The sequence below is a fragment of the Affinundibacterium flavidum genome (assembly GCF_014284175.1).
GTDB lineage: Bacteria > Pseudomonadota > Gammaproteobacteria > Burkholderiales > Burkholderiaceae_D > Undibacterium > Undibacterium flavidum.
The window spans coordinates 1-57,671 of sequence record NZ_JACOGA010000025.1 but is presented as its reverse complement, the minus strand read 5'-3'; the positions used below and the strand labels follow the sequence as shown (position 1 = coordinate 57,671).

40 protein-coding genes and 1 CRISPR repeat array (1 of these 41 running past the window's edge) are annotated in these 57,671 nt (G+C 47.3%); of the genes, 19 read left to right on the top strand and 21 right to left on the bottom strand.

Going from position 1 to position 57,671, the window contains the following annotated elements:
* Positions 1 to 1,952, bottom strand: the 5' portion of a protein-coding gene (locus H8K55_RS19945; RefSeq protein ID WP_186943829.1) for a UvrD-helicase domain-containing protein. It extends 79 nt beyond the left edge of the window; the window shows 1,952 of its 2,031 coding nt (coding positions 1-1,952); the start codon lies at positions 1,950 to 1,952; the stop codon falls past the left edge of the window.
* 155 nt (positions 1,953 to 2,107) lie between these two features.
* On the opposite strand from H8K55_RS19945, the gene H8K55_RS19940 reads away from it, so the two are divergent.
* Entirely contained in the window at positions 2,108 to 2,746 is a 639-nt protein-coding gene (locus H8K55_RS19940; RefSeq protein ID WP_186943828.1) for a glycoside hydrolase family 25 protein, read from the top strand.
* Positions 2,747 to 2,794: 48 nt separating this feature from the next.
* Here the strand turns inward: H8K55_RS19940 and H8K55_RS19935 are convergent, their stop codons facing one another.
* Positions 2,795 to 3,673: a pirin family protein gene (locus H8K55_RS19935; RefSeq protein WP_186943827.1), complete on the bottom strand. Its 879-nt coding sequence runs from the start codon at positions 3,671 to 3,673 to the stop codon at positions 2,795 to 2,797.
* A 62-nt stretch (positions 3,674 to 3,735) separates the two neighbouring features.
* On the bottom strand, positions 3,736 to 4,335 hold the full coding sequence (locus H8K55_RS19930; RefSeq protein WP_186943826.1) for an FMN-dependent NADH-azoreductase: 600 nt from the start codon (positions 4,333 to 4,335) through the stop codon (positions 3,736 to 3,738).
* A gap of 130 nt (positions 4,336 to 4,465) precedes the next feature.
* Here H8K55_RS19930 and H8K55_RS19925 point away from each other — a divergent pair, with 130 nt between their 5' ends.
* Positions 4,466 to 5,374 carry a LysR family transcriptional regulator gene (locus tag H8K55_RS19925; protein WP_186943825.1) on the top strand — a complete coding sequence of 303 codons (909 nt, stop codon included), beginning with the start codon at positions 4,466 to 4,468 and terminating at the stop codon, positions 5,372 to 5,374.
* 519 nt (positions 5,375 to 5,893) lie between these two features.
* Positions 5,894 to 7,254, top strand: a protein-coding gene (locus tag H8K55_RS19920; RefSeq protein ID WP_186943824.1) for an IS3 family transposase whose coding sequence is annotated in 2 segments (ribosomal slippage) — positions 5,894 to 6,373 and positions 6,376 to 7,254 — 1,359 coding nt in all. Because the reading frame shifts where the segments join, the coding sequence is not laid out codon by codon here.
* A 65-nt stretch (positions 7,255 to 7,319) separates the two neighbouring features.
* On the opposite strand, the gene H8K55_RS19915 is transcribed toward H8K55_RS19920, so the two are convergent.
* Positions 7,320 to 8,747 (bottom strand): Gfo/Idh/MocA family protein, encoded by a 1,428-nt coding sequence (locus H8K55_RS19915; protein ID WP_186943823.1) that lies wholly within the window; start codon positions 8,745 to 8,747, stop codon positions 7,320 to 7,322.
* A 329-nt stretch (positions 8,748 to 9,076) separates the two neighbouring features.
* Here H8K55_RS19915 and H8K55_RS19910 point away from each other — a divergent pair, with 329 nt between their 5' ends.
* The 3 genes from H8K55_RS19910 (at position 9,077) to H8K55_RS19900 (ending at position 10,847) form a co-directional block, all read left to right on the top strand.
* The gene (locus H8K55_RS19910) at positions 9,077 to 9,490 is read left to right on the top strand and encodes a PaaI family thioesterase (protein WP_186943822.1); all 414 of its coding nucleotides are present in this window, start codon (positions 9,077 to 9,079) and stop codon (positions 9,488 to 9,490) included.
* Positions 9,491 to 9,701: 211 nt separating this feature from the next.
* Positions 9,702 to 10,433, top strand: coding sequence for a substrate-binding periplasmic protein (locus tag H8K55_RS19905; RefSeq protein WP_186943821.1), 732 nt, complete (start codon positions 9,702 to 9,704; stop codon positions 10,431 to 10,433).
* Between the two features lie 27 nt (positions 10,434 to 10,460).
* Complete coding sequence (locus tag H8K55_RS19900) at positions 10,461 to 10,847, top strand: RidA family protein (protein WP_186943820.1); 387 nt, start codon at positions 10,461 to 10,463, stop codon at positions 10,845 to 10,847.
* Positions 10,848 to 10,953: 106 nt separating this feature from the next.
* Here H8K55_RS19900 and H8K55_RS19895 read toward each other — a convergent pair whose 3' ends face one another.
* Positions 10,954 to 11,535, bottom strand: coding sequence for an ATP-dependent Clp protease proteolytic subunit (locus tag H8K55_RS19895; protein WP_186943819.1), 582 nt, complete (start codon positions 11,533 to 11,535; stop codon positions 10,954 to 10,956).
* A 396-nt stretch (positions 11,536 to 11,931) separates the two neighbouring features.
* Between H8K55_RS19895 and H8K55_RS19890 the strand changes: the two genes are divergently transcribed.
* From H8K55_RS19890 to ygiD, 4 genes are read left to right on the top strand one after another with little or no spacing between them, the layout of a single operon-like run.
* Positions 11,932 to 12,417: a GNAT family N-acetyltransferase gene (locus H8K55_RS19890; RefSeq protein WP_230408734.1), complete on the top strand. Its 486-nt coding sequence runs from the start codon at positions 11,932 to 11,934 to the stop codon at positions 12,415 to 12,417.
* An 8-nt stretch (positions 12,418 to 12,425) separates the two neighbouring features.
* Positions 12,426 to 12,908 (top strand): hypothetical protein, encoded by a 483-nt coding sequence (locus tag H8K55_RS19885; protein ID WP_186943818.1) that lies wholly within the window; start codon positions 12,426 to 12,428, stop codon positions 12,906 to 12,908.
* A gap of 23 nt (positions 12,909 to 12,931) precedes the next feature.
* A complete protein-coding gene (locus H8K55_RS19880) occupies positions 12,932 to 13,633 on the top strand; it encodes an aspartate/glutamate racemase family protein (RefSeq protein ID WP_186943817.1) in 702 nt (233 codons plus the stop codon).
* Between the two features lie 30 nt (positions 13,634 to 13,663).
* Positions 13,664 to 14,464, top strand: a complete 801-nt coding sequence (gene ygiD / locus H8K55_RS19875; RefSeq protein WP_186943816.1) for a 4,5-DOPA-extradiol-dioxygenase — start codon at positions 13,664 to 13,666, stop codon at positions 14,462 to 14,464.
* A gap of 52 nt (positions 14,465 to 14,516) precedes the next feature.
* Here the strand turns inward: ygiD and H8K55_RS21960 are convergent, their stop codons facing one another.
* Complete coding sequence (locus H8K55_RS21960; protein WP_186943815.1) at positions 14,517 to 15,368, bottom strand: hypothetical protein; 852 nt, start codon at positions 15,366 to 15,368, stop codon at positions 14,517 to 14,519.
* 300 nt (positions 15,369 to 15,668) lie between these two features.
* Between H8K55_RS21960 and H8K55_RS19865 the strand changes: the two genes are divergently transcribed.
* Both H8K55_RS19865 and H8K55_RS19860 read left to right on the top strand, forming a co-directional pair.
* Entirely contained in the window at positions 15,669 to 16,127 is a 459-nt protein-coding gene (locus tag H8K55_RS19865) for a MarR family winged helix-turn-helix transcriptional regulator (RefSeq protein ID WP_186943814.1), read from the top strand.
* 90 nt (positions 16,128 to 16,217) lie between these two features.
* On the top strand, positions 16,218 to 17,429 hold the full coding sequence (locus tag H8K55_RS19860; RefSeq protein ID WP_186943813.1) for an MFS transporter: 1,212 nt from the start codon (positions 16,218 to 16,220) through the stop codon (positions 17,427 to 17,429).
* Positions 17,430 to 17,457: 28 nt separating this feature from the next.
* Here H8K55_RS19860 and H8K55_RS19855 read toward each other — a convergent pair whose 3' ends face one another.
* Together H8K55_RS19855 and H8K55_RS19850 are read right to left on the bottom strand one after the other, a co-directional pair.
* Entirely contained in the window at positions 17,458 to 18,882 is a 1,425-nt protein-coding gene (locus H8K55_RS19855; RefSeq protein ID WP_222612553.1) for a serine/threonine-protein kinase, read from the bottom strand.
* Between the two features lie 342 nt (positions 18,883 to 19,224).
* Complete coding sequence (locus H8K55_RS19850) at positions 19,225 to 21,351, bottom strand: SPFH domain-containing protein (protein WP_186943812.1); 2,127 nt, start codon at positions 21,349 to 21,351, stop codon at positions 19,225 to 19,227.
* A 379-nt stretch (positions 21,352 to 21,730) separates the two neighbouring features.
* Here H8K55_RS19850 and H8K55_RS19845 point away from each other — a divergent pair, with 379 nt between their 5' ends.
* Positions 21,731 to 24,142 (top strand): DEAD/DEAH box helicase, encoded by a 2,412-nt coding sequence (locus H8K55_RS19845; RefSeq protein WP_186943811.1) that lies wholly within the window; start codon positions 21,731 to 21,733, stop codon positions 24,140 to 24,142.
* Between the two features lie 260 nt (positions 24,143 to 24,402).
* Positions 24,403 to 34,217: a CRISPR direct-repeat array (repeat unit 37 nt; unit sequence GTTTCAATCCACGCCCGATCAGATGACCGGGCGAATC).
* Between the two features lie 178 nt (positions 34,218 to 34,395).
* Here the strand turns inward: H8K55_RS19845 and cas2 are convergent.
* From cas2 to cas3, 7 genes are read right to left on the bottom strand one after another with little or no spacing between them, the layout of a single operon-like run.
* The gene (gene cas2 / locus H8K55_RS19840) at positions 34,396 to 34,686 is read right to left on the bottom strand and encodes a CRISPR-associated endonuclease Cas2 (RefSeq protein ID WP_186943810.1); all 291 of its coding nucleotides are present in this window, start codon (positions 34,684 to 34,686) and stop codon (positions 34,396 to 34,398) included.
* A gap of 5 nt (positions 34,687 to 34,691) precedes the next feature.
* A complete protein-coding gene (gene cas1c, locus H8K55_RS19835) occupies positions 34,692 to 35,726 on the bottom strand; it encodes a type I-C CRISPR-associated endonuclease Cas1c (RefSeq protein WP_186943809.1) in 1,035 nt (344 codons plus the stop codon).
* Complete coding sequence (gene cas4 / locus H8K55_RS19830; RefSeq protein ID WP_186943808.1) at positions 35,726 to 36,355, bottom strand: CRISPR-associated protein Cas4; 630 nt, start codon at positions 36,353 to 36,355, stop codon at positions 35,726 to 35,728. Before cas4 ends, cas1c begins: the two co-directional genes overlap by 1 nt.
* A 29-nt stretch (positions 36,356 to 36,384) precedes the next feature.
* Positions 36,385 to 37,269: a type I-C CRISPR-associated protein Cas7/Csd2 gene (cas7c, locus tag H8K55_RS19825; RefSeq protein WP_186943807.1), complete on the bottom strand. Its 885-nt coding sequence runs from the start codon at positions 37,267 to 37,269 to the stop codon at positions 36,385 to 36,387.
* Positions 37,266 to 39,011, bottom strand: a complete 1,746-nt coding sequence (gene cas8c, locus H8K55_RS19820) for a type I-C CRISPR-associated protein Cas8c/Csd1 (RefSeq protein WP_186943806.1) — start codon at positions 39,009 to 39,011, stop codon at positions 37,266 to 37,268. Before cas8c ends, cas7c begins: the two co-directional genes overlap by 4 nt.
* Positions 39,008 to 39,688 carry a type I-C CRISPR-associated protein Cas5c gene (cas5c, locus tag H8K55_RS19815; protein WP_456243344.1) on the bottom strand — a complete coding sequence of 227 codons (681 nt, stop codon included), beginning with the start codon at positions 39,686 to 39,688 and terminating at the stop codon, positions 39,008 to 39,010. The genes cas8c and cas5c overlap by 4 nt, the downstream gene beginning before the upstream one ends.
* On the bottom strand, positions 39,685 to 41,952 hold the full coding sequence (gene cas3 / locus H8K55_RS19810) for a CRISPR-associated helicase Cas3' (RefSeq protein WP_186943804.1): 2,268 nt from the start codon (positions 41,950 to 41,952) through the stop codon (positions 39,685 to 39,687). Before cas3 ends, cas5c begins: the two co-directional genes overlap by 4 nt.
* Before the next feature lie 150 nt (positions 41,953 to 42,102).
* On the opposite strand from cas3, the gene H8K55_RS19805 reads away from it, so the two are divergent.
* The gene (locus tag H8K55_RS19805) at positions 42,103 to 42,987 is read left to right on the top strand and encodes a WYL domain-containing protein (protein ID WP_186943803.1); all 885 of its coding nucleotides are present in this window, start codon (positions 42,103 to 42,105) and stop codon (positions 42,985 to 42,987) included.
* Between the two features lie 27 nt (positions 42,988 to 43,014).
* Here H8K55_RS19805 and H8K55_RS19800 read toward each other — a convergent pair whose 3' ends face one another.
* The 3 genes from H8K55_RS19800 to H8K55_RS19790 form a co-directional block, all read right to left on the bottom strand.
* On the bottom strand, positions 43,015 to 44,373 hold the full coding sequence (locus H8K55_RS19800) for a HipA domain-containing protein (protein ID WP_186943802.1): 1,359 nt from the start codon (positions 44,371 to 44,373) through the stop codon (positions 43,015 to 43,017).
* The gene (locus H8K55_RS19795) at positions 44,370 to 44,711 is read right to left on the bottom strand and encodes a helix-turn-helix domain-containing protein (RefSeq protein ID WP_329605073.1); all 342 of its coding nucleotides are present in this window, start codon (positions 44,709 to 44,711) and stop codon (positions 44,370 to 44,372) included. Before H8K55_RS19795 ends, H8K55_RS19800 begins: the two co-directional genes overlap by 4 nt.
* Before the next feature lie 532 nt (positions 44,712 to 45,243).
* On the bottom strand, positions 45,244 to 46,155 hold the full coding sequence (locus H8K55_RS19790) for a peptidylprolyl isomerase (protein WP_186943801.1): 912 nt from the start codon (positions 46,153 to 46,155) through the stop codon (positions 45,244 to 45,246).
* 244 nt (positions 46,156 to 46,399) lie between these two features.
* Between H8K55_RS19790 and H8K55_RS19785 the strand changes: the two genes are divergently transcribed.
* Together H8K55_RS19785 and H8K55_RS22230 are read left to right on the top strand one after the other, a co-directional pair.
* Positions 46,400 to 46,882, top strand: a complete 483-nt coding sequence (locus H8K55_RS19785) for a hypothetical protein (protein ID WP_186943800.1) — start codon at positions 46,400 to 46,402, stop codon at positions 46,880 to 46,882.
* Positions 46,883 to 46,983: 101 nt separating this feature from the next.
* Positions 46,984 to 49,104, top strand: coding sequence for a methyl-accepting chemotaxis protein (locus tag H8K55_RS22230; RefSeq protein WP_186943799.1), 2,121 nt, complete (start codon positions 46,984 to 46,986; stop codon positions 49,102 to 49,104).
* Positions 49,105 to 49,317: 213 nt separating this feature from the next.
* On the opposite strand, the gene H8K55_RS22225 is transcribed toward H8K55_RS22230, so the two are convergent.
* Positions 49,318 to 49,776 carry a prepilin-type N-terminal cleavage/methylation domain-containing protein gene (locus H8K55_RS22225; RefSeq protein ID WP_186943798.1) on the bottom strand — a complete coding sequence of 153 codons (459 nt, stop codon included), beginning with the start codon at positions 49,774 to 49,776 and terminating at the stop codon, positions 49,318 to 49,320.
* A gap of 404 nt (positions 49,777 to 50,180) precedes the next feature.
* Between H8K55_RS22225 and H8K55_RS19770 the strand changes: the two genes are divergently transcribed.
* Complete coding sequence (locus H8K55_RS19770; RefSeq protein WP_230408733.1) at positions 50,181 to 51,143, top strand: cupin-like domain-containing protein; 963 nt, start codon at positions 50,181 to 50,183, stop codon at positions 51,141 to 51,143.
* 2 nt (positions 51,144 to 51,145) lie between these two features.
* Here H8K55_RS19770 and H8K55_RS19765 read toward each other — a convergent pair whose 3' ends face one another.
* Together H8K55_RS19765 and H8K55_RS19760 are read right to left on the bottom strand one after the other, a co-directional pair.
* On the bottom strand, positions 51,146 to 51,895 hold the full coding sequence (locus H8K55_RS19765; protein ID WP_186943797.1) for a hypothetical protein: 750 nt from the start codon (positions 51,893 to 51,895) through the stop codon (positions 51,146 to 51,148).
* 107 nt (positions 51,896 to 52,002) lie between these two features.
* The gene (locus H8K55_RS19760) at positions 52,003 to 54,369 is read right to left on the bottom strand and encodes a GspE/PulE family protein (protein WP_230408732.1); all 2,367 of its coding nucleotides are present in this window, start codon (positions 54,367 to 54,369) and stop codon (positions 52,003 to 52,005) included.
* A 547-nt stretch (positions 54,370 to 54,916) separates the two neighbouring features.
* Between H8K55_RS19760 and H8K55_RS19755 the strand changes: the two genes are divergently transcribed.
* Together H8K55_RS19755 and H8K55_RS19750 are read left to right on the top strand one after the other, a co-directional pair.
* Positions 54,917 to 55,126 (top strand): cold-shock protein, encoded by a 210-nt coding sequence (locus H8K55_RS19755; RefSeq protein WP_186943796.1) that lies wholly within the window; start codon positions 54,917 to 54,919, stop codon positions 55,124 to 55,126.
* Positions 55,127 to 55,954: 828 nt separating this feature from the next.
* Positions 55,955 to 57,232: a Xaa-Pro dipeptidase gene (locus H8K55_RS19750; protein ID WP_186943795.1), complete on the top strand. Its 1,278-nt coding sequence runs from the start codon at positions 55,955 to 55,957 to the stop codon at positions 57,230 to 57,232.
* Positions 57,233 to 57,671 lie beyond the last annotated feature (439 nt).

The window sequence follows — 57,671 nt, the reverse complement described above, 5'->3', positions numbered from 1 at the left end:
ACGGCATCACCTTCATCCAGCTTCATTTCTTTGATGAAGCGCGAAGGATCACAATGCACGGATTCGCCCGCGCGTTTGCGCTTTTTGCACCAGGTGATATGTAAGCTGCGTTGGGCGCGCGTGATGCCTACATACATTAAGCGTCGCTCTTCTTCTATACGGGCTGCTATCGTTTCCACAGGCGCATCGGGATCACCTTTATGCGGCAAAATTCCTTCTTCCACGCCGACTAAAAATACGTGTGGATATTCCAAACCTTTCGACGCATGCAAGGTCGACATACGCACCGCATCCGGGTCTTCGTCTTTACCTTCCATCATGCTCATCAAGGCGACCATCTGGGTCAAATCTAAGAGGCTACGATGATCATCCGTACCATCTTTACCGCCACTACCTTTTTGCTTTAACCATTGCGTGAAGTCGAGCACATTCTGCCATTTTGATTGCGCGGCTCTGTCGTCGAAGTTGTCATACAAATAGAATTCGTAATTAATTTCTTTCATCAAATCATCGAGCAATTGCTCAGCATGACCTTCCCTATGCGCATGTGCTTCGACGTTATTGATGAAGGTGCAAAAATCACGCAAAGGACGTAATTGACGCTCGGTCAAAATGGCTTCAATACCACCTTTAAATACTGCTTCAAACAAAGAGCATTGCCATTGACCAGCAAAAGATCCCAGGGCTTCCAAAGTTGCCTGCCCAACACCGCGACGCGGCGTAGTGATTGCCCGGATAAAAGCGGGATCATCTTCTTCATTCGCGATCAGCCGCAAATAGGCAATGATGTCTTTAATCTCTGCCTTGTCGAAAAAACTCTGACCGCCAGAAATTGTGTAGGGAATTCTTTCTTTGCGCAAAGCTTGTTCTATCACCCGTGCCTGATGATTGCCGCGATACAAAATCGCATAGTCGGCCCAGGCAGAACGTCGTTCAAAGCGATGCGCCGACATCATAATGGCGATTTGTGCCGCTTCTTGTTCATCGTCTTGCATGCCCATGACTTTGACCGGATCGCCAAGCCCATGCTCTGACCACAAGGCTTTTTCAAATAGCTTAGGATTGTTGCCAATCACTGAGTTAGCCGCCTGCAAAATACGCGTGCTGGAGCGATAATTTTGTTCGAGTTTAATGATGCGTAAATTTGGGAAATCAACTTGCAGCGTGGTCAGATTTTCGATAGTCGCACCACGCCAGGCATAGATCGCTTGATCGTCATCACCCACCGCCGTAAACATCGGTTTTTTACCTATGCCCGAGACGAGTAACTTCACCAATTCATACTGACAGGTATTGGTATCCTGATACTCATCCACCAGCAGATAACGCAAGCGGCGTTGCCACTTATCGCGTACTTCTTCGTTATGCCGAAACAACTCTACTGGTAAGCGGATCAAATCGTCAAAATCGACTGCTTGATAGGCGGACAAGGTCGCCACATAGCTGGCATAAATTCTGGCCGCCTGCGCTTCGTCTTCGTCCTGTGCTTGTGCCAAAGCTTGCTCTGGGCTCACCAAACCATTCTTCCATAAAGACATCGCGGTTTGTATGCGGCGGATTAATTGTTTATCCGTCGTAATCGCCAAATCCTGCACCAAAGAAAAACAATCATCGCTATCCATAATCGAGAAGCGATCTTTCAAGCCGAGCGCACGCGCTTCCTGCCGTAAGATTTTTACGCCCAAGGAGTGAAAAGTGGAAACCGTAATTTGCTTGGCGAGTCGCGGCTCTTTCAAGAGTTTCGCGATACGCTCTTGCATCTCGTGCGCCGCCTTATTGGTAAAGGTCAGCGCGGCGATATGTTTGGCATCGTAACCATGCAGTTCAATCAGATTCGCAATTTTTTGCGTAATCACGCGGGTTTTACCCGAACCGGCACCTGCCAACACCAGGCATGGGCCATCCATATAATTAACTGCATCGCGTTGGGGTTGATTGAGGCCGTGGGACATGAGAACTACCAATTGCTATTAAGGCGCTATTGTAACCGCTTGCCAGACGCATAGAGAGATCGATGTTTTGCTTGCCAATACTAAGACAAACGGCATACTATTTTTTAAATTCTTAATGTCACTAAAATTGCATTCTCTGCTACCAGGAGCTAAACATGAGTAACAATACTATCGCAGGCATCGATGTATCGCATTTTCAAGGCAGCGTGAATTGGCCGGCGGTCAAAGCTGCGGGCACCAACTTTGCCTTTGCCAAGGCGAGTGACGGCAATACTTACACAGATCCCCAGTTCGCCAATAACTGGCGCGGCATGCAAGCGGCGGGTATTTTACGTGGTGCCTATCATTTTTATGAAAGTAAGGACGATCCCCAAACCCAAGCACAACAATTTTTGAAAGTGTTAGGGCAATTAGGTAGCAATGATTTGCCACCTGTGGTGGATATTGAAAGTAGCACAGGCAGTTTCGGCACGCAGAGTCTCGCCAACAATTTGCAAATCTGGCTAGATACAGTTGAACAAAGCCTGCAACGCACGCCGATTATCTACACCAACTGCGGATTTTGGAATGCGAACGTCCTTACCAATCCGACGACACAGTTTTCGCGTTATCCTTTGTGGATTGCACAATACGGTGTCACGCAACCCAAGATACCGAATGGCTGGAGCCGTTGGACGTTTTGGCAGTCGTCTGAATCTGGCAGTGTCGCAGGCATTACAGGCGCCGTCGACACCGATATCTTTGCTGGCACGATGGCGGATTTGCAGGCGCTGATTGCGGCTTCACGTCACTAAATTTTATCAGGTAAGTAGCTCAATCAAAGCGCTTAAGACAAACCTTGATTATTCGGCAGCGACTAATTTACCCTGCCGGAAATCATCAATCGCCTTGAAGATTTCTTCCTGCGAATTCATCACGAACGGGCCATATTGCGCGATGGTTTCACCCAAAGGTTTACCGGCGATCAAAATGAATCTAGCATCTGCATTGGCAGTTATCTTGACGCCGTCTGCAGTCGGCCATTTTTTTAAAATTGCCATTCTCTGCAAAGGCACTTGCTGCTCACCGATCTTGACTTCGCCGCGATACACATAAATGAAGGCATTGAAATCAGCTGGAATATTTTGACTAAAGCTAGCTCCGGCTGGGATCTGCACATCAAGGTAAATCGGCTCTGTCGTTGCGCGCTGCATTGCGCCTTGTACGCCATGACTTCGGCCGGCAATCACGCGCACGCTGACGCCTTCTGCTGTCGTCAACTCTGGAATATCGGCGCTCTTAAAATCACGATACCAGGCTGGGGTCATTTTGTCTTTCGCCGCCAGATTCAGCCACAATTGAAAACCTTCCATGCGGCCATTTTCTTGCTCTGGCAATTCTGAATGAATCACGCCGCGCCCCGCAGTCATCCATTGCACGCCGCCATTTTCCAATAAGCCTTCATTGCCAGCACTGTCACGATGACGCATGCGACCTTCTAGCATATAGGTAATGGTTTCAAAGCCACGATGTGGATGATCAGGGAACCCAGCGATGTATTCGTCCGGATTGTCGCTGCCAAAAGCATCGAGCATCAAAAAAGGATCGAGCCGGTACTGATAAGGTTGTGTTAACACCCGCGTCAGTTTCACACCAGCGCCATCGGAAGTCGCTTGTCCAACGACTAATTGCTCGACTGCACGCGATAAGGTGATGGTTTCGGATGTGAGATTGGTGTTCATTTGCGCTTCCTTTTTTGTTGATTTGGTTCTTCAATCGTGACGGCGATCGTATCCGACCTTAATTACGCGAGTGCTGCCTCTATTTGTGCCTGAGCATCACTAATTGCACGTTGCTCGCCTTCAGTACCCATCGCCAAGCCTTCAGCATAAATGAATTCAACATCGCTCATACCGAGGAAGGCAAAAAAGTTTTTCAGGTAAGGCATTTGCGTGTCATTCGGTGTATTCCGATACAAACCACCACGAGTTAAGACCACGTAAACTTTTTTGCCTTTCAATAAACCTTCAGGACCATTTGCTGTGTAACGGAAAGTCACCTGAGCACGTGAAATCGCATCAATCCAGTTTTTCAATTGAGATGAAATGCCAAAGTTATACATCGGTGCACCGATCACCAGAATATCAGCTGCTTGCACTTCTGCGATCAAGGCATCATCCAAAGCAACGCGCACAGCCTGCTCCGGTGTGCGTTGATCCGCAGGCGTGAACAAGGCTTGCAATGCTGTTTCATCCAAACTAGGTTGTGGCGTGATAGCCAAGTCACGCAAGATGAAGTTTGCATTGGCGTGCTGATCACGTAAGCGTGCGCTTACTTGATTGGATAAATTGGAAGAATGAGAACCAGCTACACGGGCACTAGAATTGATTTGTAAGATGTTCATGGTGTTGCTCCTTGAAAGTGAACTACAGTGAATGTGCTGTCACTTTATATGTTCCAAAATCAATACAGAAGCCCATAAAATGGATATGATTGTTCCATTTTTGGAATAATCTATTTTTCTCAGGAAAACCATGCAACTCGATCCCAACGATCTCTTATTGTTTTCCCGCGTCGTGACAGAGGGTAGTTTTAGTCGCGCGGCGGAACGTTTAAGCATGCCGAAATCCAGCTTATCGCGCCGCATTACCGCACTCGAAGCCCAGCTCGGTGAGCGCTTATTGCTACGTACGACCAGAAAATTAGTCGTCACCGATTTTGGCAATGCTGTACTGACGCATGCTCAACAAGTGAATGCAGAAGTCGAGGCGACGCTGGCACTCACCCAACAAAGACAGGTGCAACCTAGTGGCCGCTTACGGGTATCGATGCCTGCTGACTTTGCGAATGAAACCATGACCGCCTTAATCAGTCGTTTTCTACGCCAATATCCAGCCATCACTTTGGAACTCGATTTATCACCGCGCCGGGTGGATTTGATAGGTGAGAATTTTGACCTCGCGATCCGCATGGGCAGTTTGCCCGACGACGCTTCACTCGCGGCGCGACGACTGGCGAAATTCTCCGCAGCGATTTACGCCGCTCCCAGCTACCTAGAAAAATTTGGAGAGCCGCAAGAACCCGAGGCCTTGATGGAACATCAAACCTTACGTCTATTGGCGCGCAACGGCGAGCCCGCCAGATGGCGACTGAAAAATGGTGATCAGGCATGGGAAGGTGTGCCGCCCGGCATCGCCACAGCCAACTCACCGGAGATATTGAAACGCCTGGCGCTAGCAGGCTTGGGCATCACCTTGATTTCGGAGCATTTCGCGCGTTGTCATTTACACGATGGCGGCCTGATCCGCGTGCTGCCCGGCTGGCATTCGCCAGAATTTGATGCTTGGGCAGTGTTTCCGGGACGACGTTTAATGCCAGCCAGAACCCGGGTGTTTATCGATGCAATGTTAGAAGAGTTTGAGCAAGATAGATATTTTAAGTAGTAAAATAATTATTTTTTCAATCAACTTAGATCGTCGTCGATCCGAAAGATTCTATGAACTTCCGACAAATATGTCTAAATCTTGCAGTCATCTGCGTTTTCATAAGTGCAAATGTAAGTGCAAGCGCAGAGTATGATTCCATACTCAATCAAATGGACTTTAACAAGCCATTAAGAATCGAATTCAATCTTGTAACGGAAAAATATTCGCAAGGACTCAAGTTATGTCAATTAAAGACCCCGCAGAAGTTTGAATGCAAGCTGAAAGTTTCTATCTCATCCACGAAAAGGGAACTTAGTGAAGTGAACTTCAAAACACAAAGCATTTTCACGCGAGCAGAGCTCGAAGAGTTAATCAAAACAACCAAAAAAGAATTTGAGTCTTACGGTAAATTTACGGTGACATTGCAACAAGAAACCACTATCAAGTAGTTTTCAGAAGTTCACCAATACATAAGAAAAGCGCACGAACTAGTGAACTGAACCCCAATAGTTGGACACCAACTATTGGGGTTTTTTAATGACTAAAAATACAGATGAATTCAAATACCAAGTAGTGCAAGAGTACTTGGATGGGCCGCTGGGATACAGTGGATTGGGCGAGAAATACGACTTGAATCACGAAACGATTAGGCGCTGGGTTGGTTGGTACCGAGCGCACGGTATTGAAGGAATCAGAAAGAAATTCACGCATTACAGTGCAGAGTTCAAATTGTCTGTGCTAACTCATTTATGGGACAATGCTTTATCTTACGGTCAAGCTGCAGCACATTTCAATATTCGCAACTCAGGCATTTTTGCGCAATGGATACGCCTTTATCGCGAAGGCGGGCTTGATGCTCTACAACCACGCCGCAAAGGAAGACATCGATCTATGTCAGCCCCAATAACTAAGCCAAGTGAAGATCAGGAACAAATACCGCTATCTCAAGAAGCGCTACTCAAAGAACTCAATCATTTGCGTTTGGAGAATGCCTATCTAAAAAAGTTGCAAGCCTTGGTTCAGGCAAAGCAGAAACTAGCGCAAGAGAGAAAGCGCAAATAGTCGATGAACTAAGGCAGCAATATCCGATCGCACAGGTGCTCGAGGTGGTTGGTATGGCACGCAGTACGTTTTACTACCAACACAAACAATCGCTCCTCGAGGATAAGCATGCTGTGATCAAACAACGCATTCGCGCCATCTATGACAAGCATCATGGTCGCTACGGCTATCGTCGCGTGACGGCGGCAATACGACAATTAGGGGAATTAATTAACCACAAAACGGTGCAACGATTAATGAAGTTGTTGGGATTAAAATCCTTGGTACGCCCCAAGAAATATCGTTCGTTCCAAGGCAATATTGGCTTGGCTGCGCCAAATCTATTGCAACGAGATTTTAAGGCTAGCGAGGCAAATCAAAAGTGGGTAACCGACGTGACGGAGTTTAATGTCGCTGGTGAGAAGCTTTATCTATCACCGATTTTAGATTTGTTTAATGGCGAAATCATTGCCTTTGAAACGGCAAAAAGACCCGTTTATAAAATGATTGATACTATGCTCAACCAAGCTTTTAAACGACTATCGCCAAAGGATAAACCGATCTTACATTCTGACCAAGGCTGGCAATATCGCATGCACGCTTATCAAGCCTCACTACAATCAAAAGGTCTTATGCAAAGTATGTCACGCAAAGGAAATTGCCTCGACAATGCTGCGATGGAGAGTTTCTTTGCTGTGTTGAAAACAGAATTCTTCTATTTAAATCAATTCACCAGCGTCGAACAACTTGAGCAAGGTATCAAAGAATACATTCGCTACTATAATCAAGACCGAATCAAACTTAAACTAAAAGGGCTGAGTCCTGTGCAATACAGAAATCAGCCCTTGAATGCCTAACTAACAAACTGTCCAACTTTTTGGGGTCAGTTCACTAGCCATGCGCTCTTTTTGTCTGCAAGATATCAAGCAATAATTTTCAAAGGATTCGTACTCTTCCAATCGCCACGTGTGAAATCTGGGAAGACTTGTGAATTGCCATCTTCCGCGACCGATTTTTCACTTAACGGGCCAACTGCTGACCAGAAGCAGCCTTCATAGACGTTTTGATCGAGTGCGTCGCCTTTGCGCAGACATTCAATAATACGGTAGAGCATCAAGAAATCCATACCGCCATGCCCACCCATTTTTTTCGATAGCTCACCCAAGCGCACGTACAGCGGATGCTCATATTTGGCGGCGATATCTTCCCATTCTTTGCCTTCCGCCCATTTATGATAATTGCTGGTAATGCCCTCGACCGAAATCCGGTTAGGGAACCCAGCTAATACACCATTCACTCCCATGATCATATTGTGACGAGAATATGGACGCGGTGTGGTTTCATCCCACTGCACCATAATAGTTCTGCCCAAGCCTGTTTTGATGATAGACGTATTTAAATCACCGCCTTTGAAATCAAGTTCTTTAAACGCTGGTGAAGTCAGTTTGGTCGATTTTTTCGCATACGCGGCACGACCTTTGGCTGGTGATGAAAAGGATGAAATACGGCCAAACGTGTCTTCACCACGCGCCAGGTTCATGTATTGTGCGACAGGGCCTAAGCCGTGCGTAGGGTACAAATTACCGTTCCGTTTAGCGTACTCAAAAGTGCGCCAAGAACCAGTCGAATCACCGTTTTCCATTTGAAAGCGTAAAGCATGAATATACGATGCTTCTCCATGCAATAAGTCGCCTAGTACACCTTGTCGTACCATGTTCAAATACAGTAATTCTTCGCGGCCGTAATTCACGTTTTCCATCATCATGCAATGACGTCCCGTGGCTTCAGACGTATCAACGATATCCCACATGTCTTTCAGCGTAGTCGCAATAGGCACCTCAACAAAAGCGTGCGCACCGGCTTGCATAGCGGCGATCGCCATCGGTGCGTGCAAACTCCATGGCGTATTGATGAAGACGGCATCGGGCTTGGTTTCGGCCAGCATCTTGCGCCAGCCATTTTCGTCGCCGCTATACACTTTGGGTGTATGACCAAATTTGCTGACCGCTGCTTCGGATTTTTTGGCACGCGCTTCGACCACATCGGCAATACCAACAAACTGCACACCTTCGATCCCCGCCAACTGTGCCGCATGACCGGAACCACGTGCGCCGACACCAATGATGGCGACTTTAACTTGCGCCAAAGGGCTTGCACGAAAATCACCCATGTACTTGGATTTGGCGGCACGCTTAGTGGTACCAGTGTTGGCACCTGAGGTAGATGCGTCACTCTGTGCCTGCGCGGTGTTGCTTATGCTACTCAAGCCAGTCAAACTGGCGAGGCCGGCGGTCAGGCTACTGACGCTTTGCAAAAAGCCACGACGGGAAGCGGTAGTCGAAGATGTCATCGTTGTTGTCCTATTTTTGTAATTACGTGAATTGCCCAATACGAGACCTGTGCACAACTACTGCGCGGCCGAATTTTGAATCTCCGGTACTCGCTGTGCTCTAGCACAGGTCCGTTCCTCAATTCAAACTTCGACCGCTCGCGACTTTGTGCAGAGGTCTCATACTGCACTATGATGCTGATGTCGGTAAATTCTACCGAAACACGACACAGACAACAGCGATTAATATTCAAGGCTACCTTTAGTTAAATTTAAGGAGTCTTCTTTTCACGATTTTTACTAGCTGTGCCAGAATCATTAACACTCTAACCGCTTGATTCAATTTCCTTATGTCAAAGCCAACTTTAGCGCAATTACAAGATTTTCTGCGGTCAGAATTCCCACAAAGCAGTGTGACACTCGAGTCCATCAGTGATTCTGCGACTTGGGTACGTCAGAAGGTCGATAGCACGCATTTACGGCCAGGCGGGACAGTCTCTGGGCCAGTCTTGATGGCCGTCGCCGATGTTGCGATGTACTTAGGCTTACTGGCAGAAATCGGCATCGTACCGCTCGCGGTCACGACCAATCTCAGCATCAATTTTTTACGCAAACCCGCAGCTGATCGCGATATTTTGGGTGAGTGCCGCTTACTCAAGGTAGGCAAAACCTTGGCAGTTGGCGAAGTCTCGCTCTACTCTGAAGGTGACACAGAACCTGTTGCCCATGTCGTCTGCACTTATGCAATCCCACCACCAAAATAAGAGCGTAAAGATAACAGCACAAAGATCATCATCTACTTCATTAAAGCCGCATTAAAATCGCGTAGCGAGTTTTGTTTTTAATCTAGCTAATCATTTATATCATTCACGCTTATCAAGCTGAAGATAGCTTTTGACAAGCCAGAAACAAGTTCGTATGCTTCGCTTGCCACTTGGAAATTTTGTTGGCTTGTCAGATTTTTTAGATTGCATGATGAAACACAGTCGCCTTCGATTCTTCGCCTGTTTTACCTTACTCTGCGCGGCTACGCAGGCAGGGGCGGCGGATCCACTCAAACTTCTGTATGAAATTCGCGAACCCATGTCGTATCGCGATAGTCGCGGCAAATTGACCGGATTAGCGATCACGCCAGTGACCCAAGCCATGGACAGTGCTGGCATCAGCTATGCATGGGTAGAAACGCCATTCAAACGCCAACTCAGCTTGGTCGAAGCGAACGACGAAGCGGTCTGTGCAGTCGGCATGTTCAAAAACAAAGAACGTCAGAAATTTGCCAAATTCAGTCTAGCTGTTTTGCGCGACACGAATCGGCCGTCAATCATGTTGGCACACAAAGATTTTCAACCCGACAAGAATCTGGATTTAATCCATGCGCTCAGCCTCCCCGGCATCAAAATGCTCAAGAAAGACAATGCCTCGTATGGCAGCGTACTCGATGACGCAATTGAGCGTTCGCGTATTGCTATCGTGACGACCACAGCAGAGTCGAAAAATATGGCGATGATGATTGCTGCCAAACGTGCTGATTTTATTTTTGTGCCGGAAGAAGAAGCCTTGAATATGATCCGATCGATTCCGAATGGCGATCAACTCCATATTTTCAAACCACTGGGCATGCCGCAAGGGCCGGAGCGTTTTCTAATGTGTAGTCAGTTAGTGTCAGATGAGTTAATTCAAAAATTTAACAAAGCGCTGCCGAAATAAATATTCACTTTCTCATAGGCCAAGTTCATGTCCAGACAACGTATCAGCTCAGGCTCCAGCTTCGAAGAAAACATAGGCTACTCACGTGCTATCGTGCAAGACAATTGGGTATTTGTCTCCGGCACTACCGGATTTGATTACGCGACGATGACGATAGCCGACGATATCGTGACGCAAACTGATCAGTGCCTAAAAAACATCGTCGCGGCATTAGCGCAAGCTGACGCAAGTTTGGCGGATGTGGTCAGAGTCAATTATGTCGTCCCAGACGCTTCTGAATTTCCTGCCTGCTGGCCAGTCTTACGCGCTTACTTTGGCGAGATACGCCCAGCCGCGATGATGATATCTGCGGGATTAGCGGATCCACGCATGAAAATAGAAATCGAAGTCACGGCGATTAAGCAAATGTCTTAACACTGCCGAAGTTTCCACAAAAAAACGGGAAGATCAAATCTTCCCGTTTCTTTATGTGTATTTATGTGTATTAACTTTATTTGTATTGCTGCAGACTCGCAAGCAATCAAGCATCCAGCTCGTTCTGTTTCACAATAATCCGTGACACCAAACCATACTCTTGCGCTTCCACCGCACTCATCCAATAATCACGCTCAATATCGTTGGTAACGCGCTCTAAAGTTTGACCAGATTCTTTCGCGATCAAAGCCGCAATCCGTTCGCGGATTTTAACAATTTCACGTGCTTGGATTGCGATATCCGTTGCCTGACCACCAGCACCACCACTAGGTTGATGAATCAGAAAACGCGTGTTTGGCAAACAAACACGGCGCTCTTTTGGCACAGCCAAAAAGACATTGACCGCAGCGCTTCCGACCCAACCTGTGCCCACAACACGTACTGGTGCTTCAATAAAGCGGATCATGTCATGAATCACGTCACCCGACTCTACGTGTCCACCTGGTGAAGATACCAACAAAGTAATTGGCTCTTTCGACTCTGCCGACAATGCGATCAGGCGCTTACTCACTTCTGCCGCTAATTTATCGTTGATCGTGCCAAACACTAATACGGTGCGCGATTTAAACGCTTTTTCTTCCAAAAATGGACTAGCGGCTGGTGCTTGTTTTTCGTTTTCTTCGGACATAAGACTTTCTCACTGAAACAATAATGGACTAAACCGACATGCTACTCGATTTTGCGGGCGTTGCGCTCTACTGCACCTAGGTTTTTCATCTTGTCATTGATCGATCTACGCCTTGCATTTCTACGTCATCAATTAATCGATCAGCCTGAGGTGCGCAATAACCTAAGCTTGCGCCATGCTCGTGTCTCTCAACATCGTCCACGAAAAGTAATAAGAAAACCATTCTAATAAGCCAGCTAAGCATACCAAACTGAACTCAAATTGCCGGAAATCTCTCGATGAACCTATGCTTAAGGGCAAGTAGGTATATGAAACTCGCTATCAGCGATCCATAAAATGACATTGCTCACGATAATTTATCGCATAATGTATCGGTAAATGTTGTCAGTAATCAGAATGCCATCTCATCCAAACTATTTTATGCAAATACGCCCAGCTCACATTGATGATGCTGATATCATCAGCCATTTGGTACATAGCGTTGTCAGCTATTTCACGATTCATCCTGATGGACGTGGTGCCGAACAATTTTTCGACACCATTACACCACTGGCGATGGCACAAAGGCTGCAATCGACCCAATTTCAATATTGGGTAGCGCTCAATACCGAACAACAGATTATCGGCGCTATCGGCATCCGCGACAACACGCATCTTTACCATTTGTTTATCGCTCCCGAGCAACATCGTAAAGGCTACGCCAAACAATTATGGCTGCATGCAAAACAGGCTGCCTTAGCAAGGGGTAACCCCGGTGAATTCACCGTCAACTCTTCACTCTATGCAGAAAAAATGTACCGCGGATTTGGCTTCGTACCCACCGCGGAAAAACAAGAAATGCATGGACTGGCTTTCATTCCTATGCGACTGCTTGAAGTTTAATCCAACCTATGATCACACAGCTCACGTCACAACGACAACATACACGGTACAGTACATTCATCGCTAGTTTGCTTGTGATGGTTTGCACTGCAATTCCACTTCAAGCGCAGGTCTTAACCCAAACCGATAAAGATCTCGGACACGGCTATCACCTTCAAGAATCACGACAGATCAATGTAGCGGGACGCTGGCATAGCGATCACAGTTTCAAATTTCTGTATTTCGAAAAACGTCATCTATGTCAATGCACAGAATTTAGTATCGCCGACGATGGAAAGTTCGCGATCTATCAAGTCAACGGCTCTAAAGAAATCATGAGCTTTGAGCGGGATAAAAATAAAGTGCGCGGACATCCTAAACTACCGGCTGGAAAATTAGTACAAGTAGTGTGGGGCAAGAATCCCAAGAAAGTAGAACTACATATTTTACCGCCGGAAGCTGCTGCGACTGAGCTCGATAAGATCATCAAGAAAACGCTGTCCCTGCGTTAAAAAAGAATTCGGAAAGTATGCGGATGAAAACCCTAGGCTTAATCGGTGGCATGAGTTGGGAATCGACGATTCCTTATTATCGTCAAATTAATCAAACTGTGAAGCAACATCTCGGTGGTCTGCATTCGGCCAAAGTGATTATCTATAGCGTGGACTTTCATGAAATTGAAGCCCTGCAACGCAGTGGCGACTGGGATCAAGCTGGCAAGATCTTAGCCGAGACAGCGCAAAGCCTAGAACGTGCTGGTGCCGACATGCTGATCTTGTGTACGAACACCATGCACAAAGTTGCGGGCGCGATTGAAGCTGCGGTGAAGATTCCCTTGTTGCATATTGCCGACCCAACTGCCAACGAGATCAAAGCACAAGGCTTACACAAAGTCGGCTTGCTCGGCACTCGCTTTACGATGGAACAAGCATTTTATAAAGATCGCTTACAAAGCCAGCATGGCCTTCAAGTCCTGACTCCCGATGCAAGCGATAGAGATATCGTACATCGCATCATCTACGAAGAACTTTGCCTGGGAACGATCCTTACATCCTCGCAACAAGATTACATCCGCATCATGAACGATCTGGTGCAACAGGGTGCGCAAGCGATTATTCTGGGCTGTACCGAGATTTCATTGCTGGTGCAGGCGGAGCACGCGAGTGTGCCTTTATTCGACACCACGGCTTTACACGCACATGCTGCAGCCGAATGGGCTTTGCGCGACAATACGTAAATACTTAATCATTTTCGATCTGGAGTCGTCATGTCTGCACGCCCACAACCCGCCATCTTCCTCGGTCATGGTAGCCCTATGAATGCGCTGGAGGACAATCAGTTCACGCGAGCATGGCAAACTCTGGGACAAGGCTTTGGCAAGCCTAAGGCGATACTGATGATTTCGGCGCACTGGATGACTTCGGCAGTCGCTGTTACCGCCATGACGCAGCCGAAAACAATACATGATTTTGGTGGATTTCCACCTGCGCTATTCGCCATGCAATATCCGGCACCCGGAGATCCCGTACTCGCACAGCGGGTCGCGGACATGCTGGCACCATTGGCTGTGCATCAAGATCATAGCTGGGGATTGGATCACGGCACCTGGTCAGTTTTGGTAAAAATGTATCCCGATGCCGATGTGCCTATCGTGCAGTTGAGCTTAAATTTAAATGAAGACGAAGCCTTCCATTATGCATTGGGGCAAAAGCTGGCAGCCTTGCGAGATGAAGGTGTGATGATCATCGCCAGTGGAAATGTGGTTCACAACTTACGCCGTCTCGATCCACGTGCGAGTGGAAATAATAGCGGGTTTGAATGGGCGCATAATTTTAATAATGCGATCCGTACTGCAATTGAACAACGTGACTTTGCAGCAGTAGTCAACTATCAGCAATTTGGACAAAGCGCCGAATTATCGGTGCCCACAGTCGAGCATTATTTACCTTTGCTCTACGTGTTAGGCGCGGCTAACGCCAACGATCAAATCGAGATACTGTGCGATGAGTTGGTGATGGGTTCCATCAGTATGATGTCTGTGGTCGTGCACGCGGAAACCTCGGTGTAGGCCAGTACGCCAACTCGGCAAGCATGAAGGCCTCGGGCTCGAACGGTCAGACCTAGCGTTTAGGCTTCGCGAATTCTGGGAATTCTTCCAGCATAAATGCTTCGAGTTCGGCGCTGTCTTCAACCCGTGCCGACAAATTGACCACGCGACCGAGACGGTTCGATTCCCAACGGAAATCGCCTTTGTAATGGGTGCGGATAATCTCTATCATCTTGCGTACCATTGCCAGATCCAAATTGCCACCAAGGCCGGCATCGACTTCTATAGTTTGCTTCCAGCCATTGGTATTTACCTTCCAACCACGGAAAGTGAAGGTTCCAACTCGCACACTCTTACTGACAATTTGGAACACCCCGCTGGTACCGTCCTGACCGCTAGCTTGCTGCATACTACGACGCACATTGGCTTCTGCAATTTGCTGCGCGCTTAAGCCGCGCTGTCCTTGCTCAGCGGCGCGATTCTCGGCAGCCGCTGTCGCCTCGGCTTGTTGGCGGCGCTCACGTGCGGCATTCAGCATGGCGGCCATATCGGGCACATCTTCGTATTTTTTTGGCGGCTCGACTACGAGATTGGGGTCAACAATCGCATTCGGATTGGGCGGTGTCGTGATTGATCTCTTGGACGGACTGGATTTTACTGGCTGCGACTTCACTACCTGTTTTTTGGGAAGAGGCTCGCCTTTTTTGACTTGCTTGAGTTTCTCCATGATAAACACCATGGGTCCGCCTACCGGTTTGCCATTTTGAATATCCGCCCGGATTTTCAACATCAAGTAGAAAAATAAGGCATGCATCAGCAAGACAAGCGAGATCGCGATCAGACGGCGTGGCCTGATCCTTAGCTGGATAAAAATAACACCCTGTTCGTCTAGCTCGCGCTCTCTTGCGTTTGTGTACAACTTCATGCGTTCTGATTCAAATTGCTTAGCTAATGGTGAAAACTGCACATGGAAATTTCGTCGAAACTTCTTGGAAGTCCGCAAGGATACCTCAATCTGAGCGGACTGCTTGTATCAAAGCATTGCAGAAGAGAGATTTACTTACAAATTGCCTATGGAAAATTCGTGCCGGCACAGCCTTAAGCCACAAGCACAACGCATACGCAAGCTTAGGGCCTGTTGACATATATTTAAATCGTTGTGATTGACAACGAAAAATCATCGGTCTATGATTTGGTTGTCAGTCACAACTAAATTCATTTCACTATGCAAGCCTTAGATTCCTCCGGCTCACTGGTACGAGAAGTCAGCCGTTTGTTTGTGCGTTCGCAGCGGGCTCAGACTGCTTGTGTCGATGGCGCGTCAAACGTGCAATGTCATGTGTTGACCGAATTATTACGCGTCGACGGGATTACCCAGCAAGCCTTAGTCGAACGTTTATCGCTGGATAAAGCTTGGATCAGTCGCGCAGTTGAATCGCTAGTCAGCGATGGTGTGGTATCGAAACTCCCTAACGAGCAAGATAAACGCAGTGTACAACTGAGCCTGACACCGCTAGGCCGGGTACGCGCCGAGAAATTGGAAAATGCCTTGAACGCCCACGCGGCGCAAGTCTTTAATTTAATTCCCGAAGACAAACACGCCCAGCTCGCCGAATCTTTACACATTTTGATTGATGCCTTGCGCCAAAATCCTTTTGTTGGAAATAGCGATAGTACCAATTAGCATTTCTTTGCAAACGATCTCCCCTTTGGGCGACTTCGAACGACTTCAAGCGCACGTCCGCCACACTTTGCGCAACAGACTCAGGATACGATGTTTAAGCACCCTTCTCGCTACAAAACCATAGGCATACTCGCGGTCACGCAAATTCTGTCTTGGGGCATGTTGTATTACACCTTCACCATTCTTGCACCGGCTATCCAAAAAGACACGGGTTGGCATCCTGAAATGATTTTTGGTGCGTTTTCCTGGAGTCTGTTAGTCGCCGGAATGATCGCCCGTCCAGTTGGCGCTTTTCTGGATAAACGCGGTGGCCGACTGGTAATGAGTAGTGGTTCTGTCGTATGCGCCTTAGGCTTGTGGATGCTCAGTAGCAGCCATACAATGTGGATGTATTTTCTGGCATGGTCAGTACTCGGGGTGTCGATGGCATTAACGCTGTATGAAGCCGCCTTCACCACCATCATTCAAGAATTTATGGCCGATAGCCGTCGTGCGATTTCCACATTGACGCTATTTGCCGGCTTTGCCAGTACGATATTTTGGCCGCTCACTTTGCAGTTAAGCCATCACTGGAATTGGCGTGAAATTTTGCTGTTCTATGCAGCACTTCAATTATTTATTTGCTTTCCTTTGCATACGCAATTAAATCCACGCCGCACTGCAGAGTCAACACCCAACCCCGCCTCTAAAACCGCACAACAACAAACAAGCAGTAAGACCGATCTCAGTTTAAAAGAAGCGCTACAACATCGCGCCTTTTGGAAATTAGCATTGGCGTTTGCCGCGAATAGTTTTATTTTCTCCGCACTCTCCGTGCATTTAATTTCGCTCCTAGTACGCGATGGACATAGTGCAGTATTAGCAGTCACGCTAGCGGCGTGGATAGGTCCCGTACAAGTCGCTGGCCGTATCGCTGAAATGACTTTCGCGCGTCATCTCTTACCACAGAGTGTCGGCAAATTTGCGTTCTCGGCATTACCAGCGGCACTACTCGTTTTACTGTTCTTTGGTCAGCAAGCCTGGATCGTTGGACTGTTTTGTCTGCTGTATGGATTAAGCAATGGGATCATGACGATAGTACGTGGCACGATTCCCCACGCCTTATTCGGATCAGAAAATTATGGTGCGATTTCAGGTGCTATCTCTGGCCCTGCACTGGTAGCGAAAGCGGCTGGCCCTTTGCTGTTGGCATTGTTGATGGAAACAAATAACGCTGCGCTGCCCGCCTTGACGGTAGTGTTTCTATTTTCCGTCATTTCTTGCTTGCTGTTTTTCGCTGCGATTGCTGCCAGCCGACGTTGATCGATATGAACTGCAATGCCTACAACAATCAGAGGGGCTGACCGCGCTCTTGACTAAGTCCTGCCAAATAGCGCTGTGCATCTTCCCAGCTGACATTGCTGACCTGTACCCGGTCTAGAGATTCTGTTTGTGAGTTCTCGCCCGGAGTGGTTGGTGATGGACGTAATTTCTCCGCCTTCTTACGTCGCTCCAATTGTCCCAATTGCTCCAAACGCTCAACGTCGCGCAGGCGTTTTTGTTTTTCGACCAGTGCGTGCAAGGCGGCGGATGCTTGCTGCCGCCTCTGCGATTCCCACTCTTTGCGCAAACGCCTTTGCTCTGCCCGCTGTTGTGCTGCGAGATCGAGTGGCGATTGGGAAGCTATCACCTCGGTGCGCAGTACGGCATCCGTCTGCTTGGTTTGCTGAACCTGCAGAAGATTCATGGATGCCGACATCGCTTCTAACAAGGCCAATGCACTATCCGGCCGCTCGCTGACGGCGTATGCAAAGCCACTTTGCAAAACTCGCCATTGCGCCGCATTTAAGCCTGCCGCTTGTTTGGCCTGTTGCTGCGGATGACGATATTCACCAAACGGCAAGACACCTTCTAATAACTGATAAATCATGACCGCCATGGCATACACATCTAAAGCAGGCGTGAACTGCGCAGACTGATTGCCGGCTTCCGGTGCGCGATAACCGGCTGTCCCTGCATGGGGAGAACGATCATTGGCTAGCCCTGAAGTATGTGCACCAGAATTGGTTTGATTATGCATACGCACCAAACGTGCTGAGATTCCAAAATCGAGCAACTTGACCTGACCTTGCTTGGTTAACAGTAAGTTGCTGGGTTTTAAATCTCTATGTACTAGTTTGTGTTTATCCCACGCATAGTGCAAGGCATGTGCAACTGGTAGCAGCATTTGCAGTACTTGCGGCCATGTACAGCGCTGATGTTTGCGCAGATAACTATCGAGATCTTCACCATCTAAATATTCCATCATTATGAAATAACTATTGGTCGCCGGATCCCGTCCCCAGTCATACACGCGGACAATATGTTCATGCGCGAGCTTGCGCACTAAAGAAGCTTCTTCAATCAGCAAGCGTGTGTGCAAGGTACTTTGACTAAGTTGTGCCGGTAGGATTTTTAGTGCTAATTTTTCGCTGTGCCCTAAGGCGGCTTGTGTAGCGAGATCAGTAACTTGCCAGACTTGTCCCATCCCGCCCTGGCCGAGCAGGCGCTCCAACTTGTAACGCTTAGACTGCGCTCCAATTTCTTGCCCGGCAATAAACCCCAGATCAGTGTCATCGCCCGATGCCTCTTGGTTTAGATTCGCACTCAATCGGCCATTCGGTGCAAATTCATTATCGAGGATGGCGTTTTTTCTTTGCTCAAACTCGTGCTGACTGAGTAAGCCCTCATTCAACAGATCACGCAATTCTCGAATTTTTTGTAAAGGCTTTTGCATGATTTTAACTAAAAATGAGCGACATCATTTTCACACTGGCGCATAGGTATCTACACAAGTTCAATAGCTCAAAAAACTTACACACATACGCCCTTCTCCCGCAAGCGACCAGTTGCAAATACTAGATTAGTGACGAGGGAAGGCTGACAGGTGAAATGATATTGCATCTGTACATTCTGAATAAAACGAACGACATTCAATCAGCATTTCGTCAACCTGAACTTCCCTCACCCCAACCCTCTCCCGCCTGCGGGAGAGGGAGTTTTATCCCAATCTCGACTTGTGTAGATACGTATGTAGATACCTATGACAGCAGAGCTTAGTTTCAACTCAACTACGACTTCATTTTTGCCCACCAAATTGCCAGGCACTGCGTTGCTGTCCAAGTCCCTGCGCCAACGTCAAATCAATCTGATGTCGTCTTTGCAGATCTGCTTCTCTTTGTTCGCGCTCGTCATTCAAACGTTCTTGCAGCATTTTCATCGCGTGTTCTAAGCTCATGCCTTGCTGTATCTGCGCCATCGCACTCATCGCCTGCGCTGCATGGGCAGATTGCCCGGCTTGTGTAGCCAAAATTTGCTCTGCACTCATACTCGCCTGCGTCTGCAATTTCATGATGTCTGCCAAGGCATTTGCATTGGCAGCTTCGACAGTAGCGATTTTGCCGGTTTCGCTAAAGTTGGCAATCGCACTCATACGTTCGATTTCCGCTTTTGCTAAAGACAATTGATGATCTCGCTCTGCTTGTACCACTTGCAGTTGCCGGTCTTGCGCCTGCTGTTCAAAGCGTCCATGTGCTTCTATGGTGCGTAATAGTTTCTCTTGCTGCGCCAATGCGCGTGCGTGTTCTTCTTGCCTTTGCAGACTCAGTAATTGATCGCGCGTTTGTGCGACTTGCAAATCGGTATCGACATCTTTGATCCGCGCTTCACGTTGCAGATCACGTTGGCGTTGTTGATGTAATTCTTGCTCCCAATCTTGCATACGCTGAAATTCGCGCGCTCTGACTTCAGTTTCCAGACTGATCGCGATCAAGCGATTTTTTTGACGCTCATCTTCCAGCTCTTGCTCTGCTTGTTGCTGCCGCAGTTTTTGTTCACGTTGCGCTTGTGTGGCACACTGCGCCACTTGTTGTTGCTCATGTTGATCAGCAATCAAATACGACTGCGCAATCTCGTGTTGCAATTGATTTTTTTGAATTCGCTGGGCGATTTCTTGTTGCAATAATTGTGCTGCTTGCTGACTATGTAATTGCGCCAATTCAGATTCAGAACGCATTTTGATGCGCGCCAAAGTCCTTAGATGCAACCATTGATCCGCTTCATTCTGACGTTGTTCGGATTGATTCTTTAACGTGTGTTCAAGCGCGTGTATGGTTTCTGCTGCACCACGGTCTAGCGCTTGCTGGCGCGTTGCGGCTTCGGCGACTTGCGCATACAAATCTAATTCACGCAAACGTATGGTTTGTAAACGCTCGGCCTCATCTTGCTGCAACTTAGCGCGGCTCAGGCGTTTCTTGGCTTTGTCATGTTCACCCTGCAAATACAGCCAGCCCAAATCTTTGCCAAATTGCTGACGCATTTCTTCATGTCGATAACGCAGTCTGACCTGCTCTTCTTGCTTACTAATTCTTTGCCATTCACGTTCGCTATACGCGGCATCGGCAAGCTTGCCTTGCTCTACCTGCTGTTGCTGCGCATCGAGCTGCAAACCCTTCAAAGTAGTTTGCTCGCTGAGTTTTTCGCGTTCGGCAGATAACTTTTCATGACGAATTTCTTGCGTCGTGATTTCAGTCGCGGCAAATCCATAATTGCCCAATTGCTGATTCATACCCGTCAACAAATGTTCATTAAATTGCTGGTGCAAAATCGCCTGATCCTGGATTGCGCGCAGGCTTTGCGTACTAAGCCAAACTTGCATAGTTTGCTGCAACATAGGCTGCAATAATTCTTCTAACTGACGGGTCGTCAAGCTGCCCGCGACGCCCATAAAATGTCGTGCAAATTGTTCCGCATGCTCAATTTTGATACGCATTAAACAGCTGACTTTTACCGGCAAAAATTCACTCGTATGTAAGCCTTCTATTGCGAAGTGCAAGGCAAAAGGTAAAGAGCGCGTGATCAAAATTTGTAAGGGATTCTCTTGATCTAAAGCGTGCGTCTTACGCTGTAAACCTGCGACATCGTAATCTCCCGCAAACAACTCCAGGCTACGTCCATTTTGCAAAACAAAAGCCCGTGCCCGCGCAGGGATTTGGAAAGCGCTTTGCGTCAACTTACTGATAGAGCGTAAAGAGAAAAACAGCGCCACTTCGTCATCCGCCGGCAACCAATGTTGTTGGCGCATGATGGCCTGGTGCGCAGGGCTCCCCAATTGCAATCCACATTGCGCGCAAAAATCTGTGCTCGCCGGATTCTCATGATCACAGCGCACGCACTTTATTTTAGACAAACCAAATAGCTTGAGCATACCCAACTCCATCCTGCCAGAACAACACTAAAAACCTACTAAAACCCACCTTGCATTGAGGAAAAAGAATAGCATTCGGCCTCAAATTGATAGGCTCGAATAGAAGGAGAAAAGTCTTTCAAATCGGGATTAGTGACGTTTAGACATCCCGCAAAGAAATCTGCTGCGAACATGAGGATTTCGCGCAAAAATATTCTTTTAACATGTCGAAGCAGCCCATTTAAGCCTTATTTAGGCCCTAAATAAGCTTTTTTAGAGCCAAATAGTGAAAGCAATTAGGTAGAAACGGCAGGTAAGAGTAAACTACGGCCTTATGCTTTTTTGCATCCTGTGAAAAACGCGCCTCTTGTACCCGATGTTCCTCTAGTGAGCCCGCCCCATGTCTGAAGCCCAATTATCCCCGACTATCACCTTTGCCGATCTGCAATTGAGTGAAGCCATCCAACGCGCCCTGAGCGACGTTGGCTACGAATCGCCATCGCCGATTCAAGCTGCAACCATCCCTACTTTATTAGATGGCCGTGACGTTTTAGGTCAGGCACAAACCGGTACTGGTAAGACGGCAGCGTTCGCACTGCCGATTTTATCGAATATCGACATCCGTCAAACCGCACCACAAGCACTGGTCTTAGCGCCGACGCGTGAATTGGCGATTCAGGTGGCAGAGGCGTTTCAGACTTACGCACGTTATATTCCGGGTTTTCATGTTCTTCCGATTTATGGCGGCCAAAGCTATGGCCCGCAATTATCTGCGCTGCGCCGTGGTGTGCACGTCGTAGTCGGTACGCCAGGTCGCGTGATTGATCATTTAGACAAAGGCTCACTCGACTTATCCCAACTCAAAACTTTGGTGTTGGATGAAGCCGATGAAATGCTGCGTATGGGTTTTATCGACGACGTAGAACGTATCTTGCAAGAGACACCAGAAGGTCATCAAACCGCGCTGTTCTCCGCGACCATGCCATCCGTGATCAAACGCATTGCGCAAACTTATTTGAACAAGCCAGCCGAAATCACGGTCGCAGCAAAAACCGGCACCGCCGACAATATTCGCCAACGCTATTGGTTAGTCAGCGGCATGCACAAGCTCGATGCCTTGACACGTATTCTGGAAGCCGAAACTTTTGATGGCATGATCATCTTCGCTCGTACCAAACTCGGTACTGAAGAACTCGCTTCCAAATTAGCCGCACGTGGTTTCTCCGTCGCCGCGATCAATGGCGATATTCAACAACAACAACGTGAACGCACGATTCAACAACTCAAAGACGGCAAGATTGATATCTTGGTCGCGACTGACGTTGCCGCCCGCGGTCTGGACGTAGAACGTATCAGCCATGTGGTCAACTACGACGTACCGCACGATCCAGAAAGCTACACACATCGTATCGGCCGTACTGGTCGTGCAGGTCGTAGCGGCGAGGCGATTTTGTTCATCACACCGCGTGAAAAAAATCTCTTAAAAGCCATCGAACGTGCGACACGTCAACCAGTGTCACCATTGGAATTGCCAACGATACAGGCGGTTAACAATGTACGTATTTCACGCTTCAAAGATCAGATCACTGAAACTTTAGCGCAAGGTGAACTCGAACAATTCTTAAACGTGATCGCCGAATACGAAAGCGAACACAATGTACCCGCATTTGAAATCGCGGCAGCATTAGCGAAAATGGCACGTGGCGATGAGCCACTACTGCTCGACAAAAATAAACGCGAAGTTAAAACAGATGACAGCTGGCGCGATGAAGCTCCTTCGCGTGGCAGCCGCACCGAACGCGGTGATCGTCCCGTACGTGGCGATCGTGGCGACAGCAATGAGCGTGGCAACAGATTTGGCGACCGCAGTGATCGCGAAAGCCGCGGCCCACGTCGTGAGCACAGCCCACGCACAGCAGAACCAGGCATGCGCACTTTCCGCATCGCAGTGGGTCATGAACATGGCGTTAAACCAGGCAATATCGTTGGCGCGATTGCGAACGAGGCGAACATCGATTCTAAACATATCGGCCGCATCGACATCTACGACGATTACACAGTATTAGATCTGCCAGAAGATTTGCCAAAAGATATGCTGGCACATCTAAAGAGCGTACGCGTCGCAGGCCAAGCACTCAACATCCGCGCCGATGGCGAAGCGGCCAGCAGCAACGAAGAAGCACCACGCAAGTTTAGTGAACGTGCGGAACGTAGCGAACGTACGGAACGCGCACCACGTGCCGAACGCACTGAGCGCACCGAACGTAGTGATAGTTTCGAAAAGAAATCAGACCGCAGCAAACTCGACAAAGTAGTCGAACGCGCAGCCACGTTCCCAGCCGATGAAGCCCCAGCCAAAGCCGACAAAAAACGCGCAGACAGCAAAGGCAAAGTCGCCATCCCTATGCAAACCTTCCGCATCGAAGTCGGCAAACAACACGCCGTCACACCGGGCAATATCGTCGGTGCAATCGCGAATGAAGCAGGCTTAGATGCGAAGTTAATCGGCCACATCGGTTTATTTGATGACTACTCAACAGTCGACCTACCAGTCGGCATGCCAAAAGACATCCTCACGCATTTAAAAGGCGTGTGGGTCGCAGGTAAAAAACTAGACATCAAAGAAATCGGCAGCAGCACGATGTTGGTTAACGCAAAACCGGTGCCACTGAAAGAACGCATCACTGGCGGCAATCGCCGTGTAGCTGAAAAAGATGCAGCGCCACGAGCGAAGAAACCCGTGACAGCACGAGGTGGTAGCGGTGGGCGTTTTGAGAATGTGAAACCGGCTAGTAAGGCTAAGAAGTATTAATTTGGTGATGCCATCTATAGAGCTACATCAAATTGTTTGAACCCATCGAGTTCGGTGGGTTCAAACTCAGTTTTATTGATACATTTTCATTCTCAGATTTAAGTATCGATGTTCATTACCGTTTTGACTCGGCATCAGTTCTCGTGTAACCAAGTGACCGGACGAATTCTACATTGACTGCAATTGTTTTATTCGCCACCGAAATAGTTATATAACCAGGCGAATTGTGCATGGATACAGAACTTCAACAACGGCAATCAGTTTCAATCCACGCCAGATCAGATGACCCGGCGAATCTACCAATGCCGATCATAGACTCGCCACGTACTCGGTTTCAATCCACGCCCGATTAGTTGATCGGGCGAATCCCCGGTACGAGTAAAGTCATCATTCTGTACAACGAGTTTCAATCCACGCCCGATCAGATGACCGAGCGAATCGAAAACCGATCAAAGTTTAGCTGGCTACATTCGCGTTTCAATCCACGCCCGATCAGATGACCGGGCGAATCCGTTATCGGTTGACAGTTATTGCTACTCGATGTCGTTTCAATCCACGCCCGATCAGATGACCGGGCGAATCTCAATCCAAAATCTAAATGGGGATGGTGGCAAGAAGTTTCAATCCACGCCCGATCAGATGACCGGACGAATCATTCCTAGGTTGGTAGGGGCTATCGTCGATCAGGTGTTTCAATCCACGCCCGATCAGATGACCGGGCGAATCGGTAATTCCTTTCAAGTGGTTAAGGTGCTACTGAGTTTCAATCCACGCCCGATCAGATGACCGGGCGAATCGGTAATTCCTTTCAAGTGGTTAAGGTGCTACTGAGTTTCAATTCACGCCCGATCAGATGACCGGGCGAATCGTGCCTCCAACTGATCCACGCCGCCGATTACACGTTTCAATCCACGCCCGATCAGATGACCGGGCGAATCTGTAAGTATGGTGTGCTGCAAGGTCGATTTGCCTGTTTCAATCCACGCCCGATCAGATGACCGGGCGAATCTCGACATCAGCAGAGCGACGTATGGACGTTATTTGTTTCAATCCACGCCCGATCAGATGACCGGGCGAATCCTCATTCAGGGTGAAGCACCAAATTTAACGGTAGTTTCAATCCACGCCCGATCAGTTGATCGGGCGAATCTTTGCGAGCCGAGTGCAGCAGCAGCTTTACTCATGTTTCAATCCACGCCCGATCAGTTGATCGGGCGAATCCATACAAAGCCTGCAAGCCACCGCCGAACTGATTGTTTCAATCCACGCCCGATCAGTTGATCGGGCGAATCTGCCTGACGAAACTGTGACCGCGCCCGATACGCCCGTTTCAATCCACGCCCGATCAGTTGATCGGGCGAATCGTGATGCGACCATTTCATGTACATCTCATAAAGATGTTTCAATCCACGCCCGATCAGTTGATCGGGCGAATCGAAGTACCAAGACCGATGATAGTGACGAAGACCGAGTTTCAATCCACGCCCGATCAGTTGATCGGGCGAATCTTTCGCAATCATCCATCGTTACAGCTTGCCACGTGTTTCAATCCACGCCCGATCAGTTGATCGGGCGAATCGCCAGCGATAGCGAGGCTTGGCGTTCTGAGTGTGTTTCAATCCACGCCCGATCAGTTGATCGGGCGAATCCGAGGAAGTGATTCAAGCGGGCGCGTCACGTGTGGTTTCAATCCACGCCCGATCAGTTGATCGGGCGAATCCCTACGAAAATAACTTGAAAGATAAAATCATGATGTTTCAATCCACGCCCGATCAGTTGATCGGGCGAATCCTGCCGTTCCCGTCGTGGCTTTCATTCGATCAAGGTTTCAATCCACGCCCGATCAGTTGATCGGGCGAATCTTTTTCGCACACATAAAGAGGTCTTGTTTTTTTGTTTCAATCCACGCCCGATCAGTTGATCGGGCGAATCGCGCCATTTTCTTTTCAAGCTTGCCCTTGATCGTGTTTCAATCCACGCCCGATCAGTTGATCGGGCGAATCTCTTGCACCAGTTCAACGCGAAGGCATGGAGTACGTTTCAATCCACGCCCGATCAGTTGATCGGGCGAATCGCGACACTCGCCAATGCGGCGAACCAAATAAACTGGTTTCAATCCACGCCCGATCAGTTGATCGGGCGAATCCACTCAACCCAAACCATTTTTGGATCGTACTCGTGTTTCAATCCACGCCCGATCAGATGACCGGGCGAATCCCGCAAGTAAATTCGCGCTCGAAGGGGTCAGCAAGTTTCAATCCACGCCCGATCAGATGACCGGGCGAATCCCTGAAGCGCCGGACAACGAAGCCGCGCTCGAAGGTTTCAATCCACGCCCGATCAGATGACCGGGCGAATCCCTGAAGCGCCGGACAACGAAGCCGCGCTCGAAGGTTTCAATCCACGCCCGATCAGATGACCGGGCGAATCTCACTTCTTTAGTGCGGGCAATCTGGTTTTTCGCGTTTCAATCCACGCCCGATCAGATGACCGGGCGAATCTTACACTTGCTTTTGTCGCGCAGTAAAGACAGATGTTTCAATCCACGCCCGATCAGATGACCGGGCGAATCATAGAATCATCATGCAATATGTCAACAAATATTAGTTTCAATCCACGCCCGATCAGATGACCGGGCGAATCACTATCGCCAATGGGCAATCGTCAATCCATACATGTTTCAATCCACGCCCGATCAGATGACCGGGCGAATCACTCTCAAGGCAAAGACAAGCCTACTATCTGGTGGTTTCAATCCACGCCCGATCAGATGACCGGGCGAATCTCGAAGAATTTGTTATCGATTGCATTTACAGTGATGTTTCAATCCACGCCCGATCAGATGACCGGGCGAATCCGTCAGTCCCCGCCGCCGATAATATCAGTGCGGTGTTTCAATCCACGCCCGATCAGATGACCGGGCGAATCTTCATGAATCGAGGGGACGCTTCTGCAAGAGAACGGTTTCAATCCACGCCCGATCAGATGACCGGGCGAATCCCGTGTAGAAGTTCTCGTGGCTGGCGATTATGTGTTTCAATCCACGCCCGATCAGATGACCGGGCGAATCGCTAAAGATTTGCATTTATACGCACTCCATTGTGAGTTTCAATCCACGCCCGATCAGATGACCGGGCGAATCAGGGGCAAAGTACCGCTTTTGGCGGGTGAAACTTTGTTTCAATCCACGCCCGATCAGATGACCGGGCGAATCGCAAAGATTCAATGCTTGCTAAATGGATAAAAGTGTTTCAATCCACGCCCGATCAGATGACCGGGCGAATCCTTAAAACTCGCGTGCGTTACAACATCATCAAAAAGTTTCAATCCACGCCCGATCAGATGACCGGGCGAATCGCCTTGGCAAGTGCTGCCCGGCCTGACTTCGTTAGTTTCAATCCACGCCCGATCAGATGACCGGGCGAATCTTCAGCGATCTTGCCGCCAAACGCGTGCCATGATCGTTTCAATCCACGCCCGATCAGATGACCGGGCGAATCGGCAGTTTGCGGAGTTTTGCCGCAAGCGTGACGAGTTTCAATCCACGCCCGATCAGATGACCGGGCGAATCCTATGCGTGCCGCTTGGTCTTCCGCCTCAAACTTGTTTCAATCCACGCCCGATCAGATGACCGGGCGAATCATGGCGCAAGGTGCATCGTGGTTCCGTTTAAACGGTTTCAATCCACGCCCGATCAGATGACCGGGCGAATCCGAATCAGTGCGGGGCAATCCGTGACATTAATTTGGTTTCAATCCACGCCCGATCAGATGACCGGGCGAATCGCGTAACGGCGCAGCCTGCGCCGATTATGATGCTGTTTCAATCCACGCCCGATCAGATGACCGGGCGAATCGCGTAACGGCGCAGCCTGCGCCGATTATGATGCTGTTTCAATCCACGCCCGATCAGATGACCGGGCGAATCCATCCGTTTTCATCGACTTTGATGCCGAAACCTAGTTTCAATCCACGCCCGATCAGATGACCGGGCGAATCGTGCGGGCGCAACGAAAGGCGCAGGGGCGGCACGGGTTTCAATCCACGCCCGATCAGATGACCGGGCGAATCGCAATATGCGCACGCCTGCCATTGTCGCATTTAAGGTTTCAATCCACGCCCGATCAGATGACCGGGCGAATCGCGCTGCCCATGAAGCCCGCCGCATTGGTCGGTAAGTTTCAATCCACGCCCGATCAGATGACCGGGCGAATCTTCCCTGTCCGCACGGTGCTAATGTTCGTCAACCAGTTTCAATCCACGCCCGATCAGATGACCGGGCGAATCGCCGCAGCAGGCGCAATGAAGGGTCCGACAACAGGTTTCAATCCACGCCCGATCAGATGACCGGGCGAATCTGCTGACGATTACAACGACAACGGCATGGTGCATGTTTCAATCCACGCCCGATCAGATGACCGGGCGAATCGCTTATTCTTTTCCGATTGCAGCACGGGGCAATATTGTTTCAATCCACGCCCGATCAGATGACCGGGCGAATCCAAAGCCTGCGCCCCTGTGCGTCCTTCGGTATGTTGTTTCAATCCACGCCCGATCAGATGACCGGGCGAATCATGCCGATGCCGATTTGCTTAAATACGGAGGTTATGTTTCAATCCACGCCCGATCAGATGACCGGGCGAATCTACCCAAACCATAAACACTACCAGCAACATAAGCTGTTTCAATCCACGCCCGATCAGATGACCGGGCGAATCATCAGCAGACCCTCGTCATCCTCAACGATATCGAGTTTCAATCCACGCCCGATCAGATGACCGGGCGAATCTCCAGTTGTCCGGTTTGTATGTTGGCCGTAATTTTGTTTCAATCCACGCCCGATCAGATGACCGGGCGAATCTTGGGGAAATTTTGCGGTTGCGCGCCGAAAACTGGTTTCAATCCACGCCCGATCAGATGACCGGGCGAATCTCGATGCGATTGCCGCCAGCATGTAGCATCATGCAGTTTCAATCCACGCCCGATCAGATGACCGGGCGAATCGCTAGGTAAGCCTGACGCACCAGCGGATTATCGAAGTTTCAATCCACGCCCGATCAGATGACCGGGCGAATCGTTACGCCATTTTCCAGGTTCAGGGCTGTTCTCAGGTTTCAATCCACGCCCGATCAGATGACCGGGCGAATCCCCCGCATCAGGCGTACCAGGTCGTACCCAATTCGTTTCAATCCACGCCCGATCAGATGACCGGGCGAATCGCATGGTTGTCGTGCTTCAAGACCAGGGTAATTTGTTTCAATCCACGCCCGATCAGATGACCGGGCGAATCACGCATGCCATCGATGTTCGATCAGACTCTGCGCGTTTCAATCCACGCCCGATCAGATGACCGGGCGAATCCACTTAAGCGCACTCAAGAACTCACGAATTGGATGTTTCAATCCACGCCCGATCAGATGACCGGGCGAATCGACTCAGCCTCTTGCTTAGTCAACTTCTCACGCTGAGTTTCAATCCACGCCCGATCAGATGACCGGGCGAATCCCGCGCCAGCGGCGTTGTGCAGCTTAGCAGAGCTGGTTTCAATCCACGCCCGATCAGATGACCGGGCGAATCCAATATCTTCGTTATAGCCAATAGCACGGTTGTAGTTTCAATCCACGCCCGATCAGATGACCGGGCGAATCCTGCGGTAATCGCTGACTACAACGACATCTTGAATGTTTCAATCCACGCCCGATCAGATGACCGGGCGAATCGCGTTGGATTTCCTGCATGACTTGCTTTTTTTGCTGTTTCAATCCACGCCCGATCAGATGACCGGGCGAATCCTGGTGCGGCAGTCATTGTGGCGACGGTGACAGAGTTTCAATCCACGCCCGATCAGATGACCGGGCGAATCGCCAGATTGATTTGCAATACCTAAAGGCTGATATGTTTCAATCCACGCCCGATCAGATGACCGGGCGAATCCAACGGATCCGGCGTTTCAATGATGCCGACAATTGTTTCAATCCACGCCCGATCAGATGACCGGGCGAATCTTGCTTGTTCTGTCAGTCCTGCTTGATAGCCATATGTTTCAATCCACGCCCGATCAGATGACCGGGCGAATCGTGAGTCAATCATTCAAACGCTCTACGAAAAAGGTTTCAATCCACGCCCGATCAGATGACCGGGCGAATCAGTCGATGCCGAGATACTTTGTCGCAAACAATGTTGTTTCAATCCACGCCCGATCAGATGACCGGGCGAATCCATCATCGTCTTTGCCTGGTAGTCCGTCCTTGTCTGGTTTCAATCCACGCCCGATCAGATGACCGGGCGAATCCGTGCCACAAAATCGTGTTGGTGAGCTGCATCCAGTTTCAATCCACGCCCGATCAGATGACCGGGCGAATCTTGTTTCTTCCATCCACTCGCTTGCTTACCAATTGTTTCAATCCACGCCCGATCAGATGACCGGGCGAATCGCGAGTCTGCGTTTTGATGCCATCCAATATTGCGCGTTTCAATCCACGCCCGATCAGATGACCGGGCGAATCAAGATGCGGTCAGTGGATGCAAGTCCTACAACGGAGTTTCAATCCACGCCCGATCAGATGACCGGGCGAATCGGTGGTGGATCAACTTCAGGCGCAGCAACGGCAGGTTTCAATCCACGCCCGATCAGATGACCGGGCGAATCATGCAGCCGCCTGACGATTGCGTATCTGTTGTAATGTTTCAATCCACGCCCGATCAGATGACCGGGCGAATCTCAAGCTGTTGGCGACCTTTCCCCGCCTGAGATAGTTTCAATCCACGCCCGATCAGATGACCGGGCGAATCGGAATCTCTGAGCTTCGTAAGGTCACAGTCTCAGGGTTTCAATCCACGCCCGATCAGATGACCGGGCGAATCCCCCTTGCTATTTTATATCGTGCTGGGGAAAATAAGTTTCAATCCACGCCCGATCAGATGACCGGGCGAATCGGCGATTCATCAGACCTTACACCATACCAAACCTGTTTCAATCCACGCCCGATCAGATGACCGGGCGAATCATGCAGCCGCCTGACGATTGCGTATCTGTTGTAATGTTTCAATCCACGCCCGATCAGATGACCGGGCGAATCCGTATGTTTGGATGAAAGACGCTTTGTTGCAAAAGTTTCAATCCACGCCCGATCAGATGACCGGGCGAATCATAAGCTTAGCGGTATTGCCAAGGACAATATAGCAGTTTCAATCCACGCCCGATCAGATGACCGGGCGAATCATGAATCTCATGGGTTACTTGCAACAAGACATTGAGTTTCAATCCACGCCCGATCAGATGACCGGGCGAATCTGAATCTCATGGGTTACTTGCAACAAGACATTGAGTTTCAATCCACGCCCGATCAGATGACCGGGCGAATCCAAATGCTCACCGTTTTCACCAGCACCATTCACCTGTTTCAATCCACGCCCGATCAGATGACCGGGCGAATCGGCTGGATAATCCTTGGTTCCCTGATGTATTAGAGTTTCAATCCACGCCCGATCAGATGACCGGGCGAATCCATTCGCGTAGCTGCTCGTAATGAATGTTACGTGTTTCAATCCACGCCCGATCAGATGACCGGGCGAATCGCACAAGAGCGATCTTTTTACGCTCAGAACTTAATGTTTCAATCCACGCCCGATCAGATGACCGGGCGAATCGAATATATTCAATACTCATAATTATGGTCAGCAAGTTTCAATCCACGCCCGATCAGATGACCGGGCGAATCTCAGATAGCGGGACAGCTTGAGATTAACAAAATTGTTTCAATCCACGCCCGATCAGATGACCGGGCGAATCTCGCCGCTTGGTTTTGGTCCGCGATGTATTGTAAGTTTCAATCCACGCCCGATCAGATGACCGGGCGAATCTTTATCCCAAATCCCTCAACTTGGGCAAAATCTGTTTCAATCCACGCCCGATCAGATGACCGGGCGAATCTAAAGTGTCGCAGCCGACCGTCCATAGGATTTTGTTTCAATCCACGCCCGATCAGATGACCGGGCGAATCTTTCACTGTTCTGGTCATGCCTGTGTTCAATCCAGTTTCAATCCACGCCCGATCAGATGACCGGGCGAATCTGCCTGTACTAGCGGCAAATAGTCTTTTGCGCTTGTTTCAATCCACGCCCGATCAGATGACCGGGCGAATCTATGCGTTTAGATTTGATTGCTCGTACATTTGCAGTTTCAATCCACGCCCGATCAGATGACCGGGCGAATCCATGAAGTGCCGCCAGCTTGTCGAAGATACGTTTGTTTCAATCCACGCCCGATCAGATGACCGGGCGAATCAGGTGAGCGTGATTCAGCCACTCTGGCGATTCGTGTTTCAATCCACGCCCGATCAGATGACCGGGCGAATCCTGATGCGTTGCGGCGTGACACCCAGTTTCTTAGTTTCAATCCACGCCCGATCAGATGACCGGGCGAATCAGCCTGCTGAGTTGCGATCAGATCTGGTTAACGTGGTTTCAATCCACGCCCGATCAGATGACCGGGCGAATCGCGAATAGCAGCCACCACCAACGCGCACAGCTGGCGTTTCAATCCACGCCCGATCAGATGACCGGGCGAATCCCCGAGGGCAAATTGTTTGCGAGGGTTGGATCATGTTTCAATCCACGCCCGATCAGATGACCGGGCGAATCATTTCCTCTTGCGGGAGGCGCTCACAAATCAAGCTGTTTCAATCCACGCCCGATCAGATGACCGGGCGAATCCTGATTACGCGAATGCGTGAAGCTACCGCTGCAGGGTTTCAATCCACGCCCGATCAGATGACCGGGCGAATCCATCAACAGATAATGCACCAGTCACAATATCATAACTGTTTCAATCCACGCCCGATCAGATGACCGGGCGAATCGTCTTCGCGTTTGTAGTTCTGCGGTATTAATGCAGTTTCAATCCACGCCCGATCAGATGACCGGGCGAATCCGCCTGGCTTTAGTTCGCCTGCTAAGCTCATGGCGTTTCAATCCACGCCCGATCAGATGACCGGGCGAATCGCGCCGATACCATAGGATCAACCACATCGGAGACTTGTTTCAATCCACGCCCGATCAGATGACCGGGCGAATCTAGCGTCACCAGTTGCTGCCAATTCGATTGTGCTGTTTCAATCCACGCCCGATCAGATGACCGGGCGAATCTTTATACACCGCACAGCCTGACATATTGAACGATGTTTCAATCCACGCCCGATCAGATGACCGGGCGAATCTTGAATACCTTCATGCTTTGCTGCATCATAACGGGTTTCAATCCACGCCCGATCAGATGACCGGGCGAATCCTCTCATCGTTGATGCAATGAGCGACCACCGCTTGTTTCAATCCACGCCCGATCAGATGACCGGGCGAATCTTTGATCTTTGACGAATGCTTGAGGACTAACCGAGTTTCAATCCACGCCCGATCAGATGACCGGGCGAATCTCTCTGCACGCTGATCACTGAATGCGTAATTTTCAGTTTCAATCCACGCCCGATCAGATGACCGGGCGAATCCTGACACTTATGCGATCAGATTACGTTAAAACTGGTTTCAATCCACGCCCGATCAGATGACCGGGCGAATCAACAAGTAAAGCTTTTCCGTTTCGCTTCCAAATTGTTTCAATCCACGCCCGATCAGATGACCGGGCGAATCACTATGGCCAATGGGCAATCGTCAATCCAGACATGTTTCAATCCACGCCCGATCAGATGACCGGGCGAATCTGATGATGACGCACCAACCACTTTCAACTTGCGAAGTTTCAATCCACGCCCGATCAGATGACCGGGCGAATCTCTCTCATCGTTGATGCAATGAGCGACCACCGCTTGTTTCAATCCACGCCCGATCAGATGACCGGGCGAATCAATAAAATTCGATGTCAGTATAGCCAAAGTATTTCAGTTTCAATCCACGCCCGATCAGATGACCGGGCGAATCTCTCTGCACGCTGATCACTGAATGCGTAATTTTCAGTTTCAATCCACGCCCGATCAGATGACCGGGCGAATCTTCATGGGCGACATCTGACAAACATATTTATCGTGTTTCAATCCACGCCCGATCAGATGACCGGGCGAATCCTCGCGCTAATAACATTTTGTTTTTGCACAAAGAAATTGAGGTTCTGCGCGAACCCCGAAAAAAGTATATCGCAAATGGAAGGTAGTTGGTGGGAAGGAGGAAATATCTTCATGCAAATCAATGAATTAAGCGTTGCGCGAACTGAATGCATGAGTAGTCTTTGATCGTGGTTCGCGCTTATACAAGTAAGGGTGCATCAAAGTCAATGGACCGAAAACATCCATGTTGTTTGATACGTAAATCTACAGGTTCTGTGAGCCGATAGAAGCGTAAATTATCCTTGGTTTTGTCGATTTCTGCTAACAGTTCGCGCTCTAATTCTTCAAATTGTATCTCATTGATATTACATTCGAAAACCGAATTTTGTACTCGTTGCCCTATTCGTTCACAAATTTTGGCGACACGACGTAATCGCTTGCGACCCGCTGCAGTGTCAGTTGATACATCGTAAGTAGCGATGATTAGCATAAAATCTATTTCGATAAAAAAGGTAAATAGCAGTCCATTTCGCCTCGAATGGTTCTTGCCATAAAGCGTGCCTGCGTGAACGGTAATAAACCTATTGGTATTTTTTGTTCTGTTAATGGATGCGTGACTTCCTCCTGTTTTTTCTCTTGCCATGCGGTGATGACGGTTCGTCGTCCTTTATCATTAAGCACTACTGCTCCACCTTCACGTTCATCAAAATCGGATTTGCTGATTTGATTGCGATTAATCAGTGTTAATGCTAGGCGGTCACATATGATAGAACGAAATTCTTCTTGTAGATCCAAAGCTAGTGAAGCACGGCCAGGTCTTACAACATGTAAAAAACCAAGTTGCGGATCGAGCCCAACAGCTTCACACGCGGATCGACAATCGTTCATCAACATCGCATATAGAAATGAAATAAGCGCATTAAATTTATCCAATGGTGGACGGCGTGTTCTGCCATTAAGCGCAAACTGTTCACGGTATTGTGGTTTCACAATTTGATTAAGACCACCAAAATAACCACGAGCCGCTTCACCTTCTACGCCTCGCAATTCATCCAAGGTTTTAACGACGGCTGCAGCACGCAAAGAAGCGGCGAGATTATTAACAATACGGGTTAATGATTCTGCCTCTTCTGGAGAGCTTGCTTCTCGCGCACCGCGTTGAATATTGGTGCGACTATTTCTTAATTTTCCAGCGACAATACTACGAGCACATTCCAGTGTGAATGACTCATCATTAGCGCAGCGATGTTGCGCCTGCCGTAGCAAAATATTTCCAGAAACAGGGCCTTCCATACGCGCCTGAAAACGTCCAAATTGATCCAACAGCACCAGCGATTTTCCATCTTTTGCCAGCGTATGGATGAGTGCAGGTGAAACCATCACATTACCAAAACAAACCAAACCATTTAAGTGATGAAGCGGTACTTGCAGTTTCTTTTCACGCTCTACATCAATGCGTACAGTCGTATTTTCAATATGGGCGTAGGCATTAGGTGTCATTACATATAGCGTATTTTGGATGGTATGCACTAGTCCTCCACAAAGAAAAGTGTTTGCTTGTGTTGCTGTTGTTTGGCTCGCAAAGCGATTGCTTCTGGCTGACAAATCTCTTTCAATGAACATTCTTTGCAGCGACTATCATTGATGGGCGGTGGTAGCTTGGCATCATGCAACATACTTCGTATAGATACTGTCGTGCTAGCGACCAGTTGACGTAGAGAAGGCGTGATTTCAACTTCGCGTCGCCTGTGACTACTAGCATGAAATATTGCACCAAAAGGAACAGGGTGTTTAAACATCGCTTCCAAACAAATAGCTTGTGCTGCCAGTTGAATATCATCATGTAGCTTTTGCCGTTTTGCCCCATGTTTAAACTCCACAGGAAAAATATCGCCGTTAGGATGAAATTCCACTAAATCTGCTTTACCGATCAAACCTAATTCATCATGCCAAATAGCGAGAGCCCGCTCTACACGAACCCCCGCTTTGATTTCATAACCCGGCGTATCGACCAAGCGATGCACCGCTTGGCCGCGTGCGGTATGAATATTCTCTGCAAACGCCTGCTCAAGATGAATCAGCCCGCACTGTCTTGGACAATACATCCAATGTTGGAGGGCTGAGATGGCGATAGCGTCGTCTGTCAAATTTTGTGACATAAAATTGATCTAAAAGCTTGATTCAACAATCAAGCAACTTTATTCAATAGCGTAACGCCAGACGGCAAATTTTGATCATTTACAGTGACGTTGTAGTCTTGAAAACTTCGAGCAACTTCAACGCCATCTTTACGTTGAACTTTAATGCGATCAAACAGACTGTGTGCAGGCGCATTACCCAACTCTGAATCATGCTTAAACACATACAAACCACGAGTGTTCATCTCACCACGTGCGGCGGAACGATCATGTTCAAACATTTGTGCTAGTGCTTGCCACAAGAGCTCAAGATCGTCCTCTGAAAAACCAGTCTGTTTTGCCAAAAAGCTAGAGATAAAACCATGCACCACATACAAGCCATAAGGAACGGTATGTTTACGCCCCATCGTGCGGTTATCGCCACCCTGCTTTTCAGCTTCTGCTTCAGTTGCAACTGCCATACGGGTGATGGAATGTTCTTGAGAAATAATAGGGTCTACAGATCTTGCAAATGTGAATTGAACAGGGCCTCGCACTTGCCCGCAGTTAACACCTAACGCCATTACAGCACCGAACGTTCGAACATCATAAAAATTGCGACACATCCAAGCTCTTGCTTCATCGACCGCGTTACCACCTTTACGTTTTTTATCATCGCCATTAAGAAGCTCTTCTTTGCCGATACCGATATAGGCACGTTTATGTTGATTATTCAGAATCGCTTTTTCTTTCACATAAATTTCATAAGGCGGTTGTTCTGCTTTGGCGATTCCAACAAAGTTTCTGACCTTCCGTTTTAAGCAAACATCAGTCACTAAACCATGACCGGTTTCAGCATCCAAGCGTGGCAAGTTGCCAGCATCAGGATCGCCATTAGGGTTGCCATCTTTCACTTCAAAAAGTAATGCAAAATCATAGCGGTTAGTTAGACTCATTGTGTTACCTCTTCTGTAGATGATTGTGGTTTAGTGAAAAATGTTTGACGTTGATGGTAATAGCCAAGCGCAAATCGGCCTTGTTCTTGCAAAGTGAGAATGCGTGGAAAATCACTTAGATCACTCATGATTTCGGCAATCAACTTTTCCAATTGAACGGCGCGACCTTTATGGAGTTTTCCTAAGTGATGATTTTTTAGTCGTAACAAGGTCGTAAAGACGGCAACTGGCGTACTAGAAGCAGCACTGTAGTAACGATCTCGAATGGTGGCATTGATGCCGGGATTTGCTTCTTCTTGAATTTTTTCAAGCGTTGCAAATAGACGACCTAAAAGATAAGCCGGATTGTGATTGGTAGTATCTAACATAACGTGAAATTCCTTCTCCTTTTGACTTGAGTTGAGATTGTTACGACGGATGATGCGGTTGATGGATGCTTTGATTACCGCAATGCGGGCATAGCTTGGATGCTGTTCTGCCTTACTACGCTGTATGGCTAAATTGAGGAACCCCGCAGGATATGGCGTTCCGTTCAAGATAGAACGCATCACTTCGCCACCTAAATTGGGTGGAATATTGTCTGCTTTACCCTGAATAGCTAGAGCCGTTAGTAAGCGAAAGAGTGAGAGATATTCTGGGTCGTGAGGCGCTCTGACAATTTCTAAATCAGTGAAATGCTGTGCTACACGTTTTGATACATCAAACGCCGTCACTTTTTCCCAAAAGCGAATCGCGATTCGTGCAGCGTTCGGAGACAATCCCAATACATAAAATTCAGTTTCAGCACCACCACGCGAAAAGCGACCTGTTTGCGCGGCTTGCATCACCATTTTTATTGCATTTGTGCTTCTGTCAGGGTCATCCTTTGAGGGCTCACCGAACAAATCCATAAAAGAATTTTCCAGTTCATGCTCTTGAGCTGCCCAGAATACGGTCGAAGTATCACCTACTTGAGCACGTTGTCGAGAACCTCGTCCTAAGAGGCTATTTAGTGCAGTTGTATAAGCAAAAACGGCGGCCTTTCCAACTGGCGAATTTGCCCCCTGATCTTTACCAAATGAACTGAATGCAGGTAAATTGAAAGAAACAATATTCGCCCCTGCGGTTTGTGCTCCCCACACACCTTTTATTGAGGAATGTAGGCGCTCAATTTCTGCAGGGGTGCCACTTACAAGACATATCCCATTTGCATCTTCAACCTCGCTACTTTGTGCCGTTGCTGCAATAATCGCTGGACGCTGACAAATTAATTCAACGTCACCATGTAAACGAAAAGTGAAGTTCGGATTGGTATCTATGATCTCATTCCATGAAGGATGTAACTCTAGATTACTTAGATCAAGTTTCTCGAAAAACTCTTTTACCGCGACAATCCCAAGATCATTAGAGGTATCAATTGGAAGCGATGAAATTTTCTCTCTAAACGCTTTATGTTGCTCAGCCACCCGATCTAGTTTTCCTTTACATACAATGCCCAATACGTATTCGGCATTATCCCAAAGTAAATTAGTTGCAATACCCGAAGTTTTCTTTACGCCTTGCGGTATCAAAAATTTTTGAGCGATTTTCTTTTTTCCCTCAATAACGCGAGTATCCACCAATGTGACAAAATTTCCGCTCTTATCTATCTCAATCACAAATGGGATTTCTTTTTCTTCTAGACCATAAGCAGGCAATCTATCTTTCGGATCAGGGCTTAATTGCTTGCGGTCATAATACTGAGTTAGCGCTTGCAATATCATGCTCGCACCTCTTCACTGTTCCAAAGCGGAATTTCAACAATTCCATTTTTCAACTGCGCGCGAAAAAATCGTGGTGTAGGGTCGTTTGGATTTGAGAAATCTAAGTCATGCAACATAAAACCTAACTCACGTGATTCCGCAATCGGTGGAGGTTCATCTTGGGTATTGTCAATGAGACGAAAGTATCCAGCAAACTCGCGGCAACCTAGATAAGGTTGATTAACACATTGCCCTTTGCTGGCACGCCGTTCAAACATTTCATAGTATTTATTGGCATTGGAGCCTGACTCTTTTGCGGCAAGAAACTCCAAGTCTGCATGAACACGGTAAGCAACATCACGCAAAAACAATCCCGCCCGTTGTTGTCTCTCTTCTTCTATATTCAATCCTAATATGCTGTCATTCCCTTTCATCGCAGATTTCACATTACTGGTTGAAATGACAGCCCCAACCTCATTGCGACGCAAGTTAATCCAGTTGATAGGCTTTAGCACTTCGACCTTTCGAACATGCCAACGAATCGCTGGCTTCCACAATATCGCTTCAAAACAAGCGCGTGCCGCCGATGGGGTAATGACGTCATAACTAACCCGTTCCACCTTCATCTCCGGTCTGGTAAAGCATGCGTAGTTTCCAGTCAATTCAAGACAAAATCTTTTCAAGATATTTCCTTTCAAGCGATGAGTGCGGGTGTAGTTGGTAAAAGGCCTTCGGTGACCAAGCCTAATTGATCGTGGTACAGCAGGTCACTTACTTGCCCGTAAAGACCTGGAAATAGTTCTTCAATATCGCCTTGTGCGAATAGTCGTTCTGCGTCTTTTTTTGAAATGCTGACCGTGTAGCGTTGAAGCTTGCGCATGATCCAACGGTCGGGACCATCTTTTTTCAATGTATTAATCCATTTTTCAATGTCTGAGCTCTCACCGTCATTTTGGTCAGTTTTATCGTAGTAGCGAACAATGACGGCAGCAGTATTTTCGTCGGCAATTAATTTAAATTTTTCTGCTGCCGTTCTAAAATTGACCGCCAATGTTTTACCGTCAACTTCCAATAGCTTATTGATTCTATTCGCATCCAGATCGCAGGCGTAATAAAGTTTTTCAAAATAACTGGCAAAGCGTGAACGAGCAAGTGGGGGCTCCGATTGATCATATAAAATACTTCGACATGCATCTTCTGCTTTGCGCAATAGACCAACAGGTGACGGCTGAGGTGCTACAAAAACGATGACTTTTCCTTTATCGAGTTTGCCTTCTCGGTTGCAACGACCAGCAGCCTGTGCGATGGAATCTAATCCTGCGATAGCGCGATAAACAACTGGAAAATCGACATCAACACCAGCTTCCACCAATTGCGTACTAATGACACGTGTTGCTATGCCATTTCTCAATTGTTCTTTTATTTGTTGTATTACATTTGATCGGTGCTGACCACACATGAGTGCCGATAAATGTAGGGTCTCTGGCGGCATCCTTTCCCAAAGTTCTCGCGCGTCTTTTCTTTTACTAACAATGGCTAAAACCGATTGATGTTGTGCGATCTCTTGCGATAGTTCATCAAACGATCTCCCTTGATTCCAATCTTTAGGGAGTTCTACATCAACACGATTTAAAGCTTCGTATAAATAATCTGGATCAGAAATAATTTCGCGTACATTATTGAGTCCACGAATATTATTTTGTGCATCGAAATAATTCTTGGTTGAAAAAGCCGGTTGTGTGGCAGTGGAAAGGACAACTGTGACGCCGTAATGCTCCGTCAGTAAATTAAGAACATCTAAAATTGGCTGTAGAAACTCTGGCGGCAGAAGTTGTGCTTCATCCAAAACAACGACCGAGTTCACAATGTTGTGTAATTTACGGCAACGAGAAGTCTTAGCCGCGAATAAGGATTCAAAAAACTGTACGTTAGTCGTGACAATAATCGGTGCATCCCAATTCTCTGTGGCGAGATGGCTTTTAGCGTTGTCTTTATTGGGGTCAGCTTCTGCATTGCTATGGTGTTCAACAACTGCATCACCAAAGATTGAACGAAAAATATCGACGGTTTGTTCAATGATGCTGGTGTAGGGAATAACATAAATAATCCGACGTTTTTCATGATGTCTTGCATGGGTTAACGCAAAAGCTAAACTCGATAAGGTCTTTCCACCGCCTGTCGGCACAGTTAATGAGAAAAGCCCAGGTATATCAACCGCCTTAGTTTTGCAGTCATTAAGAACACTTGCTCTGATTTTATTAACATTAGTTGGCAGAGCTTGACTCGTTTTCTCATCAATGAAGGAAGTAAATTGTTCATGAAGGGTTTGGATAGTTGGCCAATTATGGCGTTCCAGTGCTTTTTCTTCGTCCATATAGGCTTCAGTATCCAAACGATCTGCATCAATGAGACATGAGAAAAGCATTCTCACCCACAAGGCGAACCCATTTTTGCCACCGGGGATTTGTCTTAAATCCGGTTTAATCGCATCAACTGCCAATATCTCTGCCGGCGGTTGTGCTGTTTTTGCTTCTTCGTATTCAGAAAGGCCATCTGATTGACCTAGACGATAACTAAGATTTGAATTCTCCGAGTCCCAATCATAGAGACCTGCATGATGCCCTGCGATAAGATATGCAAGAACGCGCCCTTCCATTCCAAATAAATTACAGGCATGGATTGCTCCAGCGGTTGAATGCGGCGCTTTACCAGTATCGTCGGTAATATGCGCATTCTCTTCAAACCCACTAACCTTGCGAATGTAGTGTTGGAAACGGGGGCGATATTTTCCCAAGTCATGCCATAGTCCACTGAGATATGCCCATTCACCACTATTAAAAGTCGAAGCGAACTGCTGCGTCAATTTTGCGACTTCTAACAAATGCTCTTCTAATAAATGTGGCTCTCTCCAGTTACCTGCTGGGTCTTTTGCAGCATGAGCGATTGGTGTTAGTTGTGGCATCTTCGGAATCCGTTGTTAGTCATTTTCAATAGCTGATGTAAATCATTTCTTGGATTGGATAATAAGGGTATATTGCACACTCACCTATACTGATTACAAACACATGACCACTTTTCAAGCACATCTTTCGAGAAGATTTAAGGAGTTCGTATGATTTCGCAGGATCGTTTACCGGATTGCTTACCTTTCAGTTGGGATTTGTTGATGCGCTATCGTTTGATTGAAATTGTGGCGCAGTGGGAGGGACGTTTGACGACCAATCATTTGACGAATAGTTTTAAGATTGGCAGACAGCAGGCGAGTAAGGATATTCATTTTTATATGTCGTCGATTGCACCTGATAATCTGATCTACGATAAGTCGCTTAAGGGCTATACACCGTCAGCAAATTTTGTGCCTGTATTAACGACAGGTATCGCTGATGAATATTTGCATATCCTTAGCCGCAACAAAGATATCGCGCATACTTTTACTGGATTGGATTTAGGATTTGCGCATACCGAAATTTTGCAGGTGCCGTTACGGCAGATTGATCCTTTGATTTTGCGTACCTTGGTACAGGCTGCGCGGGGGCATAGACGTGTTGAGTTAAGCTACATATCCATGACCTCAGGTACAGAAGAAGGCAGAATTCTTGTGCCGCATACTTTGGTCTGCACGCCGTTGCGTTGGCATGTGCGGGCGTATTGTGAAAAGCACCGTGAATATCGCGATTTTGTATTGAGTCGTTTTCGGGGAGTGCCAGAGCTACTGGAGGAAAGTAACTTTACTGCTGCTGACGATGTACCTTGGAATACGGAGGTGACGATACAAATCACTCCGGATAGTCGTTTGAATGAAACTCAACAAGATATTCTTGCGCATGATTTTGGGATGACGGACCGCTGTTTACATGTCAACACACGAGCACCTTTGGTTAGTTACGTGTTACAGGCATTTAATCTTGATGCGGATAAATTGGATGCCGATCCGCTGGCACAGCAGATCGTGATCGCCAATCGGCAGGAAGTTTTGCCGCATTTGTTTAAGAAATAAACGGCGAACTAAAAAATAAGTTAAGTTTTAAAGAAAATCGGAATCTATCTTCAAAGCTTCTTTAGTGTAAATTTTGAGGAGTTCAGATTGTTGAATCACAAACGCACTTAGCTTGCGGATAAACGCTTTCTCTTCTTCTGCAAATTCGTCATCCGATGCCACTGCTTCGGCGTGTTTTATCGCACTATTCGCCACTTTAACTGCCTCTCTATGCAACAGCGTACGCGGAATAGAACAGCGTTGCGCAAAATCGGCAAATGCAAATCCCTTGGCCTCGTCTAATTCAAACACATCACCAAATGCCATCGCCAACTCATGCGAAATTTCGGGGTATTGCACCACGCTGATTAGGTCGTACCAAGGTGCTGGCACTAAGCCATCCCTTTCGACAAAGAACGAAAAGTTCTTCCCATGCGCATCACAATTCCCAATCAGAAATTGAAACAGCGCCCATCGCAATAAGCTGAGTTTGGCCGATGCTTTATTGATCGTTTGATCGACGCAAGCAAACAGTTTTTCAAAACTCATTCCGTCTCGAATATGTAGCACTTGTTCGTTACTTCCTAAATTTCTCTCATACTTAAAACTGACAGGCAGATCCGATGCCTGACATGCGTCAACCATATGCAAGCGATTCACCGCTAGCCCCGTTGACGTCTCAATTAACTCGCGATCAAACCGTTTGACCAATAATATCGGGCGAGGTACACGAAGGATACCGACCTCTGCCACAGGGAATCCCATTCTTTTTGCCAGCGTCATGCAGTAGTACTCGTTCGCCACCAAATGTGGCATATTTCTCCCCATTGGTTCGGGCTTCAAAATGTGCGTCGATGCCAATGGCGGTGCGGCCAAAAATAGTCGAGATATGCCATTGTCTTGATGAAGCAAGACGGTCAGTTTATCTTGGTAACCTGCGATAGACATTCTGACTTTTTTGTCCCACACAACAAATGGAATTTGATCTCGTTGGCACAAACGATTCTCAAGTTCTTCGATAGTAATTTCACGCTTCGGCTTATCTGACTTATCTTGCTTCTCTGCTGTTAAAGCAGGGCTATCGATACAGAATCGAAATGCTCCCGCCGTTTCCACGCCGAGTTGTTGAATAAGAGCGAATACATTATTTTTGGTGACGCCATACGTTGATGCGGAAATATCGAGGGCACGCCCCTCTGGCAACAAATTTTCGACAAAGCGTTTAATCGTGCCTGAGGTATCAATATTATTTACCGAAAACAGTGGCAAAGTCGGAGAAAGTGGAAAAGCATTTGGCGACGTGACCCAGTTGGCATCGTACTCCAAGGACCAAAGGTCTTGCTTCGCTTGATAAGCAATGGTCGCTACTTTTTGATCTAGTGCGAACAGGTAAAGAAAATGTTTCATGAACTAGCCTCTTGTTCACTCAAAGCATGAACTTCTTGAGCGATGGCATTCGCTCTCAAAATCGTACTGACTAAGTCAGACTTTTTCGAGGCAACAATCATACAAAGCCCCATCGCATCAAGTACTTGCAATAGCTTGTCTAATCGCACCGCACCTTTGCCATTTTCGAGTCGAGAAAAAAGATCAACTGAGACATCGGTCAATGCTGCGGCGTCATCAATACGTAATTTTTGTTGACGTCGTTTTGATCGCACCAACTGCCCGACATCTAGCATCTCGTTGATCATTTTGACCGAGGAGTTTTCAGTATCCAAGGCTAAGGGGTGAAGAGTTTTCACAACGACCTCCATTTCGGAATTTAAGAAATTTTAACTAAGAGAAGCTCAAAATATAAAAATTTCTGATATTCCGAATATCTTACATCAAATTGAGTAAAAACTAATTAATTTCTTAAATTCCGAAATAATATGTTTGTGCCATAAAAAATCCCAATCTTCTTAGTCTGGGTTTGGAATCACAATTGAAGTAAGGACTTACGCAAAATTGCGCTAGCTAGACGTGCCGCCGAAGACAGTACAATTGCTTGGCCTGCCCCAGCGAAGACAGGGGACAAGGCAACAGCAACGACGCTAGCGTCTGTTTTGCCTAAGTCCTCAAGTAGAAAACAATGCTGAATTTACAAACAAAACTAGGCTAACCTAGAGATCAAAAAAAGTCAGTAGCGAAAAATACTCCGTTTTTGTACTGCCTGAAGGGATTCATACTTACCTACATCGAAATAACAATGATGAGATTTCAATTTGATCACCGACATTGGGCATAAAAAAACCGCCACGAAGGCGGTTTTTTTGTGCGGTAAAAATTACCGAATTACTTGCTAGCTGCTGGTGCTGCTGCGGCTGGTGCAGATGCTGGTGCGACTGCCATAGCTGATGCAGAAGCAGATGCTGCTTTTTCGCCGACGATTTCAATCTTCGCTTTTTCTTTCAAACCATCCAAGAATTTTTTCAGGTTTTGTTGTTGAATTTGTTGTGTCAAACGTGGTTTTACTTGGTCTAAACTTGGTGCTTCTTTTGCACGGCTGTCGTCCAAAATAATTACGTGGTAACCGTATTGTGATTTGACTGGCTCTTCAGTGAATTTGCCTTTTTCCAGTTTCGCTACTGCGTTACCGAATTCTGGCACCATACCGCGTGGATCAAACCAACCCAATTCACCGCCCTTGTCTTTCGAGCCTGGATCTTTGGATTGTGCTTTCGCTAAAGCTGCGAATACTTTAACGTCTTTTTTCAATTTTGCGATGATCGCTTTTGCTTCGTCTTCTTTTTCTACCAAGATGTGGCGCGCTGAGAATTCATTGCCTGTTGTTGCGGCTTTGATTTTTTCGTATTCAGCTTTGTAATCTGCGTCAGTGACTGGCGTGTTTTTCATATAATCATCTACGAAACCTTGTGCCAATACATTGGTTTTCATCATTTCGAGTTGCTCTGCAATCTCACCCGATTTGTCCAAACCTTTTTTTGTCGCTTCTTGTGCTACCAAAGATGCCATCGCTAAATTGTCGATGATCATTTTGCGCATTTCTGGATTGTCTGGCATACCTTGAGCAGCTTGCTGCTTCATGATCATGTCTACTTGTTTTGTGCTGATAGGCTTGCCATTCACTGTGGCAGCGATCACACTGGCTGCGCCTTCTGCTGGTTTGTCTGCACTTTTTGTACAAGCTGATAAAGCTAATACTGCTACAGCACTACCGATCATGAAACGAGATTTAATCAACATCTTGGTCTTCCTTTATGATTTTCTATATTGTAATAAAGCGACGCTAGCCGCTGGTGTTTGGGATACAGCAATTATTAAAACAAAAATTTATGCTGGCGAATTTTACCTGTGATTTTGTAATTGCACTTAAAATTTGCGCATAAACTGGTGAATCACGAGGCATTTTGCGCATTTTTTAAGCACATAGTGCGCATTTATTGACGTGAAGAAAATCGCCAGCACTCAACTCATGGAGATAGACGCAATGATCGATTTTTCAGAAATGCTGCCGGTTGGCATGGTGGCGCATGGTGGACAGGTTGCACAGATCATGGCGGAGATCGCCAAACGACAGCGTGGTCTGGCGGATTGGGAGGCTTTTCACTATGAAAAAATTTCAGATTCTGCAGTCGAACTGACTGGTGGAATTGTGAGCATCACGAATGGTGCGAAGCGGTGGTTAGAACCGCATGATTGCATTACCATCTCGTTCGCTGCAGTCATCGCTGAAATGCAGCATCAAGGCTTATTAGAAACCGTACCGGAAGCCAACACCGTACCAGCTAAAATACAAGCACTCAATAATGATCGCACAATGCTAAATACTGCTAGCAACGCGCATTATCCGTATTTACATTTGAAGTTGGCACTACCTGACGATCCGCTCAGCCGTCAAAAGCTATTGCAAACCCTGCATTTGCAAGCTGATTTGATGGGAGCGACGATTATCGGTTGCAGTCTGGAATAAGCCCTTTTTCACTCCCTCGCTGTCATCGCTAGGTCACAAAATTTGCCTACATTGGGAAGCTGTTTTTATTTCCCACCGCCAACTTTATTTGCGGAGTTTGTATGCAATTTTTCTTTTCCCCGGCAATTGTGCTGATGCGGCGACTGCGTCTGCTGCCCAAATTTTTGATCGTGGCTTGTCTGTTTGCACTGCCAGCATTGATCGTTTCTGGTTTATTCGTGCATGAATTAAATAAGGCAATTAGCCTGACTAAACTAGAACAGAGCGGCCTGCAAAATCTGCGTATCGTACAAGAGTTAAGCCGCCAGACCCAGCAGCATCAAGCCTTACGACACCTTGCGTTAGCGGGCAATGCAAATGCCAAACAAGCTGCACAAGAAGTCATGCGAGAGATAGATCAAAGCTACCAGCGCTTGGTGTCACTACAACAGCCGTATTCAGAACTCACGCAGGCCGATGCATCCACTAAGCCACTCTTAGAACTCATCAACAACACGCAAAGTGGCTGGACTGCGTTGCAACAAGCGCTTGATACAAGCAACTCCTCAAGCAAGGCCAAAGAAAGCTACGCCGCACATAATGCCGTATTAGCACAATTAAAATCACTAGCCAGCAAGATCGCCGACCAAAGTAATCTCAGCCTCGATCCTCAGGTCGATACCTATTATTTAATCGCTCTGTATGCGAAATACTTACCTGAACTCAGCAGTGTCTTAGCCGATACTGCAGCACGTGGCGCGCCCTATATTGATACTGGCTTATTAGAAGCGAACGAAGATGTTTTAATCAATGCGAACGTGCTATTGAGCCAACGTGATTTACCAAAAGTACAGGCGCAACTCGACGCTATCGTAAAAGCCCATCCAGCACTGCAAAGTCTGCAGCAACAACAGCAACAAGTCATCGCCAATCATCTGGACTTTTTAGAGCGTACCAGGAACGAAATTCTCAATACCCTCAACCAAACTAGCGGCACCGACTATTTAGCTGCGGGGCAAAAAAGTATCAATGCCTGGCATGATCTCAGTGTCAGTTTGGCAGATTTAATCCATACGCAATTGGAACAACGCCTCAGCAACCATGTATGGAACCGGAATGCGATTGTGCTGGCAATCATCTTAGTCATAAGCGTTGCCGCTTATCTATTAACTGGATTTTATCTGGCCTTTGCCCGTGAACTAGGGCAACTCACGGTCGCTGTGCATAGAATCAGCGATGGCAATTTAAGCATTGCCTGCGAGGCACATGGCAAAGATGAGGTGGCGCAGCTAGTACTCGAATTCGAAAGCATGCGCCAGGTTTTGATCGGCCTGGTACAAAGAATACGCGGCAGCACCGAACAGATCGCCAGCTCATCCAAAGAAATTGCCAGTGGCAATGCAGATTTGTCTATACGCACAGAGCAACAGGCAAGTTCATTAGAAGAAACTTCGAGCTCGATGGAAGAATTAACTGGCACTGTCAAACAAAATATTCAGAGTGCACAACAAGCAAATGTCATGGCAATCGAGGCCAGCAATATCGCGGAACAAGGTGGTGAAGCGGTCGCGCAGATGAATGCCATGATGGCGGGAATTCAGCAATCTTCCAAACAAATTAATGACATCATCGCGGTGATCGATAGCATCGCCTTTCAAACCAATATTTTGGCACTCAACGCGGCGGTGGAAGCCGCCCGTGCAGGCGAACAAGGTCGTGGATTTGCCGTGGTCGCAACCGAGGTACGCAATCTGGCACAACGCTCCGCCAGTGCCGCAAAAGAAATTAAAGCTTTAATCAGCCATTCGGTAAAACAAGTCGATGCAGGCCATCAGCAAGTGCAACAAGCCGGCAACACCATGACGCACATCCTCGATGCGATTGCAGAATTAAATCGCAATATGCAGGCGATTACCGATGCCAGCGTAGAACAAGGTGATGGCATACAAATGGTGAATTCCACGATAGGTCAACTCGATCACATCACACAGCAAAATGCAGCCTTAGTCGAGCACGCTGCTGCTGCAGCAGACAATATGCATCAGCAGGCGCTGAAGTTAAGTGAAGCGGTGGCTGTCTTTGTGACCGAAGATCAAAGTAGTGCGCAACAGGCGACTGTGGAGGTACGTGAAGGGCATGCATTGCGGACTGCGCCCTTGTTTGTCCCTATGAAAACATCACGATCAAAATCACGATCAAATACAGGGGAACGCAAATTGAAAGATCGTTTTAAATTAGCGTGACTGGTTTCCATATTTAAACTGCAATTCGGAAATCAACTCGGTTTAAATCAACGGTCAGATCTGGGAATTGTTGTGCAATATCTTTGCGTAGTATTTTCATAGCATTTAGGTTAAAAATTCAATATTGAAAATTCATGCCAAAAAATCTTAAGACGTAAAAAAAGCCCCGAACCAGTCGGGGCTTTTTTTACATGCAGTGATGACTTACATCAATTAACAACCGGTAGTCGTCAAAGTGATAGTTGGTGAACCAGTTGCAGAAGCAGGCTCAGTATAAACAACAGAACAAGTCGCTGCCGCTGGCGCAGAAACTGGAGAAACTGTCAAAGTAGTACCAGTTGCTGTCAAAGTGTAATCAGATGCATTCAAACCTGCAGCCGATGCAAACGAGGTATCCGCTTTTGGATATCCAGACAAAACCGTCGTAGCAAATGTAATTGTTGTACCTTCAAATGTCACAGTAGTTGGTACTGGCGAAGTCACCAAATATTTGCCATGTGCCATCGCTGCAGTCGCGGCCAGGGAACCCTTAGCAGCGTTGATGCTGGCGATACGAGCGTCTTTACCCAAATCTGCAAATTTTGGTAAGGCAGTCGCTGCCAAAATACCTAAAATGACGATCACCACGATCAATTCGATCAAGGTAAAACCCGTTTGTTTTTGTGAATTCATTTTTTTCTCCAATCTTTGTTAATAGCTTTGCGAATCTAGCTTGGCTTTTTTGAGTCGCTTTTTAGCTTGGTATTTTGACATTTGCACTATTATTATCGTGCATTTTATATGTCGCTGATATTGTCACTTATTGCTACTGTTTTCGCATTAAAGACACCTGATTCAAGTATCACACACAGCCCCCTTAACTACAAGTAACATTTTGTGAATTCGTTGTATTCGACATTTTATACAAATTCACAACATTATCTTTGTGCAAGCGCCGCAACACTTATTTATTTATCGGTCAAAAAGGCGCAAACATTAAGTCGTACACCCTTGCATGCGCACTGGGGTATCAGTAGACTCCACCAGAATTTATACGACTGTCTTGATCTGCGACTAACACCTCTGTGACTTATCAAATGAACTCAACCATTCCCGCTATTGCCGAATTTTATGATGTCACTCATGACATGTTTCATCAACAGATTCAGCCGCTATATCGCCCAGCGATCTTGCGCGGACTGGTGCGGGATTGGCCGCTGGTTCAGCATGCACGTAGAGCATTGCCAGATTTATTGAATGATTTGGCAGCGCGCGATAGTGGTGCCGCTGTGGACGCCATCATGCTGCGTCCTGAACATCAGGGCAGGATTTTTTATGATGAGACGATGGATGGTTTCAACTTCATCAAAAATCGCGTACCGATCACTGCCGTGCTCGAACAATTAGCGCGCTATGCGCAATTTGCGACGCCGCCCTCGGTAGCAGTACAGAGTGCATTGGTCGTCGAATGTTTGCCCAGCTTACAGCAAGATCATCCCATGCCTTTATTGGAGGAAGGCACTGCGGCTCGCATCTGGCTCGGCAATCACATCGTCACGCCGACGCACATTGATGGTTCTGACAATATTGCCTGTGTGATCAGCGGACGACGCAAATTTGTACTATTCCCACCTGAGCAGATCGCCAATTTATATATAGGTCCTTTGGATTTTGCACCGACGCCCTCGCCTATCAGCATGGTGAATTTAGCTGCGCCGGACTTTGATCGCTACCCGCGCTTTCAGACTGCTTTGGAACACGCACAAACTGCCATCTTAGAACCCGGCGATGCGATCTATATTCCTAACCTGTGGTGGCATCATGTTGAGTCTTTGGATCAGATCAATATCTTGATGAATTACTGGTGGGGCGGATCGAATTTTTCGACTGAGAATAAGACTTCGCCCTACGGTTTGCTCTTGCAAGCGCTCTTAAGTTTTAAAGAATTACCACTCGCCCAACGCGCTGCCTGGGGCAGCGTGTTTCAACATTATGTGTTTAGTACAGACGACCCGGCGGCGCATATTCCGTCGCATCGCCGGGGTGTTTTACAAAGATAGCATCATGCTACGGCAGCGAACGCTGCATCTAAGCGTTTCAACAAATCTTTGTGCATAGAAAAATGATGTGACTGCCAATGTTTTTTCATTTGTTCTATCTGTTCACGTTGCTTCAATGCGGTATTTTTATCACCCTGCGTCAGCGCCCAAATCGCATGCTCGACATAGGCTTCAACACTGCCGTGATCACGGGTTGCTTTGTTAAACTCTTCACCCGCAGCTTGGTGTTGCCCTGCTAAGGCATAGGATTTCGCCAATAACAAAGCGACTTGTTCTAAGCGAAAATCAGCGTGATGCTGACGTATCTTCAGTAATAATTCGATTGCTGCATTGGCCTGTCCATTTTGTAATCTGGCACGTGCCGCACCGAGTAACATTTCTCTTTCATTGGCAAACGGACCTTGCAAGCAAGCTTCATATTGTTGTGCCGCTTGTTGCGCATCGCCCGCTTCCAAATAGGCCGCGGCCAAACGCATTTGATTTTGTGCTGAGGGTGTCAACTCGAAAGCTTGTTGCGCCTCCCGCAATTCTTTGCCCGGATCTAGGGCTTTTAGAGTTGCTGTCGTCAACTTACGTGCACCGTATTGCAAGCGACTATCTGGCAAATAAATCGCAAAGAAATACACGACACTTCCCAACAAGGGGAAAGCAAATAAAATCATCAACCAATACAACTCACGCCCATGACGTATCGCATGTACTGCAAAAAAAATCGCTACTAAAATATGTAAGCTGACACCAATATACGGCATGTTTTCCTCTGCTAATGTTCAAATAATTGGGTTTTAGATTTTCACTACACGCGTCGCAGCATTTGCACGGACGGGTATCAATTCACTTTCAAAAAGCGACACTATACCTATTTTATACACACCAGCCTGACCTGTTTCATATCAGTGATACCAGACAGCACTTTTTCCATACCGTCCATTTTTAGCGTCAACATGCCATCTTCTAATGCGGCGGTAAATAGCTGTGCCACACGTGCATGTTCTTGTATGAGTTTTTTAACGGGATCGGTGCCGACCATGAGTTCATGTAAGCCTACGCGGCCTTTATAACCGCCATTACATTTATCGCAGCCTTGCGGACGATATAAGGTTAATTGCCCTTGCGGGTTCGCATACTCTTTCATCCATTTGTTCAACACTTCGCGCTTCGCCGCCTCTACATCAGTTTGAAAAGCGGCAGTCGCCAATAACTCTGAACAATACTCATTGAGCAGCGATTGAACTTCTTCCGGCGCGGGTTGATATGCGACTTTGCAAGTACCACATAAGCGTTTCGCGAGGCGCTGCGCCAAAATCCCAAGTAAGGCATCAGCGAAGTTAAACGGATCCATGCCCATATCGAGCAGTCGAATAATCGATTCTGGCGCACTATTTGTATGCAAGGTTGCGAACACCAAGTGACCAGTTAAAGAAGCCTCCAAGCCGATAGAGACAGTTTCTTTATCACGCATTTCGCCGACCATAATGATGTCTGGATCAGCGCGTAAAAATGCTCGCATCACGGTGGCAAAATCCATCCCCGCTTTGCGATTAACCTGTACTTGGCGCAAGCCTTTTTGCGTAATTTCAACAGGATCTTCAGCTGTCCAGATTTTAGTTTCTGGGCGATTCAAATAATTCAAAACGGAATGCAGCGTCGTCGTCTTACCCGAACCAGTTGGGCCGCAAACAAAGAAGATGCCGTAAGGTTTTTCGACAACATCTTTCAAGCGCTGCAAGTTGTGTGGCAAGACCCCGAGCTTATCGAGTGGAATCGGTTCCCCCGCCGCCAAAATACGCATGACAACATCTTCCATTCCAGCCGAGGAAGGTATCGTCGCAACCCGCAATTCAATATCTAAGGGGCCATATTTTTTAAACTTAATCTTGCCATCTTGCGGTTTGCGTTTTTCAGAAATGTCGAGATCGCACATGATCTTAATCCGCGCTAACAAAGCATTTCTATAACTAGCGGGAATTTCTATGTAAGGCGATAAAGATCCATCTTTGCGAAAGCGAATCAGAGTCTTCTCTTTACCCGGACGTGGTTCTATATGAATATCCGATGCGCCTTGTTGATAGGCATCGACAATGATCTTATTGAGCAATTTAACCAGCTCGTTTTCAACTGCAGCGGAAACTTCTGTACTGCCACTTCCACTATCGTCTTCTTCACCTTCCATGCCAGACAATAGCTCACCCACGCTAGCGGATTCCCCAGTTTGTCCAAAGAATTGATCAATGGTCTGCGCAAATTCCCGTTTAGTTGTGACTCTATATTGCAATCGCGCCGTCGGAAAAATCAAATTCACAACGCGCGTCGTCTTCACCTGTTCTGGATCAACCGCGAGTATCGTCATACCGGTTTTATCTTCGGAAATCGGTAGCCACAAATTCTCTTCTACGTATTGACGCTTGAGCTTCTTCACTAATTCAACATCAATCACGCGCTCTGCTTGCCAGGTCTCATACGGTACACCAAAAAAACGAGAAAGCGCCTTGCCGATTTGCTCTTGAGTAACTTGAAATTCATCAATCAAAACATCTTCTAAATCGAGTTGTTTCTTACGTGCAGAGCTGATTGCTAATTCAAATTCCGGTACAGATAAAACGCCGTCCGACACCAATCCATTTAACTTGGAAGGAGGAATTGGTAGAGGCTTATTTTTTTGCGTGAATGCAATCGCTAAGGTTTCACATAATTCGCGCACGCCTTCCTGTGCAATCGCCGAGAATGTCTTGCCGTGACGACTATTAATAAATTGTATGGCGCCGAGTAATTCACTTTTTTCTGCATCGATAATCGGCGCAACTAACATTTCTTTAGTACGGTATCCAGTTCGTCCATCGATGGCTTTTTGAAAATGTAAATGCGGAGAAATGTCTCTTAATTCTGCTTCGTCATACACGTCATTCAGGCACAACACTTCTTTATGCAAAGCGACATAGCCGGCAATACTTTGATCAGAGATCGGCAAGCGGATATCTTTGAAAGTATTCAATCCCATCTTCACTTTTGAAATCAGATTATTTCCGTCAGGTGCGACTACATAAATCGTCAAGCGATCACAATTAAAGAGATCGCAAATATCCGTGGTCAAATCGAGCATGATTTGATCCACGGCATGAGTCGCATGTATCTTATTGGTCAGCGTTTGTAGTCGTTTAAAAAAAATCAGGCGCTGTGCTGCGCTCTCTGTTTTTCCTGTATCACTGACTGGTTTGGCCTGCATCATGTGCCTCTTTCCTGAAACAATATGGCGTCTAAATTGGTGCAAAACGGGTATATCAGCCCGCACTTGAATTGTTATTTTGCATTGCTGCATTATCACCCAATACTAGGCAATTCGATTCTATTCGACGATGAAGAAGTGACGCCTAGGGCACATCTGCAACAAATATTGAAGTATAGGAGCTAGATTGGAGGCCATCTTGGCAAGGGCCAGGCAATTTCATCAAAATCCAAAATAGGCGAAGTTAGCGCACTTTATCGCTGGATGTTTTACGCAACTGTTTTTTTCACAACGAAAAAAAGATTAGGTGAAATCACAGAAAGCATGTATATTCCGTTCCGTACTTGTATCAGGTCGTAATATTGTTGGTCCCAATTCCGCATGGCTGTTCTCTTCTAGTCGTTCTGTTTTATCTCCTTCGGTTTCATCTCTTGGTTTTAAGTGCCTAACAGGCAATATCGCCTATTGGCTACTACTTTCTGTCGCACGATTTATATTTTGTGCTCAGCGAATGTCGCCATCCATAATTAAAGAAATTAAAGGAAATAAAATGAGTAATCAAACTGGAATCGTCAAATGGTTTAACGACGCTAAGGGCTTCGGCTTCATCACACCTGATGCTGGTGGTCCTGACTTGTTCGCCCACTTTCAAGACATTCAATCTACTGGCTTCAAAAGTCTCTCGGAAAATCAACGCGTTTCTTTCGAACGCAGCGCTAGTCCAAAAGGCGACAAAGCTAGCAATATTCAGGTTTTGTAATTTACAAAATCTAAAATTGGTGTGTGATGTAAGCATGACGCACTAAAACGAATGCAGGTTCGTAGCTTCGACACAGTGCAGCTACGCTTCCTGAAATTGAATTACACCATGCAGATAGCATGGGTGATACAAACTCAGAAATGCCCACATTCAAACCGCAAATGGTCGCAGTGTCCGCACGCAGACCGCACAAACTGATTCTAACCGGCTTGACCTACTTTGCAGATAGCACTGAGGTGAGGAAAATGGTTTAGTCAGGCGTAGTGAAAATCGAGATGAGCGCAGCATGCAATTATCCTGCGCTCACTTTAGGTTAGCTTCAAGTTAGCCTCTAGTTATCTCAAGCACCACGCAAAGCTAAAATTTCGCAAAATAAGATGCCGATTTGTGTTCTTTGTGATTTGACGATTCATCGTCCTACGCAAAAGTTTGCTGCAAATAATTTATACTTTGCACTGTCATCGTGTGATCAAACGATAACAGCCGTATAATTCCAAACGTACACCACGCAGATAGCATGGGTGCCCGACCCTTAATAACACTTGGCAGATAGCCCTGGTTGTTAATGAATTATCGCAATGCATGAAGAGCCCGCCTTTGGTGGGCTTTTTGCTTTTTTGCGCTGCGATTTGCTCACCTCAATTTAATGTGAGTTTTTGTGTTTTCTTTTTTCGATTTGTATTTTGCATGTTGCAAGAAATACGCGTGCAGCTGTTGGTAAGGGGCGTCATTTTGCACAATCAAATTTGACCAGCACGATGGCAGCAAGGATACTAAGCGCCTGTTCAAAATATCCTCACGGCAATTTCTTTCCCCTTGGAGTCACAGATGAAAAAAACAATTTGCTCTACTTTAGTCGCGACCGCTTGCGCATTGTCAGTCAACGCATTTGCGACTGATGTCTTGATTACTGCCAGCAATATGTTAGATGTACGCACGGGCAAAACCATCGCCAATCCGCAAATTCTGGTGCGTGATGGTCGTATTGTGAGCGTTAAAAATGGTGGAGCACCTAACACTGATGCGAATGTGCAAAAAATTGATTTGCCTGGCATGACCTTATTACCTGGCCTTATCGACATGCATGTGCATCTTGATTCTGATCCTACCTATGGCGGCTATAACACCTTGCAGTTTGGCGATCGCTTCTGGTCTATCCTCACTGTCCCGCATGCAAGCCGCACTTTGGATGCGGGATTTACGACAGTACGCAATGTCGGTGCTGATGCTTGGAATGATGTAGGTTTGCGCCAAGCGATTGATGAAGGCAAAGTGCGCGGCCCACGTGTGGTGACAGCTGCATATTCATTTGGTGCGACCGGTGGTCATTGTGATTCCACCTTCTTTCCACCATCCATGAATCAGCAGAGCCCCTTCAATGCCGATAATCCAGAAGAAGGTCGCAAGCGCGTGCGTGAATTACGCAAATACGGCGCACAGGTCATCAAAATTTGCGCAACTGGTGGCGTGTTTTCGCACAATACTGAACCAGGTCAACAGCAAATGAGCTTGAAAGAAATGAGCGCCATTGCAGAAGAAGCGCATCAATGGGGCTTGCGTGTAGCCGCACATGCTCACGGTACGTCGGGCATTAAAGATGCGATTCGTGCTGGTATTGATACGATAGAACACGCCAGCCTGATCGACGATGAAGGTATCGCGCTAGCCAAGAAGCATGGCGCCTACTTATCAATGGATATTTATAACACCGACTATACGCAATCTGAGGGTAAGAAAAACGGTGTGCTGGAAGACAATCTACGCAAAGACCGAGAAGTTGCCGATGTACAGCGCGAAGGTTTTCGCCGTGCGAATGCGGCTGGTGTGAAAATGGTATTCGGCACCGATGCAGGCATTTATCCGCATGGAGATAACGCCAAACAATTTGCCACCATGGTGAAATATGGCATGACACCAATGCAAGCGATTCAGTCTGCCACGGTGGTGGCGGCGGAAGCGCTCGCAAGTAAAGATGTTGGAGTCATTGAAGCTGGCCGCTTTGCCGATATCATTGCGGTCGCTGGGGATCCGACTAAAGATGTGCGCGTATTAGAAAAAGTCGCGGTCGTCATCAAAGGTGGTGAAGTGGTGAAATCAAATAAGTAGGATAAATAGACAAAGCTCTTGAGTAAAGCCCGTCTGAAAGACTGGCGAAAATGGTAGGGCGGGTGCAACCCTATAGGCACTAACCAAAACAAAACTAAAACCTCTCAACACAGAGGCACAGAGACACGGAGGAGCACAGAGAAATACATAGTTTGAAGAGCGGCGTAACATTTTATTTCCTCCAGCCATTCTCTGTGTCTCTGTGTCTCTGTGTCTCTGTGCCTCTGTGGTTAATGGTTTTAGAGTTTTGGTTAGCGTCTATGGGGTGCACCCCGCGTTGCTCATAGGTCGGTCTTGAGTACGCGACGGCTAGGCGGCGCGGGTTGCACCCGCCCTTGTATTATGAATGAAGAGTCGGTATTTTCACGGACTCGATGTTTTAACAGTTTTTGATAGGCATATCAGAAACGAGCAACTGGATGCCGTACCCGCCCTTAGG

What these genes read in the sequence shown, in the direction of transcription:
- H8K55_RS19850 (WP_186943812.1), bottom strand. Translation starts at nt 21,351, where the DNA reads ATGCTCAAGCTATTTGGTTTGTCTAAAATAAAGTGCGTGCGCTGTGAT.
- H8K55_RS19910 (WP_186943822.1), top strand. Translation starts at nt 9,077, where the DNA reads ATGTCAAAGCCAACTTTAGCGCAATTACAAGATTTTCTGCGGTCAGAA.
- H8K55_RS19750 (WP_186943795.1), top strand. Translation starts at nt 55,955, where the DNA reads ATGAAAAAAACAATTTGCTCTACTTTAGTCGCGACCGCTTGCGCATTG.
- H8K55_RS21960 (WP_186943815.1), bottom strand. Translation starts at nt 15,368, where the DNA reads ATGAAGTTGTACACAAACGCAAGAGAGCGCGAGCTAGACGAACAGGGT.
- H8K55_RS19900 (WP_186943820.1), top strand. Translation starts at nt 10,461, where the DNA reads ATGTCCAGACAACGTATCAGCTCAGGCTCCAGCTTCGAAGAAAACATA.
- H8K55_RS19880 (WP_186943817.1), top strand. Translation starts at nt 12,932, where the DNA reads ATGAAAACCCTAGGCTTAATCGGTGGCATGAGTTGGGAATCGACGATT.
- H8K55_RS19940 (WP_186943828.1), top strand. Translation starts at nt 2,108, where the DNA reads ATGAGTAACAATACTATCGCAGGCATCGATGTATCGCATTTTCAAGGC.
- H8K55_RS19915 (WP_186943823.1), bottom strand. Translation starts at nt 8,747, where the DNA reads ATGACATCTTCGACTACCGCTTCCCGTCGTGGCTTTTTGCAAAGCGTC.
- H8K55_RS22225 (WP_186943798.1), bottom strand. Translation starts at nt 49,776, where the DNA reads ATGAATTCACAAAAACAAACGGGTTTTACCTTGATCGAATTGATCGTG.
- H8K55_RS19760 (WP_230408732.1), bottom strand. Translation starts at nt 54,369, where the DNA reads ATGATGCAGGCCAAACCAGTCAGTGATACAGGAAAAACAGAGAGCGCA.
- cas4 (WP_186943808.1), bottom strand. Translation starts at nt 36,355, where the DNA reads ATGTCACAAAATTTGACAGACGACGCTATCGCCATCTCAGCCCTCCAA.
- H8K55_RS19885 (WP_186943818.1), top strand. Translation starts at nt 12,426, where the DNA reads ATGATCACACAGCTCACGTCACAACGACAACATACACGGTACAGTACA.
- H8K55_RS22230 (WP_186943799.1), top strand. Translation starts at nt 46,984, where the DNA reads ATGCAATTTTTCTTTTCCCCGGCAATTGTGCTGATGCGGCGACTGCGT.
- H8K55_RS19765 (WP_186943797.1), bottom strand. Translation starts at nt 51,895, where the DNA reads ATGCCGTATATTGGTGTCAGCTTACATATTTTAGTAGCGATTTTTTTT.
- H8K55_RS19935 (WP_186943827.1), bottom strand. Translation starts at nt 3,673, where the DNA reads ATGAACACCAATCTCACATCCGAAACCATCACCTTATCGCGTGCAGTC.
- H8K55_RS19805 (WP_186943803.1), top strand. Translation starts at nt 42,103, where the DNA reads ATGATTTCGCAGGATCGTTTACCGGATTGCTTACCTTTCAGTTGGGAT.
- H8K55_RS19925 (WP_186943825.1), top strand. Translation starts at nt 4,466, where the DNA reads ATGCAACTCGATCCCAACGATCTCTTATTGTTTTCCCGCGTCGTGACA.
- H8K55_RS19845 (WP_186943811.1), top strand. Translation starts at nt 21,731, where the DNA reads ATGTCTGAAGCCCAATTATCCCCGACTATCACCTTTGCCGATCTGCAA.
- cas7c (WP_186943807.1), bottom strand. Translation starts at nt 37,269, where the DNA reads ATGAGTCTAACTAACCGCTATGATTTTGCATTACTTTTTGAAGTGAAA.
- H8K55_RS19930 (WP_186943826.1), bottom strand. Translation starts at nt 4,335, where the DNA reads ATGAACATCTTACAAATCAATTCTAGTGCCCGTGTAGCTGGTTCTCAT.
- H8K55_RS19855 (WP_222612553.1), bottom strand. Translation starts at nt 18,882, where the DNA reads ATGCAAAAGCCTTTACAAAAAATTCGAGAATTGCGTGATCTGTTGAAT.
- H8K55_RS19800 (WP_186943802.1), bottom strand. Translation starts at nt 44,373, where the DNA reads ATGAAACATTTTCTTTACCTGTTCGCACTAGATCAAAAAGTAGCGACC.
- H8K55_RS19785 (WP_186943800.1), top strand. Translation starts at nt 46,400, where the DNA reads ATGATCGATTTTTCAGAAATGCTGCCGGTTGGCATGGTGGCGCATGGT.
- H8K55_RS19905 (WP_186943821.1), top strand. Translation starts at nt 9,702, where the DNA reads ATGAAACACAGTCGCCTTCGATTCTTCGCCTGTTTTACCTTACTCTGC.
- cas3 (WP_186943804.1), bottom strand. Translation starts at nt 41,952, where the DNA reads ATGCCACAACTAACACCAATCGCTCATGCTGCAAAAGACCCAGCAGGT.
- H8K55_RS19890 (WP_230408734.1), top strand. Translation starts at nt 11,932, where the DNA reads ATGCCATCTCATCCAAACTATTTTATGCAAATACGCCCAGCTCACATT.
- H8K55_RS19755 (WP_186943796.1), top strand. Translation starts at nt 54,917, where the DNA reads ATGAGTAATCAAACTGGAATCGTCAAATGGTTTAACGACGCTAAGGGC.
- cas2 (WP_186943810.1), bottom strand. Translation starts at nt 34,686, where the DNA reads ATGCTAATCATCGCTACTTACGATGTATCAACTGACACTGCAGCGGGT.
- H8K55_RS19860 (WP_186943813.1), top strand. Translation starts at nt 16,218, where the DNA reads ATGTTTAAGCACCCTTCTCGCTACAAAACCATAGGCATACTCGCGGTC.
- H8K55_RS19790 (WP_186943801.1), bottom strand. Translation starts at nt 46,155, where the DNA reads ATGTTGATTAAATCTCGTTTCATGATCGGTAGTGCTGTAGCAGTATTA.
- cas8c (WP_186943806.1), bottom strand. Translation starts at nt 39,011, where the DNA reads ATGATATTGCAAGCGCTAACTCAGTATTATGACCGCAAGCAATTAAGC.
- H8K55_RS19865 (WP_186943814.1), top strand. Translation starts at nt 15,669, where the DNA reads ATGCAAGCCTTAGATTCCTCCGGCTCACTGGTACGAGAAGTCAGCCGT.
- H8K55_RS19770 (WP_230408733.1), top strand. Translation starts at nt 50,181, where the DNA reads ATGAACTCAACCATTCCCGCTATTGCCGAATTTTATGATGTCACTCAT.
- H8K55_RS19895 (WP_186943819.1), bottom strand. Translation starts at nt 11,535, where the DNA reads ATGTCCGAAGAAAACGAAAAACAAGCACCAGCCGCTAGTCCATTTTTG.
- ygiD (WP_186943816.1), top strand. Translation starts at nt 13,664, where the DNA reads ATGTCTGCACGCCCACAACCCGCCATCTTCCTCGGTCATGGTAGCCCT.